At 70.2% G+C, this 57,671-nt stretch carries 44 protein-coding genes and 2 pseudogenes (1 of these 46 running past the window's edge); 31 read left to right on the top strand and 15 right to left on the bottom strand.

Annotated features, from left to right (window positions below; all coding sequences use genetic code 11):
- A partial coding sequence (locus tag ABZ848_RS45950) for an FAD-linked oxidase C-terminal domain-containing protein (protein ID WP_360842005.1) occupies positions 1 to 1,796 on the top strand: 1,796 nt, incomplete at its 5' end.
- Positions 1,793 to 3,232 carry an NAD-dependent succinate-semialdehyde dehydrogenase gene (locus tag ABZ848_RS45955; protein WP_360842008.1) on the top strand — a complete coding sequence of 480 codons (1,440 nt, stop codon included), beginning with the start codon at positions 1,793 to 1,795 and terminating at the stop codon, positions 3,230 to 3,232. The genes ABZ848_RS45950 and ABZ848_RS45955, both read left to right, overlap by 4 nt.
- 107 nt (positions 3,233 to 3,339) lie before the next feature.
- Here the strand turns inward: ABZ848_RS45955 and ABZ848_RS45960 are convergent, their stop codons facing one another.
- A complete protein-coding gene (locus ABZ848_RS45960) occupies positions 3,340 to 4,086 on the bottom strand; it encodes an IclR family transcriptional regulator (protein ID WP_360842010.1) in 747 nt (248 codons plus the stop codon).
- Between the two features lie 295 nt (positions 4,087 to 4,381).
- Between ABZ848_RS45960 and solA the strand changes: the two genes are divergently transcribed.
- From solA to ABZ848_RS46020, 12 genes are all read left to right on the top strand, one after another.
- Entirely contained in the window at positions 4,382 to 5,518 is a 1,137-nt protein-coding gene (gene solA, locus ABZ848_RS45965) for an N-methyl-L-tryptophan oxidase (protein WP_360842013.1), read from the top strand.
- A 2-nt stretch (positions 5,519 to 5,520) separates the two neighbouring features.
- Positions 5,521 to 6,582: a succinylglutamate desuccinylase/aspartoacylase family protein gene (locus ABZ848_RS45970; protein ID WP_360842016.1), complete on the top strand. Its 1,062-nt coding sequence runs from the start codon at positions 5,521 to 5,523 to the stop codon at positions 6,580 to 6,582.
- A 106-nt stretch (positions 6,583 to 6,688) separates the two neighbouring features.
- Positions 6,689 to 7,795 carry an ABC transporter substrate-binding protein gene (locus tag ABZ848_RS45975; protein WP_360842019.1) on the top strand — a complete coding sequence of 369 codons (1,107 nt, stop codon included), beginning with the start codon at positions 6,689 to 6,691 and terminating at the stop codon, positions 7,793 to 7,795.
- Positions 7,788 to 8,936 (top strand): ABC transporter ATP-binding protein, encoded by a 1,149-nt coding sequence (locus ABZ848_RS45980; protein ID WP_360842022.1) that lies wholly within the window; start codon positions 7,788 to 7,790, stop codon positions 8,934 to 8,936. The genes ABZ848_RS45975 and ABZ848_RS45980 overlap by 8 nt, the downstream gene beginning before the upstream one ends.
- A gap of 5 nt (positions 8,937 to 8,941) precedes the next feature.
- Positions 8,942 to 9,862 carry an ABC transporter permease gene (locus tag ABZ848_RS45985; RefSeq protein ID WP_360842026.1) on the top strand — a complete coding sequence of 307 codons (921 nt, stop codon included), beginning with the start codon at positions 8,942 to 8,944 and terminating at the stop codon, positions 9,860 to 9,862.
- On the top strand, positions 9,859 to 10,728 hold the full coding sequence (locus tag ABZ848_RS45990; RefSeq protein WP_360842029.1) for an ABC transporter permease subunit: 870 nt from the start codon (positions 9,859 to 9,861) through the stop codon (positions 10,726 to 10,728). The genes ABZ848_RS45985 and ABZ848_RS45990 overlap by 4 nt, the downstream gene beginning before the upstream one ends.
- Entirely contained in the window at positions 10,725 to 12,110 is a 1,386-nt protein-coding gene (locus ABZ848_RS45995) for an aminotransferase class III-fold pyridoxal phosphate-dependent enzyme (RefSeq protein WP_360842032.1), read from the top strand. The genes ABZ848_RS45990 and ABZ848_RS45995 overlap by 4 nt, the downstream gene beginning before the upstream one ends.
- Positions 12,111 to 12,138: 28 nt before the next feature.
- Positions 12,139 to 13,092, top strand: coding sequence for a succinylglutamate desuccinylase/aspartoacylase family protein (locus ABZ848_RS46000; protein ID WP_360842035.1), 954 nt, complete (start codon positions 12,139 to 12,141; stop codon positions 13,090 to 13,092).
- Entirely contained in the window at positions 13,089 to 14,549 is a 1,461-nt protein-coding gene (locus tag ABZ848_RS46005; protein ID WP_360842037.1) for an aldehyde dehydrogenase family protein, read from the top strand. The genes ABZ848_RS46000 and ABZ848_RS46005 overlap by 4 nt, the downstream gene beginning before the upstream one ends.
- Complete coding sequence (locus ABZ848_RS46010) at positions 14,546 to 15,493, top strand: aldo/keto reductase (protein WP_360842039.1); 948 nt, start codon at positions 14,546 to 14,548, stop codon at positions 15,491 to 15,493. The genes ABZ848_RS46005 and ABZ848_RS46010 overlap by 4 nt, the downstream gene beginning before the upstream one ends.
- Before the next feature lie 46 nt (positions 15,494 to 15,539).
- On the top strand, positions 15,540 to 16,205 hold the full coding sequence (locus ABZ848_RS46015; RefSeq protein ID WP_360842041.1) for a haloacid dehalogenase type II: 666 nt from the start codon (positions 15,540 to 15,542) through the stop codon (positions 16,203 to 16,205).
- Between the two features lie 13 nt (positions 16,206 to 16,218).
- On the top strand, positions 16,219 to 17,502 hold the full coding sequence (locus ABZ848_RS46020) for an FAD-binding oxidoreductase (protein ID WP_360842044.1): 1,284 nt from the start codon (positions 16,219 to 16,221) through the stop codon (positions 17,500 to 17,502).
- 377 nt (positions 17,503 to 17,879) lie between these two features.
- Here ABZ848_RS46020 and ABZ848_RS46025 read toward each other — a convergent pair whose 3' ends face one another.
- From ABZ848_RS46025 to ABZ848_RS46035, 3 genes are read right to left on the bottom strand one after another with little or no spacing between them, the layout of a single operon-like run.
- Positions 17,880 to 18,371 (bottom strand): DUF4188 domain-containing protein, encoded by a 492-nt coding sequence (locus tag ABZ848_RS46025; RefSeq protein ID WP_360842047.1) that lies wholly within the window; start codon positions 18,369 to 18,371, stop codon positions 17,880 to 17,882.
- 35 nt (positions 18,372 to 18,406) lie between these two features.
- Positions 18,407 to 18,616, bottom strand: a complete 210-nt coding sequence (locus ABZ848_RS46030) for a 2TM domain-containing protein (protein ID WP_360842049.1) — start codon at positions 18,614 to 18,616, stop codon at positions 18,407 to 18,409.
- Positions 18,617 to 18,666: 50 nt separating this feature from the next.
- Positions 18,667 to 19,389 (bottom strand): alpha/beta hydrolase, encoded by a 723-nt coding sequence (locus ABZ848_RS46035; RefSeq protein WP_360842052.1) that lies wholly within the window; start codon positions 19,387 to 19,389, stop codon positions 18,667 to 18,669.
- Between the two features lie 339 nt (positions 19,390 to 19,728).
- Here ABZ848_RS46035 and ABZ848_RS46040 point away from each other — a divergent pair, with 339 nt between their 5' ends.
- The 7 genes from ABZ848_RS46040 (at position 19,729) to ABZ848_RS46070 (ending at position 32,446) form a co-directional block, all read left to right on the top strand.
- Entirely contained in the window at positions 19,729 to 22,302 is a 2,574-nt protein-coding gene (locus ABZ848_RS46040; protein WP_360842055.1) for a 2Fe-2S iron-sulfur cluster-binding protein, read from the top strand.
- Positions 22,303 to 22,499: 197 nt separating this feature from the next.
- Positions 22,500 to 25,634, top strand: coding sequence for an AAA family ATPase (locus tag ABZ848_RS46045; RefSeq protein ID WP_360842057.1), 3,135 nt, complete (start codon positions 22,500 to 22,502; stop codon positions 25,632 to 25,634).
- Between the two features lie 209 nt (positions 25,635 to 25,843).
- Positions 25,844 to 28,999: an AAA family ATPase gene (locus tag ABZ848_RS46050; RefSeq protein WP_360842060.1), complete on the top strand. Its 3,156-nt coding sequence runs from the start codon at positions 25,844 to 25,846 to the stop codon at positions 28,997 to 28,999.
- 164 nt (positions 29,000 to 29,163) lie between these two features.
- Positions 29,164 to 29,958 carry an alpha/beta hydrolase gene (locus tag ABZ848_RS46055; RefSeq protein WP_360842063.1) on the top strand — a complete coding sequence of 265 codons (795 nt, stop codon included), beginning with the start codon at positions 29,164 to 29,166 and terminating at the stop codon, positions 29,956 to 29,958.
- A 30-nt stretch (positions 29,959 to 29,988) separates the two neighbouring features.
- Positions 29,989 to 31,230 carry an MFS transporter gene (locus ABZ848_RS46060; protein ID WP_360842066.1) on the top strand — a complete coding sequence of 414 codons (1,242 nt, stop codon included), beginning with the start codon at positions 29,989 to 29,991 and terminating at the stop codon, positions 31,228 to 31,230.
- A gap of 54 nt (positions 31,231 to 31,284) precedes the next feature.
- Positions 31,285 to 31,848 carry a cupin domain-containing protein gene (locus ABZ848_RS46065; protein ID WP_360842068.1) on the top strand — a complete coding sequence of 188 codons (564 nt, stop codon included), beginning with the start codon at positions 31,285 to 31,287 and terminating at the stop codon, positions 31,846 to 31,848.
- A gap of 13 nt (positions 31,849 to 31,861) precedes the next feature.
- Positions 31,862 to 32,446 (top strand): hypothetical protein, encoded by a 585-nt coding sequence (locus ABZ848_RS46070; RefSeq protein ID WP_360842071.1) that lies wholly within the window; start codon positions 31,862 to 31,864, stop codon positions 32,444 to 32,446.
- A 282-nt stretch (positions 32,447 to 32,728) separates the two neighbouring features.
- On the opposite strand, the pseudogene ABZ848_RS46075 reads toward ABZ848_RS46070, so the two are convergent.
- Positions 32,729 to 33,650, bottom strand: a pseudogene (locus ABZ848_RS46075) (NADP-dependent oxidoreductase).
- Positions 33,651 to 33,994: 344 nt separating this feature from the next.
- Positions 33,995 to 35,029, bottom strand: a complete 1,035-nt coding sequence (locus ABZ848_RS46080; protein WP_360842073.1) for a LuxR C-terminal-related transcriptional regulator — start codon at positions 35,027 to 35,029, stop codon at positions 33,995 to 33,997.
- A gap of 494 nt (positions 35,030 to 35,523) precedes the next feature.
- Here ABZ848_RS46080 and ABZ848_RS46085 point away from each other — a divergent pair, with 494 nt between their 5' ends.
- Positions 35,524 to 39,630: a carboxypeptidase regulatory-like domain-containing protein gene (locus ABZ848_RS46085; RefSeq protein WP_360842076.1), complete on the top strand. Its 4,107-nt coding sequence runs from the start codon at positions 35,524 to 35,526 to the stop codon at positions 39,628 to 39,630.
- Between the two features lie 126 nt (positions 39,631 to 39,756).
- Here the strand turns inward: ABZ848_RS46085 and ABZ848_RS46090 are convergent.
- Positions 39,757 to 39,971 (bottom strand): annotated as a pseudogene (locus ABZ848_RS46090) (hypothetical protein); the annotation flags it as partial.
- 71 nt (positions 39,972 to 40,042) lie between these two features.
- On the opposite strand from ABZ848_RS46090, the gene ABZ848_RS46095 reads away from it, so the two are divergent.
- Complete coding sequence (locus ABZ848_RS46095) at positions 40,043 to 41,686, top strand: MFS transporter (RefSeq protein ID WP_360842079.1); 1,644 nt, start codon at positions 40,043 to 40,045, stop codon at positions 41,684 to 41,686.
- A 216-nt stretch (positions 41,687 to 41,902) separates the two neighbouring features.
- Here ABZ848_RS46095 and ABZ848_RS46100 read toward each other — a convergent pair whose 3' ends face one another.
- Positions 41,903 to 42,559, bottom strand: a complete 657-nt coding sequence (locus ABZ848_RS46100) for a GAP family protein (RefSeq protein ID WP_360842082.1) — start codon at positions 42,557 to 42,559, stop codon at positions 41,903 to 41,905.
- A gap of 377 nt (positions 42,560 to 42,936) precedes the next feature.
- Between ABZ848_RS46100 and ABZ848_RS46105 the strand changes: the two genes are divergently transcribed.
- The gene (locus ABZ848_RS46105; protein ID WP_360842085.1) at positions 42,937 to 43,782 is read left to right on the top strand and encodes a YhjD/YihY/BrkB family envelope integrity protein; all 846 of its coding nucleotides are present in this window, start codon (positions 42,937 to 42,939) and stop codon (positions 43,780 to 43,782) included.
- A gap of 94 nt (positions 43,783 to 43,876) precedes the next feature.
- Here the strand turns inward: ABZ848_RS46105 and ABZ848_RS46110 are convergent, their stop codons facing one another.
- From ABZ848_RS46110 to ABZ848_RS46120, 3 genes are all read right to left on the bottom strand, one after another.
- Entirely contained in the window at positions 43,877 to 45,184 is a 1,308-nt protein-coding gene (locus ABZ848_RS46110) for a chloride channel protein (RefSeq protein ID WP_360842170.1), read from the bottom strand.
- 360 nt (positions 45,185 to 45,544) lie between these two features.
- Positions 45,545 to 46,963 carry a DUF2252 domain-containing protein gene (locus tag ABZ848_RS46115; protein WP_360842088.1) on the bottom strand — a complete coding sequence of 473 codons (1,419 nt, stop codon included), beginning with the start codon at positions 46,961 to 46,963 and terminating at the stop codon, positions 45,545 to 45,547.
- 169 nt (positions 46,964 to 47,132) lie between these two features.
- On the bottom strand, positions 47,133 to 47,615 hold the full coding sequence (locus ABZ848_RS46120; RefSeq protein WP_360842091.1) for a hypothetical protein: 483 nt from the start codon (positions 47,613 to 47,615) through the stop codon (positions 47,133 to 47,135).
- A 567-nt stretch (positions 47,616 to 48,182) separates the two neighbouring features.
- Here ABZ848_RS46120 and ABZ848_RS46125 point away from each other — a divergent pair.
- The 3 genes from ABZ848_RS46125 (at position 48,183) to ABZ848_RS46135 (ending at position 49,441) form a co-directional block, all read left to right on the top strand.
- Positions 48,183 to 48,626, top strand: a complete 444-nt coding sequence (locus ABZ848_RS46125; protein ID WP_360842094.1) for a DUF6325 family protein — start codon at positions 48,183 to 48,185, stop codon at positions 48,624 to 48,626.
- Positions 48,627 to 48,676: 50 nt separating this feature from the next.
- Complete coding sequence (locus tag ABZ848_RS46130; RefSeq protein WP_360842096.1) at positions 48,677 to 48,964, top strand: SHOCT domain-containing protein; 288 nt, start codon at positions 48,677 to 48,679, stop codon at positions 48,962 to 48,964.
- 264 nt (positions 48,965 to 49,228) lie between these two features.
- Complete coding sequence (locus ABZ848_RS46135; RefSeq protein WP_360842099.1) at positions 49,229 to 49,441, top strand: hypothetical protein; 213 nt, start codon at positions 49,229 to 49,231, stop codon at positions 49,439 to 49,441.
- Between the two features lie 111 nt (positions 49,442 to 49,552).
- Here ABZ848_RS46135 and ABZ848_RS46140 read toward each other — a convergent pair whose 3' ends face one another.
- Complete coding sequence (locus ABZ848_RS46140) at positions 49,553 to 50,854, bottom strand: MFS transporter (RefSeq protein ID WP_360842101.1); 1,302 nt, start codon at positions 50,852 to 50,854, stop codon at positions 49,553 to 49,555.
- A gap of 669 nt (positions 50,855 to 51,523) precedes the next feature.
- Positions 51,524 to 52,210, bottom strand: a complete 687-nt coding sequence (gene phoU / locus ABZ848_RS46145) for a phosphate signaling complex protein PhoU (protein ID WP_360842104.1) — start codon at positions 52,208 to 52,210, stop codon at positions 51,524 to 51,526.
- Between the two features lie 366 nt (positions 52,211 to 52,576).
- Between phoU and ABZ848_RS46150 the strand changes: the two genes are divergently transcribed.
- Positions 52,577 to 52,972: a type II toxin-antitoxin system PemK/MazF family toxin gene (locus ABZ848_RS46150; RefSeq protein ID WP_360842106.1), complete on the top strand. Its 396-nt coding sequence runs from the start codon at positions 52,577 to 52,579 to the stop codon at positions 52,970 to 52,972.
- A gap of 217 nt (positions 52,973 to 53,189) precedes the next feature.
- Positions 53,190 to 53,465 carry a hypothetical protein gene (locus ABZ848_RS46155; RefSeq protein ID WP_360842108.1) on the top strand — a complete coding sequence of 92 codons (276 nt, stop codon included), beginning with the start codon at positions 53,190 to 53,192 and terminating at the stop codon, positions 53,463 to 53,465.
- 58 nt (positions 53,466 to 53,523) lie between these two features.
- On the opposite strand, the gene ABZ848_RS46160 is transcribed toward ABZ848_RS46155, so the two are convergent.
- A complete protein-coding gene (locus ABZ848_RS46160) occupies positions 53,524 to 55,089 on the bottom strand; it encodes a DHA2 family efflux MFS transporter permease subunit (protein WP_360842110.1) in 1,566 nt (521 codons plus the stop codon).
- Between the two features lie 67 nt (positions 55,090 to 55,156).
- Here ABZ848_RS46160 and ABZ848_RS46165 point away from each other — a divergent pair, with 67 nt between their 5' ends.
- The gene (locus ABZ848_RS46165) at positions 55,157 to 55,825 is read left to right on the top strand and encodes a helix-turn-helix domain-containing protein (RefSeq protein ID WP_360842113.1); all 669 of its coding nucleotides are present in this window, start codon (positions 55,157 to 55,159) and stop codon (positions 55,823 to 55,825) included.
- 364 nt (positions 55,826 to 56,189) lie between these two features.
- Positions 56,190 to 56,822 (top strand): DUF2461 family protein, encoded by a 633-nt coding sequence (locus ABZ848_RS46170; protein WP_360842116.1) that lies wholly within the window; start codon positions 56,190 to 56,192, stop codon positions 56,820 to 56,822.
- 2 nt (positions 56,823 to 56,824) lie between these two features.
- Here the strand turns inward: ABZ848_RS46170 and ABZ848_RS46175 are convergent, their stop codons facing one another.
- Positions 56,825 to 57,671, bottom strand: partial view of a hypothetical protein gene (locus tag ABZ848_RS46175; RefSeq protein ID WP_360842119.1) — the 3' portion only. The gene runs 233 nt beyond the window's last position; 847 of the gene's 1,080 nt are visible here — the last part of the coding sequence; the start codon falls outside the window, past its right edge; the stop codon is at positions 56,825 to 56,827.

Below are 57,671 nucleotides of genomic sequence, written 5' to 3' on the forward strand. Positions count from 1 at the left end.
GCGGACGGGTCGTGGCGAGCGCAGCCGAGCGCCGCTCGCTGTGGCGCGTGCGCGAGGACGGGGCCGGGCTCGCCGCCCGCCTGGTGGACGGCGGGGAATCCTGGCCCGGCTGGGAGGACGCGGCGGTCGCGCCCGGCCAACTCCCCGCCTACCTGCGGGACTTCCGCAAACTACTGGCCGCGCACGGCCTCACCGGCGTGCTCTACGGCCACTTCGGGGCGGGCTGCGTACACGTCCGCATCGACTTCGACCTCGCCACGGACACCGGCCGCGGCGCCGCACGCCGCTTCCTCCGCGAGGCCGCCGCCCTGGTCGTGGAGCACGGCGGGACCCTGTCGGGCGAGCACGGCGACGGCCGGGCCCGCGGCGAGCTGCTGGAGGTCATGTACGGCCCCCGGCTGATCCGGGCGTTCGCCGCCTTCAAGGAGATCTTCGACGCCGAGGGGCTGCTCAACCCGGGCGTCGTCGTAGCCCCGGCCCCGCTCGACGCCGACTTCGCGCTGCACACGCCCGCCGACGTACTGCCCGTCGAGACGCTCTTCTCCTTCCCGCACGACGAGGACGGGTTCGCGGGCGCCGTGCGCCGCTGCGTCGGCGTCGGCCGCTGCCGCAGCGACACCGGCGGCGTGATGTGCCCCAGCTACCGGGCCACGGGGGAGGAGAACGCCTCGACCCGGGGCCGGGCCCGGCTGCTCCAGGAGATGGTGCGGGGCGGGACGGTCCGGGACGGCTGGCGCTCGACGGAGGTACGTGACGCCCTCGATCTGTGCCTGTCCTGCAAGGCGTGTTCCAGCGACTGCCCGGTGGGCGTCGACATGGCCACGTACAAGGCGGAGTTCCTGCACCAGCACTACAAGGGCAGGGTCAGACCCCGCTCCCACTACTCGCTGGGCTGGCTGCCGCTGGCCTCCGTCCTCGCGGGGTACGCCGCCCGGCCCCTCAACGCCCTGCTGCGCGGGCCGTTCGGCAGGTTCCTCGCCCGGCTCGGCGGCGTGACCACCGAGCGCCGTATCCCCGCGTTCGCCTCCCGGCGCGCACTGCGCCGAGTCCTGGGCGCGACGCGGCCGGGCACCGAGGCGAAAGCGCTGCTCTTCGTCGACAGCTTCACCCGCGCCTTCCGCCCCGAGGTGGCCGGCGCCACCAGCCGCGTGCTCACCGCCGCCGGAGTTCCGTGCAGCCCCCGGACCGGCCTGTGCTGCGGCCTGACCTGGGTCAGCACCGGCCAGCTGTCCGTCGCGCGCGCCGTCATGGCCCGTACGGTGGCCCACCTGGACGACGGCGACGAACGGCCCCTGGTGGTGCCGGAACCCAGCTGCGCCGCCGCCCTGAAACGCGACGTGCCCGAACTGCTCGGCACCGAGGCCGCCCGCCGCGTCGCGGCCCGCGTCCACACCCTCACCGGCGCCCTCACCGACCTCGCCGCACCGGAGTGGACGCCACCCCCGCTGCCCGAGGCCGTCGTCCTGCAGACCCACTGCCACGAGTACGCCACCTTTGGGGACCACCCGCGCGAACTGCTCCGCCGGCTCGGCGTACGGCAGGTCGACGAGGCCGAGGGCTGCTGCGGACTGGCCGGGAACTTCGGCTTCGAGGCACAGCACCACGCCACCTCGATGGCCGTCGCCGCCCTGGAACTGGGACCCCGCCTCGACGGCGCCTCACCCGATACGCCCGTCGTCGCCGACGGCTTCGGCTGTGCCACCCAGGTCGACCATCTCGCCGGCGATCGGGGCGTGCGCGCCGTACATCTCGCACAACTGCTCGACCTCGCCGACCAGCCAGGAGAACCCTCATGACCGACACACCCACGCAGTTGTTCATCGGCGGCGTCTGGGCGGATGCCTCGGACGGCGCCACGATGCCCGTCGACGACCCCGCGACCGGCGAGATCCTCTGTCACGTCGCCGACGCCGGGCCCAAGGACGCCCGGCTAGCGGAGGACGCCGCGGTGCGGGCACAGGAGGACTGGGCGCGTACGGCACCGCGGGCGCGCAGTGAGATCCTGCGCCGCGCCTACGAGATCGTCGTCGAGCGCACCGACGAACTCGCCCTCCTGATGACGTCCGAGATGGGCAAGCCGCTGGCCGAGGCCAGGGGAGAGGTCGCCTACGCTGCCGAGTTCCTGCGCTGGTTCTCCGAGGAAGCCGTCCGCATCGACGGCGGCTTCGGCGTCCTGCCCGACGGCCGCAACCGCATGCTGCTCTCCCGCCGTCCGGTGGGCCCATGCCTGCTCATCACGCCCTGGAACTTCCCGCTCGCGATGGGCGCCCGCAAGATCGGTCCGGCGGTCGCGGCGGGCTGCACGATGGTGCTCAAGCCGGCGCCGCAGACCCCGCTTTCCAGCCTGGCCCTGGCCGCGATCCTCCAGGAGGCCGGTCTGCCGGACGGGGTGCTGAACGTCGTCACCACTTCGCGGGCGGGCGAGGTGTGCGAGCCGCTGCTACGTGGCGGGCGCATCCGCAAGCTGTCCTTCACCGGCTCCACGGCGGTCGGCCGCCTGCTGCTCGCGCAGTGCGCCGACACGGTCGTACGGGCCTCGATGGAACTTGGCGGCAACGCGCCCTTCATCGTCTTCGACGACGCCGACCTGGACGTGGCCGTGGACGGTGCGATGACCGCCAAGATGCGCAACATGGGGGAGGCGTGCACGGCGGCGAACCGCTTCTTCGTGCACCGGTCGGTGGCGGAGGAGTTCGGGGCGCGGCTCGCCGAGCGGATGGGTGCGCTCGTGGTCGGTCCTGGGACCGGGGACGGGGTCGACGTCGGTCCGCTCATCGACGGGGCCGGACGCGCCAAGGTCGAGGAACTGGTCGCCGACGCGGTGGCGCGTGGAGCGCGGGTGCTCGTCGGCGGACGTACGCCCGAGGGGCCCGGCTGTTTCTACCCGCCGACCGTGCTGGCCGACGTGGACCCCGGGAGCCGTCTGATGGGTGCGGAGATCTTCGGCCCGGTGGCGGCGATCCTCACCTTCGACGACGAGGACGAGGTCGTCCGCCGCGCCAACGACACGCCCTGGGGCCTGGTGGGGTACGTCTTCACCGAGGGCCTGGACCGGGGGCTGCGGGTCGGCGAACGCCTCGACGTAGGCATGGTGGGCCTCAACACCGGCCTTGTCTCCAACCCCGCGGCTCCCTTCGGCGGCGTCAAGCAGTCCGGGCTCGGGCGCGAGGGCGGCCGGGTCGGGATCGACGAGTTCCTGGAGTACCAGTACTTGGCGATGCCCGTGCGGTGACCGTGACCTGCTACCCCCGTACGCGGGAAGCGCCCTGAAGGGGCGCGACCAGCCACGAAGGCGCCGCAGCCGACCGACAACCCCTCGCTGCTCTTCCAGCGGGGCGCTCAGGCACTCAGCAGCCGCCCCGTGATCTCCGCCGCCGTGCCCGCCACCAGGTCGCCCCACTCGCGCACCCGGTCCGCGTCGAAGCGGGAGTCGGGCATCGAGACGGCCACGGCGGCGAGCGGCGCCCCGCCCGCGTCGAGCACCGGCGCGGCGAGCGCGCAGACGCCCAGGCGGTACTGGTTCTGGTTGAGCGCGTAGCCGTCCTCGCGGATGCGGTCCAACTCGGCGCGCAGTTCGCCGGGTTCGGCGGGGGTCGTGTCGCTGAAGCGCTCCAGGCCGCGCGCGATGAGCTCCTCGACGTCCTGCCTCGGAAGGTGCGCGAGGATGACGCGCCCGGTGGCCGTCGCGTGCAGCGGCGAGGTGTCGCCGATGGCGTGATAGGTCCGTACGGCGTGGTCGCAGTCCACGCGGTCCACGACGACCATGCACTGGAGGGCGTCGGGCACCGTCAGGTGGATCGTCTCGTTCACCGCGTCCCGCAGGCGGATCATCGGCTCCCGGGCGGCCACGAACAGGCCGGAGCCCTGCAGGGCCGCGGGCCGTACCGCCAGCACGCGGGCGCCGATCTCCCAGCGTGTGGTGTCCCGTCGGTTGGCGCGCAGCCAGCCGGCCTCGGCGAGTGTGACCAGGGTGCGCTGCACGGTCGACTTGGGCAGTCCGAAGAGCTTCGTCAGTTCCCCGACGGTGACCGGCTGGTGCTGGGCGACGGCCTCCAGGATGCGCAGTGACCTGGTGACACTCTTCATTTCCATCCGGTTTCCCCCTGTTAATCCTCGGAATCGCTGCCGGACACCCTCTTGACTCCGCGTCGGAGCCGCTGACATTCTCGTGCCAGATTCTAGCACAGCGTGCCACATAGTGGAACGGTCCTCCGGAGGTCCTCCCGGGACATGAGCCGGGACCGCCGGACAGGGGCAGTCGCGCCCCGCGGGCCTTCAGGTGGCCCGAACCCTCCAAAAAAAGCCTCGAATCCGACAGTCCGCGTCGAGCAGTCCATGCCGAGGGCCACCGTGTGCCCCCGCGAACCGAAAGGAATCCCCCGTGTCAGCTGCCAGGAAGCGCGTCGTGGTCGTCGGCGTCGGAACGATGGGCAGCCAGGCCGCCTGGCGGCTGGCCGCCCGCGGAGCCGACGTCGTCGGATACGACAGGTTCGCCCCCGGCCACGACCGCAGCGCCGCCGGCGGTGAGACCCGGATCTTCCGCAGCGCCCACTTCGAGGACTCCCGCTACGTTCCGCTGCTCAAGCACGCCGACGCCCTGTGGGAGGAGCTCCAGCGGGAGACCGGCCGTGAGCTGCGCCGCCTGACCGGCTGCCTGCTCATGGGCCCGACCGAACACCAGCAGATGGCCACCGTCCTGGAGTCCATCGCCGAGCACGACCTCGACCACGAGGTGCTCGACGCCGACTCCCTCGCCAAACGCTTCCCGCAGTTCCGCGTCGAGGACGGCGACGCGGCCGTGCTCGACCGCCGCGCCGGTTACATCCGGCCGGAGCTGACCGTCCAGACCGCGGCCCGGCGCGCCGAGGAACTGGGCGCCCGGATCCACCGCTACACCACGGTCCGCGAGATCGTCCCGCTGGCGAACGGCGTGGAGATCCGCACCGACGCGGGCGCCGAGCGCTTCGACACGGCGGTCGTCACCGTCGGCCCCTGGATCAACGACCTGCTGCCCGACCTGCCCTGGGAGGTGGACGTCCGCCGACTGGTCAGCGCCTGGTACGTACCCACCACCGAAGCCTGGTTCGGCGAGGAGAGCCCCGCGTTCATCCGGACGGCGCCCACCCACTGCTACGGCCTGCCCTCGCCGGACGGCGTCTCCGTCAAGCTCGGCCTGTCCAAGGCCCTGCACCGGCCCGCGGGCGACCCGAACCAGCTGGAACGGACCGTGCGGCCCGAGGAACTGGAGACCTTCACCGAGCTCATCGGACGCCACATGCCCGACCTGGACCCCGACCCGATCCGCCTCTCCGTCTACATGGAGGGCTACACCGAGAGCAGCCGGCCGCTGGTCGGCCCGCTGCCCGGCGCCGACGACGTCGTGCTGCTCGCCGGGTTCTCCGGCCACGGCTTCAAGCTCTCGCCGGCCTTCGGCGACATCGCGGCCGACCTCGCCCTGGACGGCACCACACCCCGACCCATCGACTTCCTGTCCACCATCGACCGCACGGAGGCCTGATCATGGACAACGGCACGCTCTCCGTAGGGCCGCTGTCGGCCGCGCCCGGCACCAAGGTCCGCGGCACCGTCCCCGCCGACCTCGGCACCCTCACCCTCGATATCCCGCTGACCCTGGTCAACGGCGACCGTCCCGGCCCCCGCGTGGTGATCACCGCCGGTGTGCACGGCGGCGAGTTCACGCCCATCGACGCGGCGGTACGCCTGGCGACCCTGGTGGAACCCGCCGGACTGAGCGGGCAGTTGATCGTCTGCCCGGTCGCCAACCCGCCCGCGGTCTACGAGGGCCGGCTCAACGTCTCCCCGCTCGACGGCGTGAACATCAACCGCGTCTTCCCCGGAACCCAGGACGGCGGCCCCACCGAGCGGCTGGCGGCCTGGCTCTTCGCCCACCTCGTCGACGGCGCCGACGTCTACGTCGACCTCCACTGCGGCGGCATCGACCAACTCCTGCGCGACTTCGTCGGATACCGGCTCACCGGGAACCCCGACCTCGACAAGGCGACGGCCGAACTGGCCCACTCCTTCGGCGTCGAGGACGTCGTCCTCGGGCTGACCGCCGAGGGAGGCAACAGCCACGCGGCCGCCGCCCGCCGGGGCATCTCCGCGGTGCTCGTCGAGGTGGGCGGGCTCGGCCAGCGCGACGAGGCCACCACCCTGCGACGCGTCGACGGCCTGTGCCGGGCCCTGCGTCACCTGGGCGTGCTGAACCCGGACGGTACGGCCGAATTCGCCGGCCCTGCCCCGGCGATCCGCGAATGGGTCTGGGCCGCCGGGGTCACGGCCGAGGCCACCGGACTGTGGTACCCCGAGGTGTCCGCCGGCGACGAGGTGGCGGAGGGCGAACTCCTCGGCCGTATCGCCGACCCGGCCGACGGCCGCGAGTACGCGGTCCACGCCCCGGCCGGCGGGCGGATCTTCTACCACATGCACGGCCTGACCGTCGCCCCCGGCGCCGAGCTCGCCGCCATCGCCGCGCCGTGGGACCCCGACCGGGCCACCGAGTCCGCAGGCTTCCACACCCCCGGCGTGGGCACCGCCCCCGACGAGACCGACCCCGCCTGACGCATTCCCACGGCGCCGCCCCCACTCCCGGCGCTCCCCACCAGGGCCCCGCTCCCCGCCCCGACCGCTTCCCTGCCCATGGGGCAGCACCACCAGGAGGCACACGATGAACAACGCCCGGATCGACCGCAGAACTTTCCTCCGCGGAGTCGGCACCGCCGCGGCGGGCGCCGCAGCCGCGACCGTCCTCAGCGCCTGCGGCACCGGCACCAGCCGGTCGTCCACCGGTGCCGGCGCCAAGAGCTCCAAGACACTGGTCGTCCGCGACAGCGGCGGCACCTACGGTGACGCCAACCGCACGGCCATCTACGACCCGTTCACCAAGGAAACCGGCATCACCGTCGAGGTGGTGAACATCCACTACGCCGAGATGCTCGCCCAGATCCAGCAGGGCCGCCCGCAGTTCGACGTCATCGACGACTCGATGGCCGACTTCCTGCGCTTCAGCAAGGCCGACGCCACCGTGGACCTCGACCACGACCGGCTGAAGAACCTCAAGAGCGCGGGGATCGCCGACGCGCTGGTCACCTCCAACGCGATCGGCAAGAACTACTGGGCCAGCGTCATGGCGTACCGCACCGACGTCTGGGACGGAAAGAAGCTCTCGACCTGGGCGGACTTCTGGGACACCAAGGCGTTCCCCGGCAGCCGCTCCCTGCAGGCACTGGACGCGGACCTGCCCGAGCTGGAGTTCGCCCTGCTCGCCGACGGCGTGGCGATGGACAAGCTCTACCCGCTCGACGTGGACCGCGCCTTCAAGTCCCTCGACAACATCAAGGGGTCCGTCAAGAAGTACTGGGACACCGGTGCCCTGCCCGGCGTGCTCCTCGGCCGCAAGGAGGTCGTGGCCTCCACCGTCTGGCACGGCCGCCTCGACGACCTGATCAAGCAGGGCTCCCCGCTCGCCTACCAGTGGAACGGCGCCCGCCGCCAGAGCAACGCCTACGGCATCGCCAAAGGCGCCGCCAACCTCGACGCCGCCTACCAGCTCATCGACTTCGCCCTGCAACCCGAGGTGCAGGCGCACTACGCCGAGCTCTACCCGATGGCCCCCTCGGTGCCCGCCGCCTACAAGAAGCTCTCCTCGACCGTCGCCGCCAACCTGGGCAGCTCCCCGGACCACCTCAAGACCGGCTTCGACGCGGACGTCCAGTGGTGGCACGACAACCAGGACGCGGTGGCCAAGCGCTGGCAGGAGTGGGCCCATGCCTGAGGCAGACGTGATGTCCGATCTCTCGCACTCCGCCCCGGCCGCCCTGACCGGCAGCGGCAAACCCCTCTCCGTGACCCGCCTGCGCAAGAGGTACCGCGGAGGGGTCACGGCCGTCGACGAGGTCTCCATGGAGATCGCGGCGGGCGAGTTCGTCACCTTCCTCGGGTCCTCCGGCTCCGGCAAGACCACCACCCTGATGATGATCGCCGGATTCTGCGAACCCGACTCCGGCAGCATCGTCGTGGGCGGCAACGACGTCACCCGCCTCGCCCCGCAGAAGCGCGGGCTGGGTTTCGTCTTCCAGCAGTACCTGCTCTTCCCGCACATGACCGTGTGGGAGAACGTCGCCTTCCCGCTGCAACTGCGCGACACACCCAAGGCGGAGCTGCGGCGTCGGGTCGGCGAGACCCTGGAGATGGCGGGGCTCTCCGCGATGGCCCGCCGCCGCCCGCGCGAGCTGTCCGGCGGCCAGCAGCAGCGCGTCGCCCTGTGCCGGGCCCTGGTCTACAGGCCCCCGGTGATCCTCATGGACGAACCGCTCGGCGCCCTCGACAAGAAGCTGCGCGACCAGCTCCAGACCGAGATCAAACGCATCCAGCAGGAACTCGGCCTGACCGTCATCTATGTGACGCACGATCAGGAGGAGGCCCTGGTCCTGTCCGACCGCATCGCGGTGATGCGGGACGGCCGCATCGACCAGTTCGACACCCCGCGGGAGCTCTTCGAGCGCCCCCGCACCCCCTTCGTCGCCGACTTCCTCGGTGCCGCGAACTTCCTCCCCGGCCACATCGAGGAACACACCGCGGACCACCTGCTGGTACGGCTCGACACCGGCGGTCTCCTCAAGGCGCGGGCACAGCAGGCGGCGTCCGTGGCCAAGGCGCCGGTGCGGGCCGCGGTCCAGCCCGGCCGGCTCGCCCTGCGCCCCGCCGGCGAGGGCTTCTGTACCGGGACCGTCGAGACGGTCACCTACGTCGGCACCCTCGTCCGGGTCACCGTCCGCCCCGAAGGCGCCGTGGCCACCGGCGTCGTACGGCTGGAACTGCCCGCAGGGCGCGCCCCCGTGCCCGGCGAACGGGTCGGCCTCGGCGCGGAGCCGGCGGACGTCAGCGTGTTCGCCGACCCCGAAGAAGGGAGGTGAGAACGGTGGCCGTGCTCGCTCCGGCACCCGACTCCGCCGCTCCGGTCACCCGCGGGAAGCGGCTGAGCCGCGCCTGGTCCGACCGCCGTACTCGCTTCGGACTGCTCAACGCCGTCCCGGTCGTCGTGTACCTGCTGATCCTGTTCGTCTACCCGATCTTCAGCACCCTCCTGCTGAGCCTGAAGGGCGAGCACGGCGGCTTCACACTGCACTGGTACGCCGACGCGTTCCGCGGCGCCAACCTGGACATCCTGCTGACCACCCTGCGGATCTCCGCCGAGACCTCACTGCTGAGCCTGGCCATCGGCCTGGTGCTGGCCGCCGCCGTGTCCCGGCTGAAGCCCCTGTGGGCAGGGCTGGTGATGGTGGTCGTCGTCCTTCCGCACTTCATCAGCGCGCTGGTACGCACCTACGGCTGGATCATCCTGCTCGGCGAGTACGGCGTCATCAACACCGTCCTGAAGGACCTCCACGTCCCGGGCGCCCCCTTCGACCTGCTCTACAACGAGCTCGGAGTCGTCATCGGCACCACCTCCGTGATGCTGCCGTACACCGTGCTGGTGCTGTACGCCGTCATGCAGGGCATCGACCGCCGGCTGATGGCCGCGGCGGCCGGCATGGGCGCCGGGCGGATCACCATCTTCCGCCGTGTCTACCTGCCGCTGGTCGCCCCCGGCCTGGTCAACGCGGGCATCCTCTGCTTCATCCTCTGCCTCGGCTACTACATCACCCCCGCCCTCATGGGCGGCCCGAAGCAGACCATGGTGGCCTCCCTCATCGACAACCAGGTCATGCAGCAGGGCGAATGGAACGGGGCATCCGCGCTCGGCATCATCCTGCTGCTCCTCACCTTCGCCGGACTCGGGCTGCTCAGACTCCTGAAGACAGCGGGCGAGGCGTACCGGAACCGAGGTACGGCATCATGATCGAACTCCGCTCCACCCTCGCCGGCCGCATCACCCTGGCCGTCCTGTCCACGCTCATCCTGCTGTTCCTGGTGCTGCCGATCGTCGTCATCGTCGTCACCTCCTTCGGCAAGGACGCCTTCGGTAACTTCCCGCCGTCCGGCTGGACGTTCGGCTGGTACCACAAGCTCTTCGCCGAGGGCAGCAAGTGGCCCGCCGCGCTGGCGCTCAGCGCCCTCGTCGCCTCCCTGACCACCGTCTTCTCCCTGATTCTCGGCATGACCGCGGCCACCGCCCTGGTCCGCAGCGAACTGCCGCTGCGCTCGGCGCTCTACGGCCTGGTCCTGGCACCACTGGTGATTCCCCAAGTCGTCATCGCCCTCGGGCTGTTCCTGCTCTTCGAACCGGCCGCGATGCTCGGCAGCCCGATCGCCATCGCGCTGGGCCACACCGTGCTGTCCGCGCCGATCGCGGTGATGATCCTCATGGCCACCCTGAAGGGCATCGACGAACGCCTGGAGGACGCAGCCGCCAGCATGGGCGCGAGCCGCATCACCGTCGCCCGGCGCATCATCTTCCCGCTGGCCGTGCCGGGCCTGGTCGCCGCCGCGATCTTCTCCTTCATCACCAGTTTCGACGAGTTCTTCATCGCGCAGTTCCTGTCCACGGTGAACACCGTGACCCTGCCGGTGCAGGTGTTCAACGTCCTGCAGTACAACGTCGATCCGTCGGTGACGGCCATCAGCGCGATCCTCATCGCGATCGCCGTCCTGGCCCTGGCCCTGGTCGCGGTGGTACGCCGGCTCGGCGGTTCCGGCGACCGGACGGGCCTGCTGCCGACCGAGCCGGGTGCCGGCATCGTGGCCGTGAGCGAGGCCGCGAAATGACCACCGCTACCGCCACCGAGGTGCTGTCCGCGAGCGCGGCCCGCCACCTGCTCCTCAACATGACTCCCAACGGCTCTTTCGGCCCGGACGGCGACGACGTCTTCGTCGTCCGCCGCGGCGAGGGCGCGTACGTCGAGGACTCCGACGGCAGGCGCTACATCGACGGGCTCTCCGGCCTGTACTGCTGCCAGCTGGGCTATTCCTACGGCCCCGAGTTCGCCGAGGCGGCCGAGCGGCAACTGCGCGAGCTGTGCTTCAGCCCCCTGTGGTCCGCCTCCGCGCACCCCACGGCGATCGAACTCGCCGAGCGGCTGTCCCGGATCGCACCGCCGGGCATCGAGCACACGTTCTTCTGCGGCGGTGGCGCCGAGGCCGTCGAGACCGCCTGGAAGCTCGCCCGCCGCTACCACGCACTGCGCGGTGAGCCCGGCCGCACCAAGGCGATCGCCCGGCGCGGCGCCTACCACGGGCTGACCGTCGGCACCCTCTCCTTCACCGACGACCCCGCACTGCGCGAACCGTACGGCCCGCCCGCCGTCGAGACCAGGTTCGTCTCCCACACCAACCGCTTCCGCCTCGCGCCCGAGTACCTCGACGACGAGCTGTTCACCTCCCGGCTGCTCGGCGAACTGGAGGCGGCGGTCCTGGCCGAGGGCCCGGAGACGGTCGCCATGCTGATCGCCGAGCCGGTGCAGAACCGGGGCGGCTGCATCACCCCGCCCACCGGCTACTGGGAGGGACTGCGGGCCCTGGCCGACCGGTACGGCTTCCTGCTCGTCGCCGACGAAGTCATCACCGCCTTCGGACGGCTCGGCGAGTGGTTCGGCGGCGACCGCTACGGCGCCCGCCCGGACATCGTCACCGTCGCCAAGGGCATCACCGCCGGATACGCCCCGATGGGCGCGACCCTGGTCGGCGACCGGGTCGTCGAGGTCGTCAACCGGCCGGGCACGGTCCTCAACCACGGCTACACCTTCGCCGGGCACCCGCTGAGCGCGGCCATCGCCCTGCGCAACCTGGAGATCATGGAGCGGGACCGCATCCTCGACAACGTCCGCGGCCTCCAGGACCACCTCGCCTCCCGCATGGCCGCACTCGCCGGCCTACCGATCGTCGGCGACATCCGCGGCGCCGGATTCTTCTACGCCGCCGAGCTGGTCGGCGACCTCGACGGCGGCGGCTTCAGCGACACCGCCCGCGCCGCCCTGATCGCCGACCTGCTCCCGCGCCGCCTGCGCGAGGCCGGCCTCCTGGCCCGCGTCTACAACCGCGCCGCGCCGCTGGTCCAGATCGCACCCCCACTGATCAGCGACCGCCCCCTCCTCGACCGCGTCGCCGACATTCTCGCGGCCTGCCTCGACGAGGCCTCCGGCCGTCTGTGACACCCGCATCCGAAAGGAACCCCCCCATATGTACTTCATCGGTCCGCTGACCGTCGCCCCCGGCGAGCGTGCCCAGGGCCTCATCCCGGTCGGCACCAGCACCTACGGCGTGGAGCTCGGCATCCCGCTGATCGTCGTCAACGGCGCCCAGGACGGCCCGGTGCTCTGCGTCGACGCGGGTGTGCACGGCGACGAGTACGACGGCCAGGAGGCCATCCGGCGCGTCCTCGCCGAGACCGACCCCGCCACCCTGCACGGCACGCTCGTCGGCATCCCCTGCCTCAACACCCCCGCCTTCGAAGCGGCGGCCCGCGCGAGCGACCTCGACCACCTCAACCTCAACCGCATCTTCCCCGGCGACACGGAGGGCTCGTACACCCTGCGCCTGGCGGCCACCTTCGTCGAACAGGTCATCCCCGCCATCGACGCCCTCGTCGACCTGCACACCGGCGGCACCTTCGGCGAGATCGCCCCCCTGGCCATCCTCCAGGGCGGCTACGAGCACCTGGCCACCGACCTCGCCCTCGCCGCCGGACACGAACTGGTCTGGAAGGGCGGCAAGTGGGGCGGCACGGTCCGTCACCCCACCCTCGACGCCGGAAAGCCCGCCATCACCATCGAGGCCGGCGGCGGCACCTACCGCGAGGCCACCGTCGAACTGCACATGAACTCGGTCCGCAACATCATGCGCAGCCTCGGCATGACCGAAGGCGACGCGGAACTGCGCACCACCTACACCGCCGTCTCCGGCACCTTCGCCCGCTCCAAGGCCGGCGGCTTCTTCGTCGCGCACACCGAGCCGGGCCAGAACTGCAAGGAGGGCGACCTGATCGGCAGCATCGTCGATCACTACGGCAGCACCCTGGAGGAGGTCCGTGCCCCGCAGGAGGGCGTCGTGCTCTGGGTGCGCCGGATCCGCACCGTCCACCCGGGCGACGAGGTCGTCATCTTCGGCGAGGTACAGGGAGAGATCCTGCCGTGACCAGCGAACTCCAGCTCACCGAACTGCTCATCGACGGCAAGCAGGTCCCGGCCGCCGACGGCCGCACCTTCACCGTCCTCGACCCGTCCGACGGCACCGCCATCGCCCAGGTCGCGCTGGCCGGGAAGACGGACGTCGACCACGCGGTGGCCGCCGCACGGGCGGCCTTCACGGCACCCGAGTGGGCCAGGATGCGCGCCGCCGACCGGGGCAGGCTCCTGTACCGGATCGCCGGGGCCATCCGCGACCAGGGCGAACGCCTGGCCCGACTGGAGAGCCAGGACGTCGGCAAACCGCTCGGCCAGGCCAGGGCCGACGTCGAGGCCGCAGCCCGCTACTTCGAGTTCTACGCGGGCGTCGCCGACAAGCTCGGCGGCACCACCATCCCGCTCGGCCCCGGCCTGATCGACTACACCGTCCGCGAGCCGATCGGCGTCACCGGCCAGATCATCCCCTTCAACTACCCGATGCAGAACATCGCCAGAGGCTCCGCGCCGGCCCTCGCCGCTGGCTGCACCGTGGTGCTCAAGCCCTCGCCCGAGGCGCCCCTCACCCCGCTGGAGATCGGCAGGATCGCCCTGGAGTGCGGCCTGCCGCCGGGCGTGCTGAACGTCGTCCCGGGCGACGGCGAGACCGGCGCCGCCCTCGCCGGCCACCCCGGCATCGACCAGGTCACCTTCACCGGTTCGGTGGCCACCGGCATCAAGGTCGCCCAGGCCGCCGCCGCCAACGTGGTCCCGTCCGTCACGGAGTTGGGCGGCAAGTCGCCCTTCGTCGTCTTCGCCGACGCCGACTACGACCTCGCCCTGAAGGCCATCCTCGGGGCCTCCTTCAGCAACGCCGGCCAGACCTGCTCGGCGGGCACCCGGCTCCTCCTCCAGCGCGGTGCCGAGGACTTCCTCGACCGGCTGGTCGCCAAGCTCGCCTCGCTGCGCATCGGTCCCGGCCTCACGGACCCCGACATCGGCCCGCTGGTCGCCGCCCGCCAGCGCGACCGGGTCCTCGGCTACCTGGACCTGGCCCGCGAGGAGGGTGCCACGGTACGGACCGGGGGAGGAGCGCCGTCCGCCCCCGAACTCGCCGACGGCTACTACATCGAGCCGACCGTCCTCACCGGCCTCACCAACGACGCCCGCTGCGCCCGCGAGGAGATCTTCGGCCCAGTCGTCACGGTCATCGAGTTCGACGACACCGACGAGGCCCTGCGGATCGCCAACGACACCCCGTACGGCCTGTCCTCCTACGTCTGGACCCGCGACCTCGACAAGGCGCTGCGCCTGGCCGAGGGCATCCGGGCCGGCCAGGTCTCCGTCAACGCCACCGGCATCGGTACCGGCGTCGAGCTGCCCTTCGGCGGCTACAAGCACAGCGGCTGGGGCCGGGAGAAAGGACTCGAAGGCCTGGCGAGCTACACGCAGACCAAGAACGTCTGCATCGGTTTCGGAGACCGCTCATGAGATACCGCACGCTCGGCGCGCGCGGCCCGACCGTCTCCGTGGTCGGCGTGGGCGGCAACAACTTCGGCTCGCGTCTCGACCAGGAGGGCACGCGGGCGGTCGTCCACGCGGCCCTCGACGCCGGGATCACCCTCTTCGACACCGCCGACATCTACGGCGCGTTCGGCGAGGACGGCGGCTCGCGCGGCGACGGCGAGCGACTCCTCGGCGCCGCGCTCAAGGGCCACCGCGACGAGGTCGTCCTCGCCACCAAGTTCGGCATGGAGATGTCAGGGGCGGAGGCGGAAGCCGAACGGCACGGCCCGCGCGGCTCCCGCCGCTACATCCGGTACGCCGTCGAGGCATCCCTGCGTCGCCTGGGCACCGACCGCATCGATCTCTACCAGTACCACGAGCCGGACGGCGTCACCCCCCTCGACGAGACGGTGGCGGCGCTGCGCGAGCTGGTCGACGAGGGCAAGGTCCGCCACCTCGGCTGCTCCAACCTCCCGCCCGACCAGCTCACCGATGCCTTCGTCTGCGCCCAGGACCGCTACCACCTGCTCGACCGCGGCGCGGAGAACGACCTGATCCCCGCCTGCCGCCGCCTCGGCATCGGCGTGCTCCCCTACTACCCCCTGGCCAACGGTCTGTTGAGCGGCAAGTACCGGCGCGGCGGGACACCCCCGCCCGGCAGCCGGCTCTCCTGGCGCCAGGGCTGGCTCACCGACGCCGCCCTCGACCGCGTCGAGGCCCTCACCGCCTACGGCACCGAACGGGGCCTGAGCCTCCTCCAGGTGGCCGTAGGCGCACTCGCCGCCCTGCCCGCCGTCGGCTCCGTCATCTGCGGCGCCATGACCCCCGACCAGATCACCGCCAACGCCGAGGCGGCCGACTGGATCCCGAACGCCGACGACCTGGCCGCCCTCGACTCGATCGTCACGCCCGGCGAACGCGTCGTCTGAATCTTCCAAGTCCCCCAGAAATCCCGCGAATCGAGGCTGAACCAGCATGCGAGAGATCGTCACCTTCGACGCCTACGGCACCCTGGTCGACTTCCAGCTCGGCCCGACCACCCTCAAGGTCCTCGCCGACCGGCTCGACCTGGACGGCCTGGACGTCGACGAGTTCCTCGACGACTTCCGCGTCATGCGCTTCCAGGCCGTCCTGGAGGCCTACCGCCCCTACCACGAGGTCCTGCACTCCAGCCTGCGCATGGCGATGCGTCTGCACGGTCTGGAATACCGCACCTCGGACGGCGACGCCCTCGTCGAGGCCGTCCCCACCTTCGGCCCCTTCCCCGAGGTGCCCGACGCCCTGCGCGCCCTGAAGTCCCGGTACGAGATCGCCATCATCTCCAACACCGACGACGACCTCATCGCCCGCAACGTCGCCAACATCGGCGTCGAGTTCGACCACGTCATCACCGCCCAGCAGGCGCGGGCGTACAAGCCGGACCGCCAGACCTTCGAGCACGCGTACAAGACGATCGGCGTCGACCCCGCCCAGGTCATCCACACGGCACAGGGCTGGGAGTACGACCTCATCCCGACCCGCGACCTCGGCCTGAAGCGCCGGGTCTGGATCAACCGCTACGGCCGCCCCGGCAGCACCGCCTACCGGCCCTACGACGAACTCCCCGACCTGTCGGGCCTGCCCGCGCTGCTCGGCTGCTGAACCGGAGCCCACGATGAAACAGATCCCGTACTGGCTCGACACCGCCCCGCCCCTGCCCGACCGCTCCGGAAAGGACCTCCCCGAGGAGGCGGACGTGGTGGTCGTCGGCGGCGGACTCACCGGCCTGTCCACCGCCTACCACACCGCCCGCAAGGGGGCCCGGGTCGTCCTCGTCGAGAAGGACAAGGTCGGCTCGGGCGCATCCGGCCGCAACGGCAGCATGTGCACCCAGGGCATCACCATCAGCCCCGCCGAGGCCCGCAAGCGCTACGGGCAGGAGCGCGCCCGCGAGCTGTACAACGCCTTCCGCGAGGCGGTCGACGTCGTCGAGAACCTCACGCGCGAGGAGGACATCGACTGCGACTTCCACCGCGCCGGCCGCCTCGGCGTCGCCTTCAAGCCGCGGCACTTCGAGGCCATGCGGGCCAAGCAGCGCGACCTGGCCGACAACTTCGGCCACGAGACCCAGCTCCTGACCCGCGCGGAGCTGAAGGCGGAGCTGTCCTCCGACTACTACCACGGCGCCCTGCTGGACCCGCTCAGCGCGGGCCTGCACGTCGGCAAGTACGTCCACGGCCTCGCCGACGCCGCCGAACGGGCCGGAGCCGAGATCCACGAACGCAACGCGGCCACCGGCCTCACCCGCCTGCCCGGCGGCGGCTTCCTGGTCGAGACCCTGCACGGCACCATCCGCGCGGGGCAGGTCATGGCCGCCACCGACGCCTACACCGACAAGGCGATGCCCTGGTTCCGCAAGCGGCTGATCAACGTCGGCAGCTTCATCATCGTCACCGAGCCGCTGGGGGAGGCACGCGCGAAGGAACTCATCCCGAACGGCCGCCTGGTGGTCGACTCCAAGAACATCGGCCACTACATCCGCCTCACCCCCGACCACCGCCTCGCCTTCGGCGGCCGCGCCCGCTTCGCCCCCTCCAACCCCGCCTCCGACCTCAAGAGCGGCGACGTCCTCAGGCGCGAGATGACGGAGATCTTCCCGCAGCTCGCGGGGGTGCGGATCGACTACGTCTGGGGCGGCACGGTCGGCTTCTCCTGGGACCGCGTCCCGCACGCAGGCGAGACCGACGGCCTGTACTACTCCATGGGCTACTGCGGCCACGGCGTCCAGATGGCCACGTACATGGGCCGCGCCGTCGCCGAGATGATGGACGGCAAACCGCAGGCCAACCCGCTGCGCGGCCTCGGCTTCCCGAAGGTCCCCGTCCCCTTCTACAACGGCACGGCCTGGTTCCTGCCCTTCGGCGGCGCCTACTACAAGGCCAAGGACCGGCTGCGCTGAGCCGCACGGGACAGCGGCGACACCGAGGGGACCGCCTGCGGTGTCACCGCTGTCACGTCGCCGCGGCGGCGGCCGACAGGCCGAGGCCGCCCACCGACCAGAACGTGTCGGCGCACGCATCCAGGACGGCTTGGTGGCGGACGGTCAGCCGCCGCGGTGCCGATCGAACCGCCCACGGTGTTCAGGAGGTTGAGCGCTCCGGAGGCGCGCGGGATGTGTTCCCTCAGGTGAGGGAGGACGGTACAAGATGAAACCGCGTTGACTCCACCAGCCGTTGCGCGCTCTAGAGCGGCTACGCCAGCCGTACGATCCGGGTGCTTCCGGCGGAGGAGGTGGACGTCACCGCCAGGGCGGCCTGCGCGTCCGGACCCGGCAGTTCACTTCTCTCCCGTACGCAGCCGCTGCGCCGCCGTGTCGCCGCGCCGGCCGACCGGAACGACACCGGTCGCGGCGCCGAGGCCGTACGCGGGCATGTCGACGTACACCGACTCGTAGGAGCCGGCCGGGACGATGAACGTCTCGTGCCAGATACCCACATGCCCTTTGGCGGCGCGTGCTCGTCGGTTGAACGCCGTCCATGCGGGCCTGTGCTCCTTGTCCTGCTGGTGGGCGTAGGCCAGGAGCCGGTCCTTGTCGGACCAGTACTGGACGACGTAGAAGTCGCGCAGGCTGCCGTAGAGCACCTTGTACCCGAGAAGCCCGCTGGCTTTCTCCTGCGACAGCTCACGCAGCATGCGCGGCATCGACATGAATGCCGGCAGCCAGTTGGAGAATGCTCGTAGCCGATTGATCCGTAGCCCGATATGGAAGACGACGACGTCGCCTTCGGCGGCGGCGGTGTTGCGACCCGGAACCACTTTCTCGGACATGACTTTTCCTCCGGTCGTCTTTGAGATGGTTCACGTCACGAGCGGGCAACTGAGCGGGACTTCACGCGAATCGCCCAGAAATGGATCACCATGCCGATGCCCCAGCCCACAATCGACCACAAGGGCCAGAAGAAGCGGTCCGGGGTGAAAATCGCCCACAGCACCACCTGAGCGGCGTTGGCGAGGACGTACCAGAAGAAGTGGATCCGCAGACCCCACCGCATGGCCTTTTCGCTCTTGTGCACTTTCCCTCCCATGGGTCCTCGGGGCACTGCACTTGCGCCGCCCGGCGGTGCTACCGCGGGGGCGCCTGCTCCTGTGCGGCGGTCTCGATGAGGGCCACCGTCGCACCGGGCCGGGAGACGAACACCATGTGGGAAGCACCCTCGACCACCTGCGACTTCGCCCCCGAACGCAGGGCCATGAACTCCTGCGTCGCCGGTGGGATGATCCTGTCGGCGCCGCTGATCAGGTTGTAGCTGGGGATCGTGTGCCACGCCTGCGGACCGGTGGCCGGCTCGCCCAGCGCGGCGCCGGTGGCCGGACGCTGCGTGATCGAGTAGAGCGTGGCCTCCTCCAACGACACGTCGGCCGCGAAGTGGGGATGAAAGACCTTCGGTTCGATGTAGAGATCCACCTGTCCGTCGGGCAGCGGGACCGGCTTCAGGGATTCGCCCACGGTGCTGCCCGGGAACCGCTCGACCAGTGCCTGCGCGCTCTCGCCCGTCTCCGGCACGAACGCCGCCAGGTAGACCAGTGCCTTCACGTTGGCGTTCCCTTCGGCGGCGGCCGAGATGACCGCTCCGCCGTACGAGTGCCCGACCAGCACGATCGGTCCCTCGATGCTGTCGAGCAGCGCCCTGACGTGAACCGCGTCAAAGGCGAGCCCCCGAAGGGGATTCGGCGCGGCCACCACTGGATAGCCGTCGGCGACAAGCCGCTTGGCGACGGCGTTGAAGCCGCTGCTGTCGGCAAAGGCACCGTGTACGAGCACGATCGTCGGATTCCCGTTCACCATGAACCACCCTCTTCTTCGGACGACGGCCGACGAGGACCGCAGCGGTGCTCCGTCTCTCCCGCACCGTCCGGCCGACGACCACTTCTGCGCACCGCGACAGCAGGCAACGTCCGCTCATGTGACCTCGGCCGCCGGACATGTGCGGGCCCGTCGGAACACAGCACAGAACGACACGGCTCCACACCCTCACGCTCGGCGCCAAGCTATGGCCTCGCACTGGACGGACAGGGAATGAGAGCAGGGCCCGGTTCCCGGCGGACTTCACAGATCATTCAGTCGACGTCAAGCGCATTCGGCCAACCTGAGCCTCGGCGGTCGGATGACTGGGGGGTGCGGAAGATGTCGGACGAGGAAGCCGATGTCGTTGTGATTGGGTCGGGCATGGGTGGTCTCGCGGCAGCGCGGGCGATCGCACAGTTCGGCGGTCAGCGCGTTCTCGTCCTCGAACAGCACTACACGCTCGGCGGGATGACGCACGAGTTCTCCCGCGCCGGGCGCTACCGGTTCGGTACCGGGCTGCATTACATGAGCGCGAACTCCGGCCCGTTCCTCGGATTCATGACGGACGGACGGGCGCAACTGTCGCTCCTGCCGGACGAGTACGACGCCCTGCACTTCCCGGAACTCGATTTCGCCGTCCCCGCCACTGAGGAGGCGTTCCGCACGCGTCTGAAGGAACGGTTCCCCGCCGAGGCCGAGGCCATCGACGACTTCTTCCGGACCACTCGCCGGGCCATGGCGGGACTGACGGCGCGCAATGTCCTTGCATCGTTCCCGGCCGGTATCCGCAAGGCGACTGCGCCGCTGGTGGAGCGGCTCTTCCCCTCGACCTTCCGATCGTTGCGGGACCAGGTCCTGCGGAGCTTTGGCGATCCGGGTCTGCGAGCCGTTCTGGCCGCGCGGTGGGGGCTGTACGGCACCCCGCCCGCATCGAGCGCGTTCGGCTATCACGCGGCGGTCCCGCTGACCTTCTTCATGGACGGCACCGCACACCCCGTGGGCGGCCCGCAGGAACTCAACCGGGTCGTCCTGCAGATCCTGCGACGGTACGGCGTCGTGCTGCGCCCCCGGCAGCGGGTCCACGAGGTGGTGGTCGAAGGCGGCAGAGCGACCGGGGTGGACGTCGAGGACACCGCCACCGGCCGCCGTTACCGGGTGCGGGCCGACACGGTGGTCTCGGCGGCCGGAGTGCGCAACACGTACGCCCTGATCGGGCGCAGCCATGAACTGGCGGATCTGCCCGAGGAACGGTCGGCGGTCATGCTGTTCCTCGGCCTGGACCGGTCGCCGGCCGTGTTCGGGTTGCGCGGCGAGAACCACTGGTTCATGCCCGATCTCCAGGAACACGACAGCGGGCCGCGCCCGCCGGGGGAAGGCACGTTGTACGTGTCGTTCGCGTCGCTCAACAACCCGGCCGCCCGGTTCCACACCGTGGAGCTGCTCGAACTGGTCGATCCCCGGCTGGTCGACCCGTGGCGTGGGACACCCGAGGGTGAGCGGCCGGAAAGCTACCGGAAGTTCAAGGACGAGTTGACCGAACGGCTGCTGGCCCGCCTGGAGGAGCGCTGGCCCGGATTCCGGGAGACGGTCGCCTTCGCCGAACTGGCGACGCCGCTGTCGTTCGAGACCTATCAGCACAGCGTGCTGGGATCCTTCTACGGCCTCGCGGCGACTCCGCGACGACTGCGCTCGGCCCGGGCGGGATGCCGTACTCCGGTCAAGGGCCTGTTCGTCGCCGGTCAGGACGCCTGGGGTTCCGGTGTGGTGGGGGCCCTGGCAGGCGGGCTGATGGCGGCGAACGCCGTCCTGAGACCGCGGCAGCTCGGAACGATGTGGCGGGCCATCCGCTCCGGAGCAACGGCCCGGGACCCGGCCGTGCCCTGGGAGGGTTATCTGCGCGTGGCCGGCATCGAGATGCTGACCCCGACGGTCCGCAGGATCCGCCTCGCACCTCTGTACGAGGACACGATGCCGTTCTCCTTCGCCGCCGGTCAGTACCTGAAGGTCGAGCTGCCCGTTGCCATCGAGCCGATCGAACGGTCGTACTCGATCTGCAGCAGTCCCGGGGAGAGCGGCTTCGTCGAGATCGCCGTCAAGCACGAGCCGGACGGCCTGGGCTCGGGGTTCCTCCATGAGGAACTGGAGGCCGGACTGGCGTTGCGGGTGAGCGGCCCGCACGGGGCGTTCACCTGGCAGCCGGGCTCCTCGCACGGCACGGCGGACACCCTTCTGCTCATCGCGGGAGGTGTCGGGATCACCCCGCTGATGAGCGTGTTGCTGGCCGCCGCCGACGCCGGTCACACCGGGCGGATTGTCCTGCTGGCGAGCTACCGGACCGCGAACGAGGTGGTGTTCGGTCCGGAACTCGCGGCGCTGCGGTCCCGGCTGCCCGGGCTGGAGATGTCGGTCTTCGAAACCGACCGGCACGGGCGGATCGGCTCCGACGCGTTAGCGCCCCATGCCGGTCCGACGACCCGCGTGCACCTGTGCGGGCCGGCGGCCATGATGCAGGACCTGATCGGATGCCTGACGGAGCTGAGGGTGCCGCGAGAGGCCATCCACACCGAGGCGTTCGTGTCCGGCCGGAGCAGGGAGACCCGCCGGGAGAAGGCGCACGCCATCGCCGTCGCCGCCGCGGCGGCCGGTGTCACCGAGTTCATGATCGACACGGATGGTGGCGCCCCGGCGTTCCCGTGCAGTCCTGGGCAGTCGGTCCTCGACGCCGCCAACGCCGTCGGCGTCGCGTTGCCCCAGTCGTGCGGCGAAGGCGCGTGCGGCACCTGCCGGGTGCGGGTGCTCTCCGGCGCCCACGAGAGCGACGACCGAGGGATGTTCTCCGCGGACGAGTTGGCGAGGGGCTGGCGGCTGGCCTGCCAGACGCTGCCCACCGAGGACCTGGTGATCGGTCAGTAGGACGGACGGTCGGTCAGTAGGACGGTCGGTCGGTAGGACGGCGGCGGTCACCACGCGCAAGGTCCCGGCGGCAGGACCGGTAGTACTCCACAACCTTCGGCGGGGGCAGCGGGGGCCGTGAGGGCGACCCGGCACTGAGAATGGACAAGGGAATGACTTCCTCCGGCGCATCCCTGCGTCTGCAGGTTCTCGGTCCGTTGCGCGTCTGGCGAGACGGCGCGGAACTGGACGTCGGGCCTCCGCAGCAGGCATATCTGCTCGCCGTTCTTCTCGCCCGTGCCGGCGAACCGGTCACCATCAGTGAGTTGATCGACCTGATCTGGGCCGAGGATGCCCCGGCCTCGGCGGTCAACATTCTCCAGAAGTACGTCGGCGCGCTCCGACGACTGCTGGAGCCGGAGTTGCCCGCGCGTGAACCCGGCGCGTTCCTGAAGCGTCGCGGCAGCGCGTACCTGTTCGTGGCCGCCTCCGGGGCACTGGACGTCGTCAGGTTCCGTGAACTGGTCGTCGCGGCCGAAGGCAGCGTCGCGGAGCGGCGCCTCGGTGCGGCACTCGACGCGTACTTGGAGGCGACGGGACTCTGGCAGGGCGCGGCCGGCGACGGGGTCGCCCACGGTCCTACCGGCATGGCGATCTTCGCCGGACTGGACGACGAGTTCCGCCGGGCGTGCATCGCGGCAGCCGAGTTGGCGACCGCGCTCGGCCGGCCCGAGCGGGTACTCCCGTCCCTGCACATGGCCGCCCGCATGGCACCCTTGCACGAGTCGGTGCAGGCGAGTCTCATCGCCGCCCTGGCCGCCGCCGGCCAGCCGGCCGACGCTCTGTCGCTGTTCCGCGCCGTCCGCGCCCGGCTGGCCGAGGAACTCGGCATCGGACCCGGCCCGGCTCTGATGGCCGCTCACCTGCGTGTCCTGGAACGGGCACCGGCCGAGCAAGGGCCGATCGAACGGGTGACACCCACCGCCGGCGCGCCGACCGCCGACCGGCTGGTGGGCCGGGTCGAGGAGCTGGCGGTGTTGCGGCAGGCCGTGGAGTCGGCTCTTGCCGGTGGCACGGGTCTGGTCGTTGTTGAGGGCGAACCAGGGGTGGGCAAGACCCGGCTGCTGGAGGCGGCGGGCGCCGAGGCGGACCGGCGCGGCGCCCTGGTGGTCTGGGGCCGGTGTCTGGAGGGGGACGGCACGCCGTCGATGTGGCCGTGGACGCAGGTCGTCGGCGGGCTCCTGGACGATGTGCCGGCCGCTGCGCGCGAGGGCTGGCAGGTGGGCGAGCTCGACCGCCTGGTGACACCGCAGGACAGCGGCACCGCACCATCGGCCCTGCCCGACAGCGGTGTCCAGTTCCGCTTCTTCGAGCAGGCCGTCGCTGTCGTCCGTCAGGTGGCGGCGCGGCGACCTGTGGTGCTCGTCCTCGACGACCTCCAGTGGGCCGACACCGCCTCCCTCGATCTGCTCGGTCACCTGATGGCCAGGCTGCCGGGCGGCACCGCCGTGATCGCGGCGCTCCGCGACCGCGCGCCCGCGCCGAGCCCGGAACTGGGTCGGGTACTGGCCGCGGCGAGTCGGCTGACCGGTCACCGCAGGATCCCGCTCGCCGCGTTCGCCTTTGCCGAGGTGGCCGAACTCGTGCGCCGTGAGACCGGGCAGGACCCGGGTCCGGCTGTCACCCGCCTCATCCACACCCGCACTGCCGGAAACCCCTTCTTCGTAAGGGAGTTGTCCCGGTTCCTCGCCGACGGCGGTGTCCTCACGGAGACCACCGCGGCCCGGATCGGAGTGCCGGCCACGGTCCGAGACGTCGTGCGCGACCGGATGGCCGCACTGGGCAGTGCCGCCAGAGGCCTGTTGCAGATCGCCGCGCTGATCGGCCGGGCCGTCGACCTCGCGCTCCTTGCCCGGACCGCGGGTCTCGACCATCAGACGTGTCTGGACCGCCTTGAGTCGTGTGAAGGGCTGGGCCTGCTCGAACCTTCGCCCGGGGATCCCTACTCGTTCGCCTTTCCGCACGACCTGGTCCGCGAATCGGTGGCGGAGACGGTCTCGCCCCCGCGCGCGGCCCGGCTGCACCTGCTGGTCGCCGACGCCCTGGAGCAGAGGGCCGCGGACACCGAGCTGGTGGCCGAGCGCCTCGCCCATCACCTGTGGTCCGCCGGGCCGCTCGCTGATCCGGCCCGCACCGCGACCGCGCTCGTGCGTGCCGGTCGTTGTGCCGCGGCCAAACTGGCGCTGGAGGCAGCAGCGCGCCAGCTTCACTCGGCCGCACGCGTGGCACGCACAGCGGGCCTTGCGGAGTTGGAACTGACCGCCCTGTCGCTGTTCACCGCGGTGGACGGGATGCGGGCGGGATATGTGGGCTCGGCGGTCGACCAACTGGAGCGGGCAGAACTCCTGTCCCGTGGACTCGGCCGGGAACGGGAGGCCGCCGACTTCCTGTTCTCCCGCTGGGCCGCGTACGCCCAGGGTCTACAGCTGAAACGCGCGGGCCGATTGGCCGAACAACTGCTGGAGCAGGGCGAGGCGTCCGACGACCCGGTGGTGCGCGCCTACGGCTGGTACGCCTGGGGCATTCACCAGTGGGGTGTCGGCAACATCGGAGAGGCGTTCCGGTATCTGAGCCGGACCGACTGGACCGTTCTGGACGACCTGGCCCATCAGGAGGAAGACCCGCTCAGGCGCGATCTGCGACGGGTGGCGGCCGGGATGCTCGCGATGATGACCGCCTTGCACGGTGACAGCGACGCGGCACTGGCCCAGCTCGACACCATGGAGGCCGCTGCAGGAGACGACCCTTACGCGATCACCGTCTGGGCGGCCTACACGGCAAGGGTCGCCGCACTGATCGGTGACCCGGTACGGGCGCTGCGCGCGGCCGCACGCGGGATCGCCGTGGACCCCGCGTTCTCGTTCGGCTTCCTCGGCGGCTACCAACGGCTGGCCCGCTGCTGGGGGCGCGCCGTGACCGGCGAGGCCCCCGCCGACGCCGCCGCAGAGGCACAGCAACTGATCGAAGTGTCGCTCTGTCACCCGCCCCGCTCGGGCCTGGCCACCTGGTACGGGCTCCTCGGCGAGATGTGGCTGGCAGCCGGAAAGCTGGACGAGGCGGACGCCGCGCTCGACGGCGCGGACTCGGCCATTGCCACCTACGGCCAGTGCTACGCCGAAAGCCTGCTGCTGCTGATCCGGGCACGGGTGCTGCGGGCACGTGGTGAACCGGTCGCCGTCGTGCGGGCCTTCGCCGAGAGGGCGCACGCGCTGTCCGTCGAGCGCGAGGCTCACCTGTTCGCCCGTCGTGCCGAGGAGCTGATGGCGGAGCTTGCGCACGGCACATCCCGCTGACACCCGGGCGCACGACGTGGGCCGGCGGCCGACCGTCACCTCGCCGGCTCACGCGGGGGAGCGGCCGGTCGGGCACCCCGTTTCCCCACGAGGGCACCGCTCAGCGGCCGTTCCCGGCTGATGGCCCCAGGTCGCGGACCGACAGTAAAGTGGCTGCGCCGCAGCCGACGATGGTCGGCCTGTGAGTGGGGGTGGGGGTGGGGGTGGGCATGGCGTCCTCCGGGGGACAGCTGCGTCTTCAGATTCTCGGTCCGCTACGGATCTGGAGGGACGGCGTCGAGCTGGACGCCGGGCCTCGACAGCAGGCGTATCTCCTCGCGGTGCTGCTGGCCCGTGCGGGCGAGCCGGTCAGCACGAGTGAGTTGGTCGACCTGATCTGGGACCAGGACGTCCCGGCCTCGGCCCTGAACATCCTCCAGAAGTACGTCGGCACCCTGCGGCGACTACTGGAGCCCGCGCTGCCCGCACGGGGCACCGGCTCCTACCTCCAGCGCCGAGGCAACGGTTACCTCTTCGCGGCCGGTCCCGGCACGCTGGACGTCCTCACGTTCCGGGAGCTGGTCGAGGCCGGCGGCTCGGAGCAACGGCCCGACGTGGCACTCGACTTCTACGTCCGGGCGCTGGATCTGTGGCACGCCTCCGCCGGCGACGGACTGCTCCATGGACCGACATCGGTGCCGGTCTTCGCGGCCCTGGACGCCGAGTTGTACGTCGCGTGCGTGGCGGCGACCAAGCTGGCGATATCGCTCGGGCAGCCTGAACGCGTGCTCCGGCCGCTGCGACTGGCCGCCCGGATGGCGCCGCTGCACGAGACCGTGCAGGCGAGTCTCGTCTCCGCGCTGGCCGCCGCAGGCCGGCAGGCGGAAGCACTGGCCGTCTTCCAGGCCGTTCGGGCCCGGCTCGTCGAGGAGTTGGGCCTCGATCCCGGCACGGAGCTGCTGGCCGCGCAGCGCCGCGTGCTGGATCCGGCGCCGGCCGAGAAGTCGCCCTCTGAGCGCCCGTCAGCCCTTGGTGGTGCACTGCCGTCGGACGGTCGACTGGTGGGCCGAGTCGAGGAGTTGGCGGTGTTGCGGCAGGCCGTGGAGTCGGCGCTCGGCGGTGGCACGGGTCTGGTGGTGGTCGAGGGCGAACCAGGGGTGGGCAAGACCCGGCTGCTGGAGGAGGCGGGTGCCGAGGCGGACCGGCGTGGCGCGCTGGTGGTCTGGGGCCGGTGTCTGGAGGGGGACGGCACGCCGTCGATGTGGCCTTGGGTGCAGGTGGTCGGCGCGCTGCTCGCCGGCCTGCCCGTCGCGGCACGCAAGGAGTGGCAGGCCGGTGAACTCGGCCGCCTCCTGGGCCCGGACGGGAGTGTTCCCGCCGCGCCGGTACTGCCGGACAGCGGTGCCCGGTTCCGTCTGTTCGAGCAGACCGTCGCGCTCGTCCGACAGGCATCGGCACGGCGACCCGTGGCGCTCGTCGTCGACGACCTCCAGTGGGCCGACGCCGCCTCACTCGAACTGTTCAGCCACCTGGCGGCTCACCTGCCGCACGGCACCAGCCTGACCGGTGTCCTGCGCGACCGCGCGCCGACACCCGGTTCGGAACTGGAGCGGATGCTCGCCGCTACCAGCCGGCTGCCCCGCCACCGCCGCATCCGGCTGGGCCCGCTCGGCCCGGCCGAAGTGGCCGAACTGGTCCGTCAGGAGACCGGCCAGGATCCCGGCCCCGACGCGACCCGCAACATCCACGCGCGAACCGCCGGCAACCCCTTCTTCGTCCGGGAACTGTCCCGCCTCCTCGCCGACCGCAGCGTCCTCACCGAGGCCGCCACGACACCAGCGGGAGTACCGGCGACCGTCCGCGATGTCGTGCGCGACCGGATGGCGAAGCTGGACGACGAGGCTGTACGACTGCTGCAGACCGCGGCGTTGATCGGCCGTGACATCGACCTCGCCCTGCTCGCGCGCTCCGCCGACCTGCCTGTGCAGGCCTGCCTCGACCGCCTGGAACCTCTGCAGGAACTCGGCCTGCTGGAGCCGTCGTTGCGGGACCCCTATGCCTTCCGCTTCGCTCATGACCTGGTCCGGGAGTCCGTCGTCGGGGCCACACCGCCACCGCGGGCGACCCGGCTGCATGTGCTCGTCGCGGATGCCCTGGAGCAGCACACGACGACGGACGACGAGCGCCTCGCCCATCATCTGTGGGCCGCCGGCCCGCTCGCGGACCCGGCCCGCACCGCCGCCGCACTGATCCGCGCGGGTCGCTGCGCGGCGGGAAAGTCGGCGTTCGAGGCCGCCGCGCAACAGCTGGAATCGGCCGCGCAAGTAGCCCGGAGAGCGGGACTGGCGGAGCTGGAGCTGTCCGCTCTGTCGCTCTTCATCGCGGTCGACGGGATGCGTGCGGGATACGTCGGTGCGGCTCTCGAACTGCTGGAGCGGGCCGAGCACCTGGCCCGTGCCCTCGGCCGGGAGCGGGAGACCACGGATTTCCTCTTCTCCCGCTGGGCAGCCCACTCCCAGGGCATCCAACTCGACCGCGCCGCACGACTGGCACAGCGACTGCTGGAACAGGGCGAGGCCTCGGCCGACCCGGTCGTCCGCACTTATGGCTGGCACGCGTGGGGCATCCACCAATGGGACGTCGGCAACATCGGCGAGGCGTTCCGGTATCTGAGCCGAAGCCGCTCCACCATGCTCGACGACCTGGCCAACGCAGGAGAGGACACGCTCCGGCGCGATCTGCGCCTGCTCGGCCCCGCCATGCTCGCGCTGATGACAGCGCTGCACGGCGACACCGACACGGCACGGACGCTGTTCGACACGATCGAGGCCACCGCTGACGGCGACGCCTATGTGCTCACCGTCTGGGCTGCCTTCGCCTGTACGGCCGCGGCACTGGCCGGCGACCCGGTACGGGCGCTGCACACCGCCGAGCGGGGCAGCGCCCTGGACCCGGAGTTCTCCTTCGTCTTCCTGGGCAGTTACCAGCGGCTGGCGCAGTGCTGGGCGCATGCCGTGACCGGCGAGGACCCGGCCGGATCGGCAGCACAGGCACAACACCTGATCACCACGGCACTGGCCGACCCACCACGCTCCGGTCTGGCGACCTGGTACGGCCTCCTCGGCGAGATGTGGCTTGCCGCGGGCCGACTCGACGAAGCCACGGCAGCCCTCGACCAGGCCGACTCGGCCCTCGACACACACGGCCAGCGCTACGCCGAGGGCTTCCTGCTCCTGCTGCGCGCGCGGCTCATGGCGGCCCGCGGTGCGCCGGTCACCGCCGTGCGGGCAGCCGCCGAGCGGGCCCGGGCGCTCTCCGCCGAGCGCGAGGCCCACCTGTTCGCCCACCGCGCCGAGGAGTTGCTGGCCCGGCCGGCCGACGCGTAAGGGCGCGTATCCGCAGGCTGGTCCCACGGGCTTGACGACAACGGAACCGATGGTGAACCGGACCCCGGCGCACGCCCGGAAGTCCGTTCAGTGCGCGTCAAGTGACCCGCCCTACGCTGACCGGCCATCACCACCGAGAACGCCGGAGCGAAGGGCATACACCGATGACGACAACTCGCCGGGTGCTGTTGGCCGGATCCGCCGCGATCGTAGCGGGCGCCGTACTCGACACGCCCGCCGCACAGGCACACACAGGGGGCGGCAGTTCCCCGAAGCCGACCGTGGTACTCGTGCACGGAGCCTTTGCCGACGCCTCCGGCTGGAACGGGGTCGCCGCCCGGCTCATCCGCGACGGCTATCCGGTCATCGCGCCGCCCAACCCCCTGCGTGGCGTGGCCTCCGACTCCGCCTATCTGGCCGGCATCCTCGCGACGCTCAGCGGCCCGCTCGTCCTGGTCGCGCACTCCTACGGCGGGATCGTCGTCACGAACGCGACCGGCAACCCGAACGTGAAAGCGCTGGTCTACGTGGACGCGTTCGTGCCCGATCAGGGCGAGACGTTGCAGGGCCTGCAGACGAAGTACCCGGGAAGCAGAATCAACGAGGCGGCGCTGGACTTCCGTCCCTACGGCCAGGGCTTCGTCGACGCCTACATCAAGAAGGAGTTCTTCCACGACGTGTTCGCCGCGGACCTGCCCAGGTCGGTCACCGACCTGATGTGGGCCGGCCAGCGGCCGGCCGACACGCGCGCCCTCGGGGAGCCGTCCGGCCCGCCGGCCTGGAAGACCATTCCGTCCTGGTACTTCGTCGGCCGCGACGACCAGGTGCTGCCCCCGGCGGCCCAGCGGTTCATGGCACGCCGGGCCGGGGCCCACATCTACGAGGCCGACGCCTCGCATGTCGCGATGATCTCGCAGCCCGCGGCGACGGCCGCGCTGATCAAACGCGCGGCACGCTGACCAGCTGGAGCCCGTGGAAAGGACCAGCCGATGCATCGGCATGCGTACGACAGCCAGTGCGTCGCCGAGGAGCGCCGGCACACCCTCGCGACCTCGACCATCCGCAATCCGAGGCTCACCTTGTCAGCGCTGGCACTGGGTACCTTCGCCATCGGCACCGGCGAGTTCGGCAGCAACGGCATCATCCAGCTGATCGCATCCGACCTGGACGTGTCCGTCCCGGTCGCGACCTACCCCATCACCGCCTACGCCTTCGGGGTGATGCTCGGCTCCCCGGCCATCACGCTGCTCGCGGCCAGGGTCAACCGGCGCACCCTGCTGCTCGGCCTGATCGCACTGTTCCTCATTGGCAACACGCTCTCCGCCCTGGCACCGAACATCGCGCTGCTCGTCGCCTGCCGGTTCGTCACCGGCAGCGTGCAAGGGGCGTTCTTCGGCGCCGGGGCCGTGGTCGCCGCGTACGTGTACGGGCCGGGCAAGGGCGGCAAGGCGTTCGCCACCGTGATGGCAGGACTCACCGTCGCCACCATCGCCGGGTCGCCGCTCGGCACCTTCGTCGGCCAACACGCCGGCTGGCGCGTCATGTACGCGACCGTGGTCGCCGTCGGCCTGCTCGCCGGAGCTGCCCTGGTCGCCTGGCTGCCGCGCACCGACGACCTGCGCGGCAGCTCCCTCACGGGCGAACTGGGCGCCCTGCGCAGGCGCGGAGTCTGGCTCATGGTCACCGTCGCGGCGCTCGGCATCTCCAGCATCTTCGCCGTCTACACGTTCATCGGCCCGTTCATCACCGACGCGGCCCGGCGCAGCGCTTCCCTCATCCCGATCGCACTCGCCGTCTTCGGCCTCGGCATGGCGGTCGGCAACCAGGTCGGCGGACGGATCGCCGACCAGTACGAGAGCCGCGGTCTGCTCTGGGGCTACGGCGGAGCGCTCGCGTTCCTGGTACTGATCGGCGCGGCAGGCGACAACCTGCTGGTTCTGCTGCCCTGCCTCTTCGGCGTCGGCGCGACCATGATGCTCGCCATCCCCACCATCCAGGTCCGACTGACCAGCTTCGCCCCGGACGCCCCCACCTTGATGGGAACCCTCAACCTGGCCGCCCTCAACCTGGCCAACTGCCTCGGCGCGATCGGCGGCGCGATCGCGCTCGACGCCGGCTGGGGAACCCTGTCCACCGTGCGGTCGGGCTTCCTCCTCACCACCGCGGGTCTGCTCCTGTACGTCATGACCGTGGCCCGGGCGAAGCCGGCACCCGTGCCCGCCCGCGCGTGAACATCGCGATGACCTCGAACGCTCACTTCGGCTGAAAGGGCAAGGACTCACGACATGAGCTCACTGCAACCGTTCCGGAGGATAGTGACCGGCCATGACGCGGCCGACCGTGCGATGATCACGCAGGACGCGCCGCCGACGCGCGTGCTGGAGATCGGCGGCCCCGGCGGCCCGACCTTCTACGAGGTCTGGAACACGCGTGAGACGCCCGCCGTCATCGACCGGCAGTCCGGTGAGCCGACGGAGGACCGTCTGGTGCTCGGACCGCCCGAGCAGGGCACGCGCCTGCGGGTGATCGACTTCCCTCCGGAGGACGACCGCATCCGCAACCTGACGGGGGCCGAGGCAGCCGAGAAGTTCGGCGAGATGGGAGATGCGGACGCCGCGCGGTCCACTGCCGGCGCCCCGCACCCCTTGATGCACCGCACGCAGACGATCGACTACGGGATCGTCATCGAGGGCGAGCTCACGCTGGTTCTCGACGACGGTGAGACCACTCTCCGTGCCGGCGACATCGTCATCCAGCGCGGCACCAACCACGCGTGGGCAAACCGGTCGGCTGCGAACTGCCGGGTCGCCTTCGTGCTCATCGACGGCCAGTACACCGACGGACTCTGAGACGGAGCAACGCATGCGTATTCGACCGATCCCACCCGATGAGCTCACCCCTCAACTCCGCGAGGTGCATGACGGCATCGCCGGCCTCGTCACCGAGGAGCAGGGCCGCGTCGTCATCCTCGACGACGACGGCGCGCTCGTCGGGCCGTTCGCGGCGATGCTGCACTTTCCCACCTTCGGGGTCCCGGCCCTGTTCCTGCAAAGGGCGGTCGCGGCCGAGGCCCGCCTCGATCCCGTCGTCCGAGAGGTGGCGATCCTCACCGTCGGAGGCGCCTACGGCGCCCGGTACTTGTTGTACGCGCACGAGCAGACGGCAGACGAGGTCGGCCTTCCAGCAGCGCAGATCGCGACCTTGGCGGCGGGCGGGCGCCCCTCCGGGCTGAGCGACGAACAGGCCGTCGCCCACGACGTCGCCATGGCCCTGACCTCCGGGCGCATACTGCCGGACTCGACATACGACCGGGCCACCCAACTCCTGGGCGATGAAGGGGTCGGCGAGCTGGTGTTCCTCATCGGCAGCTACTGCCTCATCGCGATGGTGCTGAACTGCTTCGATGTGCCGGTCCCCGGCCAGGGTCCTGCAACCGGGCGGACGTGACGACGGCAAGGCGCGGGTAGCGGAAGGGCGCCTCACCCTCCCGAGGCGGCGGCCTCACGCTCGGCGTGCAGGACCGGGAACGGGCGCGGCCAGGCCGTCGAACACCTCGGGGAGTGGGACCAACCGCTCAGCAAGGTATTGCACAGGGCCCTCGACCCCTGCATGTCCCGCCGCCCAGGTTCAGCGCTTGCGTGGCATTCGCATGACCGATCGCACGCACCCTCCGGCACCACGGCCCCCGTCCCAGACCGGGGGGGGGCTGAGCTGATGCGGCTCGCCGGCTCAGTCCTCGGCGACGCGGATGATCGTCTTGCCGTGCCTCCGCTTGTCCGGCGTGAAGGCGGCGACCGCTTCGCTGAGCGGTCGCACATCGCCGATGATCGGCTTGAGGCGTCCGTCCCGCACTCGCTGGGCGAGGTCGCTCAGGCGGGCGCGGTCGGGTTCGACGACGAAGAAGACGGCGCGTGCGTCGTGGGGGGTGGACGGTGACGGGCTCGGCGACGGTGACCAGGGTGCCGCCGGGGCGGACCAGAGCGGTGGAACGCTCGAGGATGTCGCCGCCGATCACGTCCAGCACCACGTCGACGTCGCCGATGTCCTCCAGCTTGTCCGCCTGGAGGTCGACGAAGGCGTGGGCGCCCAGACCGAGTGCGGTGTCGCGGTCGTCGGCGCGTCCCGTGCCGATCACCTGGGCGCCCGCCGCGCGGGCGAGCTGCACGGCGATCGAGCCGACGCTGCCTGCGGCGCCGTGGATGAGGACGCTCTGCCCGGTCTGGAGGCGGGCGTGGTCGAACAGGGCCTGCCAGGCGGTGAGTCCGGAGATGGGCAGTGCGGCGGCCGTGATGTGGTCGACGTCGGCAGGAAGCGGGGCGAGGTTGCGGGCTTCGACCGCGGTGTACTGGGCGAGGGTGCCATTGCGGGCCCAGTCGGTCAGGCCGTACACGCGCTGTCCGATGGTCAGGCCGGTGGTGCCGTAGCCGAGTTCGGTGACGACCCCGGACAGCTCGTGGCCGGGCACGCTCGGGGTCCGGTCGCGTCCGGCCCGGTCGGTCCAGGTGGCGGGCCAGTCCAGCTCGCCCGGTGTGAAGCCGGCGGCGTGGACCTTCACGATCACGTCGTTCTCCGCGGCGTGCGGGTGGGGCAGCTCGGCGAGGGCAAGGCCGCTGGCACCGGCCTCGCGGTCCTGGACGGTGATGGCCTGCATGAGGGGTTCCTCCCAGGCGGGGGGCGCGGGCGCCGGAGTGCGCCGCGGTGGTCACCTTCGACCTTAGGATCCAGGCTGCCCCATCATGTGGGCCATTGTTTCCCTCTTCGAGTGGGCCACTTGATCTGGTCGTGGGTGTGCTGCAAGCGGCGGGAAGTCTTCTCCCCGTTCTTATGGAAGCTCTTGCGGTGTGCGGCGTGCCGTTTCAGCTTGAGGAGTTCGGCCTTCTCCTTCGGGGTGAGCATGTGTCCCGGTCGGCGGTGCCGTCGGAAAGGCGTGGTGGGCGCCCGTGGTCCTGGTGATCCTTGTTGGAGTGGCCGCAGCGAGCGCCGTGACGGCCACGCTCACCCCTCCGTATCCCCGAACAAGCCGCGTTCCTGGGCCAGTAGGGCTATCTGGAATCTGGTCCGTGCGCCCAGTTGTCTGCCCAGATCGCTGATATGGGTCTGCACGGTCCGGCGGCTGAGTCGCAAGGCGCGTGCGATGGCGTCGTCCTTCATACCGGCGGACATCAGGCGAAGGATGTCCCGCGTCCGACTGTGCAGAGCGGCCTCTTGTCTTTCGGGGCTCGCGGCATGCGAAGCGGGGCGGCTCTCCAGTGAGAGGGGCATCGCACGCTCCCATACGCTCTCGAAGAGGGCGGTCAGTACTTCGAGCAGCGTTGAGGAGTGCACCACGAGTGAGCCTGCGGCGGGATCGTCTTTGCGTAGCGGCATGATCGCCGCGACGCGGTCGAAGATGACCAGTTTCATGGGAAGTCCGGGCAGCAGCCGCAGCTCCCCTTCCGTGGGGGCGCCCCGGAGAGCCGTTTCAAGGCATCCGTCGTCGGCGATTCCGTCGCTGTCGTACACGGACCGGAGCCGGACTCCGGGACGGACCGTGGATCCCGCAGCGGTGGACGTGTCGGTGGGGGAGATCCGTCGCGTCACATACGGCGGTCTCGCGAAATGCAGCACCTCGTGCCGACTGCTCCTCAGAAGGTGGGAGTAGCGGGCGCCGACCTGTTCATCGCTCTCGACGACCTCGAAGAGATCCGAGGCGATTTGCCGTCCGGGGGCAGTGCGATAGACCTCGTCGAGTTGTTCCGCGTACAGCTCCGCCCGGGCCAACTCCTGTCGTTTACGGGCCAGAAGTGCGCCCAGCGAGGAGCGGGGCGGGCCGGCGCTCCAGCGCGTGGGCTGTCCTTCGATGCGTACGGCGAGGAGTTCGGCCTCCAGGGATCGTAAGGCGGTCCGGGCCGCCGCGGCTGAGACGCCGGTCCCCGCCGCGACCGCGTCCTCGTCCGCGCCCGGATGGCTGACCAGGTACTCCAGTGCCTGCCGGGCGAGGGAGTCCAGACCGGTGCCTGCCCACAACGCGTCTGAGGAGGACACGTCCATCAGCGACTCCTGGGGAGATCGGAACGAGGTGCACGCCGATGCTACGCAAGTGCGCAACTGCGCGGGCCCGCAAAGGGTGGATCTTGTCAGGCCGGGCGGCCGAGGTCAGGATGATCAGAGGTCACCCGATACCCGACTGCCTGCAACCGACTGAAATTCAATTACCGTGCGGAATACGGCCCTACGCGTTTTTTGAGCGGCGGGCCCAATTGGCGTGGAGATTTATTTCCGTACCCGGCCCGGGTCTCCTTTTGTGTGAAACGGGCACACGACATGCACATGTAACACACAGCCTATTGTCAATTGAGCTTCGAGGTACGCCAATTGATTGCGGCGAATGTGAACTGCCCGCATTCGCTGTCGACCGGCAACCACGTACGAGTCGACTCAAGCAAGGCGAACCGAGGAGTAATCCTTTGTGCACCTCACCGAGAACCGGTTCGGTTTTACGCCGAAGAGCCGCCGCCTGCCTGACCCTTTTCAGCGCCGCCGCAATGACGGTCCTGGGCATACAGATACCGGCGCACGCGGTGGCGCCGCCCGCTTCATCGGCCTCATCTGCCTCGTCGGCCAAGAAGAAAATCGCCCTCGAACCCTCCTGCGCCACCCCCAAGAAGGGCGAGGCCGCATGCTTCGCCCTGCGTCGCACCGACACCAAGGCCGTCAAGGGCCTGCTGGCCGCCTCCGCCACTCCCAGCGGCTACGGCGCCGCCGACCTGCAGAGCGCCTACAGCCTTCCCGCCGACGGCGGTGCGGGGCAGACGATCGCCATCGTCGACGCCTATGACGACCCCAGCGCCGAGGCCGACCTGGCCGTCTACCGCGAGCAGTACGGGCTGCCCGCCTGCACCACGGCAAACGGCTGCTTCACCAAGGTCGACCAGCGCGGCGGCACCGACTACCCCGCGCCCGACGCCGGCTGGGCCGGCGAGATCTCACTCGACCTGGACATGGTCTCCGCAGCCGCGCCGAACGCGCACATCCTGCTCGTCGAGGCGGACCAGCCGAGCTTCGAGGACCTCGGGGCGGCAGTGGACGAAGCGGTCGCGCTCGGCGCCAAGTACGTCTCCAACTCCTACGGCACCAACTACAGCAGCACACCGGGCAGCGGCGAACTCCCGGACGAGACGACGTACGACGCCCACTACAACCACCCGGGTGTCGCCGTGGTCGCCTCCTCGGGCGACAGCGACTACGGGGTGGCCTACCCCGCCGTCTCCCCGTACGTGACCTCCGTCGGCGGCACCTCGCTGGTCCGGGACTCCGGCACCGCACGCGGCTGGTCCGAGTCGGTCTGGAACCGCAATGGCCTGGGCCCGGGATCCGGCTGCTCCCTCTATGAGCCCAAGCCGGCCTTCCAGACGGACACCGGATGCGACAAGCGCACCGTCGCCGACGTCTCCGCCGTGGCCGACCCGGCCACCGGCGTCGCGGTCTACCAGACCTACGGCGGTGGCGGCTGGCAGGTGTACGGCGGCACCAGCGCCTCCTCACCGATCATCGCCGGTGTGTACGCGGCCGCCGGGACCCCCGTCGCGGGTACGTACCCCAACTCCTACCCGTACGCCGCCGGGACCGGTCTCAATGACGTGACCACCGGCGACAACGGCACCTGCACCCCCGCGTACCTGTGCACCGCCGGCGCCGGCTACGACGGTCCGACCGGCCTGGGCACCCCCGACGGGCTGGCCGCGTTCCGCAGCGGCCCGCACGGCAAGCTGTCCGGCACCGTCACCGACGACAGCACCGGCAAGCCGGTCGCCGGAGCCACCGTCACCACCCAGGGCGGCGGCACCGCACACACCGCTGCCGACGGGACCTACTCGCTCGTCCTGCCGGTCGGCAGCTACGACGTCACCGTCGAAGCGTACGGCTACGCCACCCGCACCGCCTCGGGCGTGTCCCTCGGCGACGGCGACGCCCTCACCAAGAACTTCGCCCTGACCCCGGTCCCGAGCCGGACGGTCTCCGGCAAGGTCACCGACGGCTCCGGCCACGGCTGGCCGCTCTACGCCAAGATCACAGCGGACGGCGTCCCCGGCGGCCCGGTGTGGACCGACCCGCTCACCGGCGCCTTCGACCTGAAGCTGCCCCAGGGCCACGACTACACCCTGCACGTGGTCAGCGCCCATCCTGGCTACACATCGCCCACCAAAAAGATCACCGTCACGGACTCCGACCAGAGCCTGAACGTCACGGTTCCGGTCGACCCGTGGGCAGCCACCGTGCCCGCCGGCTACTCGGTACGGGACGAAGGCACCACCGAGCCGTTCGACTCGACCGACTCCGCCCCGAAGGGCTGGAGCGTGGTCAACGCCGACGGGACGACCGGCGGCTGGACCTTCGACGACCCGGGCTCGCGCTCCAACACCACCGGCGGCGACGGCGGGTTCGCCATCGTCGACAGCGACCACTACGGCGGCGGGGCGCACCAGGACTCACAACTGCTCAGCCCCGTATACGACTTCACCGACGACTCCGCACCCGAGATCGCCTTCGCCAACGACTACTGGGCCATCGGGGGCCAGAGCGCGGACGTCGACGCGACCACCGACGGCGGCGCCACCTGGAGCACACTCTGGTCCGCCACCGGCACCACCTTCGGCGCGCAGAAGGTCGAACTCCCGCTGACCGACTACGCCGGCAAGGCATCGGTGCAACTCCGCTTCCACTTCACCGGCTCCTTCGGCTGGTGGTGGAAGGTTGACAACGTTTTCATCGGCGATCGCCACGTCACCTCCCTCCCCGGCGGTCTGCTCACCGGCACCGTGACGGATGCCAACACCGCCACGGGGCTCGTCGGCGCCACCGTGACGAACAAGGACGACAGCGAGCAGAGCGCCGTCACGTTCGCCACCCCCGACGACCCCGCCCTGGGCGATGGCGTCTACGCCCTGTTCTCCTCCCTCGGTAGCCACGGCTTCACCGCGGCGAAGCCGCACTACACCGGGCTCGACAAGACGGTGAAGGTGCAAGCCGACAGCGCGGTCGGCGCGGACTTCGCACTCGGCGCCGGGCAGGTGACGCTGGACAAGACCTCCATCACCGCGTCGCTCGGATGGGGCGAGCAGACCACCAAGACCCTGACCGTGAAGAACACCGGCACGGCACCCGCCACCGTCAAACTCGGGGAACAGCCCGGTGGGTTCACCATGGCGGCCGCGAGCGGCGCCCCGCTGAAGCGGGTCAAGGGCACGTACTCCCCGCTGTCGAGCAAGGCCGCCGCGTCCGCCGCGGGCACCACCGCCAAGGTGGTCCCGTCAGCCGCCGGTGACGCCTGGCAGGCGGCCGCCGACCTGCCGGTGAAGCTGATGGACAACGCTGTCGCCACCGACGACGGGAAGGTCTACTCCGCCTTCGGCTTCAACGGCGGCGCCGACACCAAGGACATGTACGTCCTCGATCCGGTCGCCGGCACCTGGACCAAGAAGGCCGCCGCGGCGGACACCCGGGAGGATCCCGCCCATGGCTTCATCGACGGCAAGTTCTACGCCGTCGGCGGCTGGGGGCCCAGCGGCGCCCCCGACTCCAAGCTGGAGATCTACGACCCCGGAAGTGACACCTGGACCACCGGCGCCGCCTCGCCCAAGCCCTACGCGGGCTCCGGCAGCGCCGTGCTCGACGGCAAGCTCTACGTGGTCGGCGGCTGCGGGGCCGACTCCTGCGGCTCCACGGATGTCACCGTCTACGACCCGGCCGCCGACAACTGGTCCACACTGGCCGCCTATCCGGAGCAGATCTCCTGGAGTTCCTGCGCCGGCATCGACGGCAAGCTCTACTGCGCCGGCGGGTTCAACGGCAGCAGCGAGGTCAAACACTCCTACGTCTACGACCCCGCCGCCAACGCCTGGTCACAGGTCGCCGACCTGCCGATCACCCTCTGGGGCGCCGCGTACACCTCCGCCAACGGCCTGCTCGTCACCGCGGGCGGCGTCACCGGGAACAGCATCACCAACCAGGGCTTCTCCTTCGATCCGAAGGCCGACACCTGGACCGCCCTCCCCAACGCCGACACCGCCACCTACCGCGGTGGAGGCGGACTGGGCTTCTTCAAGGTCGGTGGCGGCGTCGCGCTGGCGACACCCGGAACGACCGTGGAGGTGCTGCCGGGTTACGACCAGGGAGAGACGAGGGAGGTGAGCTGGCTGAGCGAGAGCGAGCAGCAGCTCACTCTTCAGCCCGGTAAGAGCTCGAAGGTGACGATCACCCTGGACGCCTCCGTGGCCGAGGTGACCCAGCCGGGAGACTTCACCGCCCAGCTCTCCTTCAGCACCGACACTCCCTACTCCGTGCCCAGGCTTCCCGTGGAGATGCACGTCGCCCCGCCCAGCACCTGGGGCAAGATCACGGGGACGGTGCTGGGGGTGACCGCCGCCGGCGGCACCGCGCCGATCGCCGGGGCCACCGTCCAGATCGACACCTGGGCCACGAGCTACACGCTGACGACGGACGCCACCGGCGGGTACGCCCTGTGGCTCGACGTCCGCAACAACCCGCTCACCGTCATAGCCGCCAAGGACGGCTTCCAGCCGACCGTCGCAACGGTGACGATCAAGAAGAAGTCCACCGTCATCAAGAACTTCACCCTCAAGAGAAAGTAGGCAGGACTGGCCGAAGGCCGGGGCGGCGCGCTCCCGAACGGGGCCTGCCCACCCCGGCCTTCCGGCCGTCGGTGTTCACGGGCAGCGCCACGACCACCGTCACACCCCCGGGAGCCTGACGGCCGGTCATGTCCGGGCGACGCCGACGCCCCGTACTGTCCAAGCGGCTTTCCGGAAGTTCTGTCGGTATCTGATCGGGAACCAGTGGCTGGTCCAGGGCGCGGCGGTGGTCAGGAGCTGGTCGGTTTACGGCTGCGGAAGAAGGCGTGGACCTGTCGTTGGCGGGCGGGCCAGGAGACCGCGGTGTTGGCGAGGTAGTGCTTGAGGGCGGCCCAGACGCGGTGTGCGCCGTCCGGTTGACCTCGTTGCGCGGCAACGGGCCGTCCTCCAGGGGCGTTGGAACGATGGGCCCATGGCCAACGGAGATGGAACAGGGGATGCAAGAAGCGGGGATGGAACACCCGAAGACTCGTCCTCAAGCCGCATCGTCCTGCTGACGCTCGCCTCGGGGCAGTTCCTGATGGCGCTCGACAGTTCCGTCATGAACGTGTCGATCGCGACGGTGGCCAAGGACGTCGGCACCACGGTGACCGGGATCCAGGGCGCGATCACCGCATACACGCTCGTCATGGCGATGTTCATGATCCCCGGTGGCAAGGTCGGCGCACTCATCGGCCGCAAACGCGCCTTCGTGATCGGCTCGGTCATCTACGGCTGCGGTTCGCTGACCACCGCCCTCGCCCCGAACCTGATGGTGCTTCTGCTCGGCTGGTCGTTCCTCGAAGGGATCGGCGCCGCACTCATCCTTCCCGCGATCGTGGCGCTGGTCGCCGGCAACTTCCCCCCGGAACGCCGGCCCGCCGCCTACGGCCTCGTCGCCGCAGCCGGGGCCGTGGCGATCGCGCTCGGGCCGCTCATCGGCGGCATCGCGACGACGTACTTCTCCTGGCGCTGGGTGTTCGTCGGCGAGGTCGCGATCGTCCTGGCCATCCTCCTGCTCGCCCGCCGTATCGCCGACGCACCGACCGAGGCCCGCCGGCGCCTCGACCTCCTCGGCGCCGCGCTCTGCGCCCTCGGACTCGGGACGTTCGTCTACGGCGTCCTGCGCTCCGACGAATGGGGCTGGTTCAGGCCGAAACCCGACGCCCCGGCCTGGCTCGGCGTCTCGCTCACGGTGTGGCTGATGCTGGCAGGGCTGCTGCTCGTCTGGCTCTTCCTGCGCTGGGAGGCGCACCAGGTCAGGCAACGGCGCGACCCCCTCATCGACCCGGACATGCTGCACAACCGACAGCTCACCGGCGGCCTGACGATGTTCTTCTTCCAGTATCTCGTGCAGATGGGCGTGTTCTTCCTCGTACCGCTCTACCTGTCGGTCGCCCTCGGCCTGTCCGCTCTCTCGACCGGCGCGCACATCCTGCCGCTCTCGCTGACCCTGCTGGCCGCCGCGCTCCTGATCCCGCGTTTTCTGCCCGACGTCTCTCCGCGGCTGGTGGTACGGCTCGGCGTCCTCGCGCTGCTCGTCGGGGCGGTCGTCCTGATGGCCGCGCTGGACGCGGACGCGGGCGGCGAGATCGTCACCATCCCCCTTCTGCTCATCGGACTCGGCATGGGCGCGCTGGCCTCGCAGCTGGGGTCGGTCACGGTGTCCGCGGTGCCGGACGAGCAGAGCGCGGAGGTCGGGGGCGTACAGAACGCCGTCACCAACCTCGGCTCGTCGATCGGCACCGCTCTCGCCGGTTCGATCCTCATCGCCGCCCTGACGACCTCGTTCCTGACGTCCGTCGAGCAGAATCCGGCGATCCCGGCCGAGGTCAACAGCCAGGCGACCACCGAACTCCAGAGCGGCGTGCCCTTCCTGTCCGACGCACAGCTCAAGGACGCCCTCGACCAAGCGGGCACCAGCCCGGAAGTGACCCAGGCCGCCCTCGACGCGAACGCCGCGGCCCGCCTCGACGGCCTGCGCGCAGCCCTCGCCGTCCTCGCCGCGACCGCCCTGGTCGCCCTGTTCTTCTCCCACCGCATTCCGACGACCCAGCCGGGATCGAAGAGGGTCTAGGCGCGTATCCAGAGGTGCTGCCCGTAAGGGGAGTTGGGGCCCTGTGGTGCGGGAGGCGTTGACACGGGCCTCGCCGGGCGTTCGATCGAGGTGTCAGCAATGTCCGCCGCCCGGCGAGGTTGTGGTCAGTGTGCGCCCGCCTATCGTGTTCGCCAACGTCACCTGCGACGCCTGCCCAGCCGCCAGTGTCGGCCCGCAGCCTTCGGCGTCGCAGGCTCAGGACGTCAGCTGGGCGATGCTTCTGCTCACCAGGAAGATCCCGGCCACCAGTGCCACGGCCACGAGGGTCTGTTCCTGGTGGGTCTCGATCCAGGTGCGCAGCTTCCCGAGGCGCACACGGGCCGAGTCCGGAGCGAACGTCGTGTAGACCTCCATCACCAGCAGACTGCTCGAGGCGAGGAGGCAGTACCCGAACAGGGCCAGATAGGAGGCGACGTGGGACATGTCGGCGCTGACCACCGTCGCCGCGCCGGCCGCCACGAGCCCCCACGGCTGGAGCAGCGGAGCCAGGCCCGCCGAGGTCCACAGGGAGAGCTGGTCCAGCCGCGCCGTCAGTCCGCCGGAGGACTTGTGCCGGTCGCCGGTCCGCTCGCGGATCCTGTGCCGGTGCCAGCCGTACGCGACCAGCCCTAGTCCGATGGCCAGCTTGACGGAGGACGAGGCGGTGGAGGGCGGGGATTTGGGAGCCGGCGGTTCACCGCCGGTGGTCAGCAGCACGGCGGCCAGGACGACCACGAAACAGGCCAGCCAGGCGAGGATGAAGACCAGGCCCTTCCAGATTCCACCAGGAGCCGACAGCACCAGGACGAACGCGGTCACCGACAGAGGGAAGACGGCGATCGCGAGGCCGATGACCAGGAGGTCAAGCACCATCGGGGCCCTCGCGGGGTTCTGTGCGCCCGGCCACGGGGCGACTCTCGCTCATGGTGTCAGTTTCACCGTCGTAGCCACGCCTCACAAATGGTCGGCGACGGGGCGCGTTCGGGCCGGACGCTCACGCGATCCGGTTGCTTCGGCGAGGCGCGTGCTCCGTACCGGAAGTGGATTGTTCACCCGTTCGGCCTTGTGTCGGGCCTCTGCCGGGGGCCGGGGGGTCGCGGCGGCGGCACGCTGGCAGCATGCAGCCAGGGTCAGGTGCCGGAGAGCGACGCCCGGACCGCCCGTCACGGCGCGCGTCGCGGCGGGAGCGGGCCGCCTCGCTGCGGTCCTGGCCGGCGGGACTGCGGACCCGGACCGAGAGCCGATTCCCGGTGATCACACGTCTCCTGTCGCACCTGATCTCGGTGAACGTGCTCGACTCGGCCACCCGGCTGGCTGCCCAGACCTTCCTGACGGCCGTGCCCCTGCTGTTCGTGGTGGCCTCCATCGCCCCGCAGTCGGTGCGTGACCAGTTCGTCCATTCCCTGCGCGACACCTTCGGACTGTCCGGAAGCGCGGACGCCGAACTGAACATGGCCGTCCAAGGCACGGGTGAGCCCTCCGACGGGCTGCGGGAGACGACCGGTGCGGTCGGCGGACTGATGGTGCTCATCTCGGCCACTGCCTGCAGCCGCGCCGTGCAACGGATGTGCGAGCGAGCCTGGAGTCTGCCCGGAGCGCACGCGCGGGTGGCCGCCTGGCGTTGGATCGCCTGGCTCGCGGCGTGGCTGGTCATGTTCGGAGTCCAGGGAAGCCTGCGCAACGGCTTCGGCCTCGGTCCGTGGCTCGGCGTGCCCCTGCTGCTGGTCGCCGAGGTCGGTATCTGGTGGTGGACGCAGCATCTGCTGCTGTCCGCCCGCGTACCGTGGCTGCCGCTGCTGCCGGGGGCGCTGCTGACCGGAACGGCTCTGAGCGTCCTCACGTTCACGGCGCCGCTGTACATGCCCCGGGCTCTCGACCACAGCCTGGACAAGTACGGCTCGCTGGGTGCGGTGTTCACCTCGTTGTCCTGGCTCATCACGCTCTGCGTGGTCGCGGCCCTGTGCATCACCGTCGGCGCGGTCGTCGCCCGCGAACCCTGGGCTGTCCGTCGACTGGGCTCGCCCGGATCATCGGGACGGCCGTCCGGTGCGCCGTCGGCAGACGATACTGCGCCCATCAGGTCGCCTCCGCGGTGACCGCTCGGCGCCGAGTGGAGAGAGGATGTCCGCGGGCATCCGTCTCGCGCCGGCCCTCGTCTGTACGACGCGGTGCGCCACCGTATGCCGCCCGTCACGGACGTGACGACGTCGAGTCGGCCGACCGATCGGCTGGCCGCTCGACGAACGCCGGGATGTCCGGCCCCAGCGGCATCAGCTGCGTGACCACGAATGACACGACCGCAGCGAGCACCACCAGTGCCACCGTGTCCACGTTGCCCAGCAGGAGCACGACCAGGAGGACGCTGCTCACGGGCAGCCGCAGGGCGGCGGTCACCGAGGACGCCATTCCGACCGCCATCGCCGGCACCAGCCCCAGACCGGGCAGCGGCGCCAGCAGCACACCGGCTGCCCCGCCCAGGAACAGGGCGGGGAAGACGGGGCCACCGCGCAGGCTGCCCAGACAGAGCGCGTACGCCAGGCCCTTGAAGGCCAGCACCGCGATCAGAGCGCCCACCGGCCAGGCGTGCGGGTCCTTGGCCAGCGCGGACAGGGTGGCCTCCCCGGACAGGGCCGCCTCGGCCGGCGAACGGCCCGTGGCGACCGCGTAGAGGGTGATGCAGGCCGCCGCGCCCAGCGCGCACAGGGTGGTGTTGGCCATCGTCCGGGCCGCCACGAAGCGGGCGGCGAGCCGTCCGCCCACGAAGATCCAGTGGATGAGGAAGGCGAGGGCGGGTGCCACCAGCAGCATCCACAGCACGTCCTCCCAGTCGAGTGGCGGCGGCTTGGGCAGGCCGATGTCCAGGCTGCCCGTCTCGAAGCCGGTCCAGCGGACGAATCCGGTGAAGATCAGGTCTCCCACGCCGCTGGCCAGCAGGCCCGGCAGCATTACCGCGAACAACTGCGGCCCGCCGACCCCGGCCACCTCCATCAGCAGCACCGCGCCCACGATCGGGTTCCCGAAGAGCGCGGAGATGGCGGCCGCCGCCCCGGCCGCGCCGAGCAGCGCCGTACTCGCCTCGGTCTCAGGCGCCCGGGCCAGTCTCGCGAAGAGCAGGGCCAGTCCGCCGCCCAACGCGATCAGTGGTGCCTCGGGTCCCAGCACGGTGCCGAGCGGCAGGCCCACCAGAGCGGCGACCAGAACTCCCGGCAGTGCCTTTCGGGTGACGCCACCCGCGTGCAGCCCCCCGGCCGGAACATGCCCGCCCCGCCCGGGAAACCGCGTGACCACCAGGCCCACGACGAGACCGGCCACCGTCAGCAGGGGCAGGGCCCACCACCACGGGGCCCGTTTCCAGCCCAGGTCCCTGGGCCAGTCTGTCCAGATCAGCTGTTCCAGCTGGTTGACCGCCACGAGGAACCAGAACGCGGTCAGTGCCACCGGAACACCGATCAGCCCGCAGAACAACAAAGCCTTGCGGTACTCCGGGCGGCCCAGCATGGTCCGCAGCAGCTCGGCTTCCGGGGGCTGACTACGCGGGCCGGCCCCGGAGCCGCTCTTCGGCGTCGTTGCGGCGATGGGTCCTCCCGAGGTCGGCGCCACACCATGTGGTCGCGTCGGTCTGATCATCGAATACCTTGTCGGCGTATATCGGTACGAACATGGACGGAGGGCGAGACCGGGCTCGCCGTCGCCCGCCTGGGCCGGGCAACGAGTGGGAGGGCAGTGAATACGGTCGGTCCGCCGGCGGCCGCCTCGGCGGATACCGGGTTGCGGTGGGGCGCGGTCGTGGCCATGGTCCTGCTTTCCTGGCTTCGTCGATCCCCGAGACCCGGACGAGGGCGACAGCACCTCTCCTTCTCAGGCGGCCTCGGCGGGCAGCTTGCCGACGCCGATGGCATCGACGAGTGCCTGGTGATCCCGCTCGTTCTGGTCGGCGTACAGCTCGGCGAACGTCACCAATGCCTGGTCGAAGGAGTCCCCGCCGCCCAGGTACGCGGCGATGGCGATGCGATCGCCGGACCTGGCGTGGGCCCGGGCCAGCGTCGCACCGCACAGAGCGCCGAAGGTCCGCATGCCCCGAGGCACCATGTCCTCGGCGACGGCGACCCCCTTCCAGTCCCGCAACTGCCGTACGTAGAAGTCGCGCTGTCGGCCGTCGATGCCCTCGACCCGCTCCCAGCCCAGGAAGATGTCGCTGGTGGCCTGCATCAGCCGTTGCCCTGAGACGACCCGCTCGCCCTGGTTCGGATACTCGGTGTCCCCGACGTGGGGAGCCAGCACCGACTGGTCGGCCTCCTTTGCCTGGAGGAACAGCGGGTCCTCGTCGTCCCGCCCCAACAGGAGCACGATCCAGCACCGGGTGCCCACGCTGCCGACCCCGACGACCTTGCGCGCCATGTCGGCGACCTCGTACTGCTCCAGCAGGTACCGCCGGTCTGTCTGCAGTGTCTTGCCATAGCGCTCGATCAACTCGCTGATCTGCTGCTCCAGTTGGCCGCGACGGTCGTCGGGCAGCAGGTCCTCGAGCCGGGTGATGAGCGGTGGGTCGGGCACGATGCGGCGCCTGCCGTCGACGACCCGGGTGAGCTTGTCGAAGACCTGAAGGGTGTCGTGCGAACGCGCCTTGGTCGCGGCACGCGTCCAGCGCTCATGGCTCCGCTCGGACAGGTCCGGTCCGAACCGCTCCAGCACCCACTTCTCGTCGAACTGGGCGTACCAGACACCCAGGTTGCCGATTCCGGCGAACGCGCGGATGCTCTCGCGATAGGACCGCACGGTCGCCCGTACGATCGCGGCCCGCTCCTTGGTGCTGAAGCCGTTGAGCCGGCCGGCGATGGCGAGGCTGGCGGCCAGGCGCTTGACGTCCCACTCCCAGGGGCCCGGCAGCGTCTCGTCGAAGTCGTTGATGTCGAACATGAGGCGGCGCTCGGGCGAGGCCAGCAGCCGGAAGTTCAACATGTGGGCGTCGCCGCACAGTTGGGTCCTGAAACCCGTCCTCGGCGTCTCAGCGAGGTCCGACGCCATGATCGCGGCGGCCCCTCGGTAGAACCGGAAGGGTGACTCGGACATCCTTCCGTAGCGGACCGGTACGAGCTCGGGCAGCCGCATCGCCGACTGCTTCTCGATGATCTCCAGCGGGTCCGGCCGCTTGGGTCCCGGCGCGAACTCGGCGTGGCTGGAGCGGGGCACATCGGCCCGTGCCGCCCGGCCGAGCGCGGCTCGCTCCTGCGGGGTGCGGCGCCGCGTCTCGCGGCGGTCCACGTGGGTGTCGGTCATGGCAGCGGCTCCCGGGGGACGGCCGCCTCCGCACACGGCGGTGGCGGCGGGCCGCCGGCGGTGGAATCGACCGCTCCGGGTCACCCACCCCGTATGCCGGAGCGCGGTCGGGGCATGCCGGGCTGTTCTCGGAGCGTGCTCCGCCCTTGCCGTGGTCGTGGTCTCGCGCCTACGGGACGGCCGGTTCACAGGCTTCCTCAACCAACGTATCCCTGCGGCAGGCACCCGGCGAGCCGAGTCGGTGAGCAGCGGCGGCTCCGCCCCTGGAGTCGGGATCCGCGGGGCGGGGCGGCGCCGTCGACGTCCTGGAATTCGCGGATCGCCAGGGGGCCGCCGGCGTGATCACCGCTGTCCACACCACGACCGGGGTGGTCGGGTAGTTCCAGGCGAACAGGACGATCGCCACGACCATCAAGATGACCACCCCGATCCAGCGCTTGAAGCGTTGGAGGAACCGCCCACGGCACCGAGCCGGAGGCCCGCCGACGTCGTCACGTCGCACAGCGCGCCGATGCGTCTGCGGCAGCCGCCGTGCCCGTGACGACGGCGATCGGGACGGGCCGGGGAGGAAGGCGTCGGCGGCGGTGAACAGAGCGACCGCGCCGAGGGCGTGGACACCGGCCCGCAGGAACTTGACCAGGGCGTCGTACACGGATCCCGCGGCGGCCTCGGACGCGCCGGGGGCAGATAGTTGAGGTAGGCGTCGCGGGTGGCGGTGAGACCGATGCCGAGAACCAGCATGGCGAGGAACACCGCGAGCGCGGCCCCGATCAGCGTGTGCCGGCGGTTGAACGCCCCGTACACCTCTCCTTCAAGGCGAACACGACGAACTCCGTGTGGGCGCCGGGATCTTCGCGGCGGGCGAGAAGCCGGCCGCGACCAGTTCGTCCTTGACGCCGGCGACGATCGGCCCCAGGCCGATGACGACCTGGTTGTTTCTTCAGGCGGACAGCGCCACTGGCTTGGCCGGTGAGGACCTTGTCCAGCGCCATGTGTGCCCTGCGGCCGGCGTTCAACCATACCGTCTCGAAGGCACTGGCTGGTGACCATCCGTTCCACATGGATCAGCTGCCGCGGCAAGCGAAGCTGCTTGGCGTGTCGCCCGCACCTGGCTGCCAGACGGGTGAACCGGCGGACCGAGGTGCGGGGATCCCTCGCGGGTGATGCAATTGACACGGGGGTCGTGGGGACGGCAGCCACGAGCACCAGAGGTGACACCGTGAGCGACGAATTCGAAGACGTGGGTCCCATCGACTATCTGGTCGTCGAGTTCCCCGGCAACCGGATGACGGGCGAGGGCCTGCCCATCCTGGTCGATCTCGTGGACCGCGGACTCATTCGGATCCTGGACCTGACGTTCATCAAGAAGGACGACGACGGATCCGTGACGGGCATGGAGATCGCCGACTTCACCGGCGACGGCCGACTCGACCTGGCCGTCTTTGAGGGAGCGTCGTCAGGACTTCTGGGCCAGGACGACATCGACGAGGCGGCCAAGGCGCTGGAACCGGGCAGTTCCGCCGGCATCCTGCTCTACGAGAACCGGTGGGCCGCGCCCTTCGCCGCCGCTCTGCGCCGCGGCGGGGCCCGGATGGTCGCCTCGGGGCGGATTCCGGTGCCTGCGATCGTCGCCGCTCTCGATGCGGCCGAGGCCTCCGACTGATCATCGCCGGTGACGCCGACGGACAGCTGATGGACAGAAGGGGTAGTGCCATGCCAGGTCTTCTCCGCGGGGTCGCGCGCACCGCCGTCGTCGCCGGAACGGCGACCGCCGTGTCGAACCGTGTGTCACGCCGACAGCAGGGGCGATGGGCCGCCCAGCAGCAGTACCAGGAGCCTGCGCCTCGCTCGGCTTCCTACGCCGAAGCGCCGACGCCTCCGCCGGCCCCCGACATGTCCGGCAAGATCGAGCAGCTGAAGCAGCTGGGCGAGCTGAAGGAGCAGGGCATCCTCACCGAGGCCGAGTTCGAGGAGCAGAAGCGCAGGCTCCTGCAGGGATGACCGGTCCCGCAGCAGAGATAGGGCACGGGGGCCGGTTCTTCCTGCGGCCAACCACCAATGGTTGGGAGCATCCGACTCCTCTACGACGGTGATCCGGTAGGCACCGTGCTGGGCCGTTTGGTGCTGCAGAGCCGACAGAACCGCGACGAGGTTGCGGGCGCGCAACGGGTTGTCAGGTGTCGACCGGTAGGGGATGACGACATCGACCGGGCGCTCCACGAGCAAGGTCGATTCTGTCGTCCTGGCCGCGGAGACTGGCGAACGGTGGAACACCAGGCGTGTCTCGGCCTCGATCATGGCGGCCATACGCTCCAGGTTTGCGGACGTGTGGGGCGCAAGAAGGCCGCGGGCATGATCAAAGAGGTCCGCAGGGCTGGATGTTGCCTGTTCGCGCAGGTCATTGACGTCGGGGCGGCGATCTCCGGCGATGCTCGTGAAGAACGTGAAGGCGATTTCGTTCAGTTGCCGGCTCGATGACCAGCAGGTCGCACTCACGGTTCGGGAGGTGGCGTCGAGATGGGTCACAACGGCACCGGCGACCCAGGAGGCGGCATCGATGTCACGGCGCGGGAAAGCGGGCATGCAGTCCTACCGTTCAGGCTTGGTCGTGGACGGAGTAGTCGTGGGACTGGCTGGAGGCCGGGTTCTGAGCGTGCCGGCTTGGCGACGGCTGTGATTTGAGGGTGTCTGCGTGCCGACGATGCCGCCCATGAGCGAGCCGATCACAACGATCGCCAAGATGGCGGACCACAGGAGAGGCGGGTACTTGAGGCCCAGGCCGATCGCGGCGGGACCCAACGCGTAGGACAGGGTCCACGTGGCCTGGAAGACGGCCATGTAAGGGGCCTCGTGCCCCTCGGGCGCGTGCGCCACGGCCAGGGCGGAGGCTGTCGGCTTACTGACGATCTCGCTCCCGGCGAGCAGGATCGTCGCACCCACGGCGAGTGAGACGCGCAAGGCTCCAGACGGAACGGACAGAGAGAAAACGGCGATGACGCCGAGCGCGGACGATGCGGCGCTGAAGGCAAGGACAGCTCGCCGCGACCATTCGGCTGCGTAGTGCACGAGTGGCACTTGGCAAAGGCTTATGACGGTGTAGCGGACCGTGAGCAGCGCGGCAGCCAGCGCGGGCGCCTCTCCCAAGGTATCGGTGAGATAGAGAGGGAAGGCCACGCCGGGGATTATCCAGCTCGTCGAGAGAGCTGTCTGCGACACCACCAGACGCATGAAGCCGCGATCTCGCAGAGCGACTCGAATTGATTCGGGATTCTTTTTGGCCTCAAATCTGTTGTCCGGAATTCCGATCAGCAGAAAGAGACCGATGAGGTAGGAGACGACATTTGCGGCCAATGCCAGGCGCAGGCCCGTAGAACTGTTCACGGACAGAGCCAGTGCGGCTATCAGTGTCCCGGAGCCCAGGGCAATGGTCTTGGCCGAGTTGGCGACGGCGAAAAGGAAACTGAGACGTTCACGCCCGAACTGTTCAGTCGCCAGAACAGGCCACGCGGTGCCATTGAGACGGTCACCCACGAAGATGAGGAGGGCCGCGAACGGGACCACCACCGCACGGTATGCGGCGAACACCAAGAGGAAACCAACACCGCTAAGCGCACTGCTGGCCATCATCGCGCGACGCCCGCCCAGGGCGTGAGTGACGCGGCTGACCGACGGCATCAGGGCGAAGGACAGCACGGCAGAGATCGTGACGAGCGGACCGCCCACTTCGGGAGCGATCTTATTAACGGTGCTCAGGTAAAGAAGGAGCAGCGAGGAGAACATTCCGCTGCCGACCGTGTCGACCAGAATAGATCCGAGAACGCGCCTCTTGCTTCGCCCGGAGGCGACGGCCGATAAAGCGCTCGATAACCGAGCGCCACCGACCTTCAGCATTGCAACGTGCCCCTTTCGTAACTGGCCTGCAGCGCCGACAGATGGCCAGGACACCGTCGGCCCCCACTCAAGATTTCACCATGAAACTATGCAGCCTTCACTCGGATGTCAATTGCAGTTTCCTTTATGTTTACCTTCATGGCACAAGGATCGAGCCTGCTGGAGGTTTTGTGGATATTGGAATTTTCGGGAATATCGGGCCGCTGCGTGAGTCGGGCCCGAAGGCGCAGGGATGTCACCGGCTGTAATCATCCATGAGGGTGCGGTGTCCAACGGTGATAGCTGCGGCCCAGGGGTTCGGTCGCTGCCTTTCCCCAGGTCGCAGCGACCCCATGCCTCGCTCCGTGTTGGCTTGCTCCGTCCGGCCTTCGGGCGCCCAGATCCCGACAGGAGGGGCACGCTCTGCTGTCGACATGCGCGCCCGGCGGCCCCTGTTGAATCATGTTTCCATCGACATGAAAAGGTGTTGCCTCTTGTTGGGATGGCGGAAAATGACCGTGCGGCACAGAGGGGCGCACCGCAAGATCCAGTGAGCGGTGCGGGCCCTAGTACGACCTGGTGCAGCGGTGGGACGGCCTCTGTTGTGCGGCGCAGACCTCGGACCCGTACGCGCAGGAGCCGGCGGAGAATCTGGGGCCGGCCCGGCCTTGACGGCCTGCATGGGGCAGTTCAGGTTGTCTGCCCGCGCGGGGTGGGCGCGGTGGCGGCCAGTTCCTCGGCCTGTTCGCCGGTGACCAGCAAGACCACGCGGCGGGCGACGGAGACGGCGTGGTCGGCGAAGCGTTCGTAGTAGCGGCCGACCAGAGTGATGTCGACGGCCGTCTCCACGCCGTGGTGCCAGCGCTCATCCATCAGGTGATGGAAGATCATGCGGTGCAGCTCGTCCATCCGGTCGTCGTCCTGCTCCATCTGCAGGGCCGCCTCGACGTCCTGGGTGATGAGCACCTCGGCGGCCTGGGCCATCAGCCGCTGGGCGAGCTGGCCCATCTCCAAAAGCGTGCGACGCAGATCATTCGGCACCGCGTGCTGGGGATGGCGCCGCTGGGCCACCGTCGCGACATGCTGCGCCAGAACGCCGCAGCGTTCCAGGTCCGCGCTCATCCGCAGTGAGGTGACCACCATCCGCAGATCCGTGGCGACCGGCTGCTGGCGGGCCAGCACCGCGATCGCCCGCTCCTCCAACTCCCGCTGCAGCGCTTCGACCTGTTCCTCGGTGGAGGTGACGCTCTGCGCCTGCTGGATGTCGGCGTCCAGCAGGGCGCCGGTGGCCCGGCCCATGGCCGAACTGACCAGGTTCGCCATCTCCACCAGTGCCTGACCGATCAACTCCAGTTCCTTGTGATACGCCTCGCGCATCCCGTCCTCACCCTCCAGTCCGCAGCCCCGTCTTCACCGACTGCCAGCCTCGCACACCGCTCAGGCAGTACAGTCCAGGCGCGTTCCGGATATGGGACATCGTGGAGTTCCTTCGCCGGGCTGGTCTGGCGGACTGGCACCGGATCGATGTGCTCACTTCGAAGTTGATCGAGTGGCTCCGGCGCGCGATCTGGGCCATCAGGCCCTCGAACGCCTCCTTGCCAGCGGGCAGGGTCTACGCTGTGACCTGCGGCCACCGCATGATCTTCAGTCTTCACACACCGATGATCAACGGTGGCCGCACCTGTCTGCCCAGCGCGTCTGGGTCGCGCAGCGTCTGTCTGCGGTCATGGGTCTGGAGGACTTGTGCAACGTGGCGAAGTCTGGTGGGTCCAGTTCGACGAGCGGAGGTTGGTCGTACTGCTGTCGGGAGACGACACGTCCGGGATCCGGGTGATGCAGGTCGTCGCTCCGGCGGGCGTCGACATCAGCGGTCTGGGCATCGAAGTGACGGTCGGCGCCGGTGAAGGACTGCCGTTCGAAGGCGTGCTGCGGCTCGCGTTCCCGCGTCCAGGCTTCACCCCGTGCACGTGGGTGACCACTGTGTCCCGGGACGACCTGATAGAGCGGGCGGCCGTCCTGTCCTCCGTGAAGCTCAGCGAGATTGACGACGCCCTCCGACTCGCTGAACAAGCACAGGGAGCGGACCCCGGCCACGACCGCGAAGCTCAGCGAGATAAGGGATGCCCTCCGTCACGGTGAACTCGGGTAGACGGAGAAGGAACCGACGCCCGCGACAGCGTGGGCTGTCTCGGGCAAGATGATCGACACTGGCCGTCTGCTGCCTCGGCGCCCCTCACCACCGAGATCACGATCTACCGCTGGAGTACCAGGCAGTCACTTATCCACAGGCCCTCACGAGGGTTGCGCGTCCGCTGCACGGCACTGCCCCGAGTTGGTCACGAGCACGGGGGTGCTCATGCCGTACGAAGTGGAGCTGTTGTTGCGGGTGGAGGAGGCACCCGCCGAGCTGCCCGAGAGCGCCCGACAGGAGCTGATGGAGGTGATCGCCATGGCGCTGGTCCGGCCAAGCTCGTGGCCGGCACCCGGCGGCTGGGCCACCATCCGTACCGCGCAGAATACGAACGCCTGCGGGAGCTGGGGGTCAAGAGGCGCAGTGACGCACACTCCCTGCGGTTCGGGGCCGGTCCAGCCGCTGCCGCTCCGCACGCGGCACAGCAACCGCCGCCCCTGATCGTGAGCAGCGCGCCGCAACAGGTCTGGGTGCGGTGCTTGACTGAAAGGGCATCTGGTCAGCTGTTGGTCACAGTGAGTTCGACTCGTTGAACCTCGGGCGCGGGCTGACGCGGGGGCTGAGGGGGCAGGAAGGCGGCGGAGAGCAGGGCACCTGCGATGGCGACGAGTCCGGCTACGACGCATCCGACGCTCAGTCCGTGATCGAAGGCGGCGATGGCGGTCTGCCGCACGGTGTCGGCCAGGCCCGACTGCCCGTGGGCGACGAGTTGGCCGGACACCCCGAGCGCTGCGCCGACCGACTGGTGGGCCAGGTGGCTGAGTCCGGCGGGCAAGGAGGCCGGCAGGCCGGTGTCGAGCCGGGCGCTGTACAAGGTGGCGGAGACGCTGCCGATGATCGCGACGCCGAGGGTGCCGCCGAGCAGGCGGGTGGAGTCGTTGACCGCGGAGCCGACGCCGGCCTTGTCCGCGCTGACCGCTCCCATGATGGATTCGGTGGCGGGGGCGGAAGTGAGGCCCATGCCCAGGCCGAAGAGGACCATCTGCACGGCGATGACGCCGTAGCCGAGGGTCGGGGACATGGTGGCGGCGACCCAGAAGTAGAAGGCCGCCTGGAAGACCAGCCCGGCGGTGACGATCGCCTTGGTGCCGATCCGTACCGCGAGGCGCGTGCCCAACGTGGAGCCGACGGCGACGGAGGTCGCGACCGGCAGCAGGTGCACCCCGGCCGACAGGGCGCTGTAGCCGCGCACGAACTGGAAGTACTGGGTGATCAGGAAGATGAACCCGAACAGGGTGAAGAACGCGATCGTCACCGAAGCGCTCGCCGCGCTGAACCGCATGTCCTTGAACAGCCGCACGTCCAGCATCGGTTCGGTGGCCCGGCGCTCGCTGAGGATGAAGACGGCCAGCAGCACCACCGCTCCGGCGAAACCGGCCAGCGAGGCGGGCGAGCTCCAGCCGCGGGTGGGGGCCTCGATGATGGTGTAGACGAGCAGCCCCATGAAGCCGCTGGACATCACCAGACCCAGATAGTCCAGCCGGTGCGGGACCGCCTCCTTGGAGCGCGGCACGAACAGGGCCACCAGCGCGATGACGGCCAGCGAGAGGGGGCCGAGCAGGGTGAAAATGCTCGCCCAGGAGTAGTGAGCGAGCAGGAATCCACCCACGATCGGACCCAGCGCGATGGCGACCCCGGCCGTCGCTCCCCACAGGCCGATCGACAGGGCCCGCTCGTTGCGGCTGGTGAACACGCCGGTGAGCAGCGCGAGGGTGGACGGGAACGTCATCGCGGCGCCCAGGCCCATCACCGCGCGGGCGGCGATCAATTGCTCGGGGGACGTGGCGTAGCCGCCGAGGAAGCTGGACGCCCCGAAGACCAGCAGGCCGGCCATGAGCATGCCCTTGCGGCCGAACCGGTCGGACAGGCTCCCCGCGGTTAGCAGCAGCGCGGCGAAGACGAGGTTGTACGCGTCTACGACCCACTGCAGCTGCGAGATCGAGGTGCCCAGCTCCCGCGTCAGCGCAGGCAGCGCCACGTTGACCAGGGTCGTGTCGAGGTTGATCAGGAACGAGGCCGTCAGGAGGGCGACCAGCATGAGGGGTTTCGATGGCGATCGAGTCATGGTTTAAATATAGGCACGACTGGTTTAGTTTTTCTACCGAACGCTTTATCTGAGGTAAGGTCGTCGTATGCGGAGCTATGACCAGTACTGCTCGATCGCCCGAGGGCTCGACGTCGTCGGGGACCGCTGGACACTGCTGATCGTTCGGGAGCTCTTGGTACAGGGCCCATGCCGGTTCACCGATCTCAAGAACGGGCTGCCCGGGATCGCGACGAACCTGCTCTCGACCCGCCTCAAGGAACTCGAGTCGGCCGGGCTGATCACACGTGAGGACGCGCCGCCGCCCGTCGCCACCGTCCTGTACCAATTGAGCGAGAGCGGCCGGGAGTTGGAGCCGGTCCTCAAGGCACTGGGCATGTGGGGGCTGCGGTTCATGACCGAAGAACGCCCCGACGACACGTTCCGGGCACAGTGGCTGGCCTACGCCCCAGCGTGGTTCACCGTCGACGCCGACCCCGACGCCCCGCCCGCCGTCATCCAGCTCATCGCGGCCGGCGAGACGGCCGTCATCGAGCTGCGTGACGGACAGGTCCACACCCGGACCGGCAGATCCAGCAACCCCGACCTCGTCCTGGACGGCCCGCCCCGCGCCGTCCTCGGACTGCTCGGCGGCATCCTCGACCTCGACTCCGCCGGCCACCTCGGCCTGACCGCCACCGGCCGACTCGGCCTGCTCGCCCGTCTGCGCCCCATCTCTCAAGACCATGCTCCTGGCCGGCGCGGGGCACACCGATAGGCCGCGACAGCCACCCCGACCCGGGCGCGCGCCTTTCGAAGGAGGACTGCGGCGGCAACTGGCAGCTCCCCGACTACCCCACCTTCCTCAACGCAGTCGGCTGAAGACTCCAATGGAGGAAGTGACAGGTCCTTGAGACAACAGCCCCAGGCATCGGCGTGAGACAAGCGACGGGGGCTGCACAGGTACCGCCCGCTTCATATCGACTGCACTCTCCCTGTTCCTAGACGAACTCGCCCACCGCGCACGGCGCATCGAACTGGCGGGCGAGCCCCGCCACACCACCTCCCACCTTGTCTGGGGTTACGCCTCCCGGCCCGTCTCACTCTCCGCGCGCGAAGCATGGGTGAGCTATCCTCCGCGCATGCGCGGACAGTTCACCGGCTGGCCGGAGCAGGCCATGGACGTGTTGTGGCAGCTCCAGGGCGAGCCAACCCACGCGACCCGCGAGCGCTGCCGCGCGGACCGCGAACGCATGGTCCGGCAGCCGATGATCGCCCTGCTCCACGAGGTCGCGGACACCGACCCCCGGTACGAGGACTTCTCCGTGTGGCACTACCGCACCAACTCCTGGTGGTGGCAGCACCAGGGCGCGGTGATCCGACTCGGCCGCAAGATCGAGATCGGTCTCCGGTTCGACCTGGACGGCCTGCGGATCCAGGGTGCCTGGTGGTACCCCGATCCCGGCCAGGTGGACATGTTCCGCAAAGCCGTGGCCTCCGAGGGGAGCGGCCACGAACTGTCCGCCATCGTCGAGGACGTGCGGAAAAGGGGCTACGACATCTCCGGGGACGTGATGAAACGCCCCCCGCGCGGCTATCCGACGAATCACCCCCGTATGAACCTGCTGCGCCACCGTTCGCTGATCGCCGCCCGCCCCCTCGGCGGCGAGCAGTGGCTGCACACCCCCGAGGCAGTCGACCGGGTTCTCTCGGCCACCGCCGATCTGGACGCCCTGCTGATGTGGCTGGTCCGCCACGTGAAACGCACCACCTGACATCACGAGGGCACCGCGCGGCATGGGAGGACCCACACCCGTGCCGTCGGCTCGGTGGAGCGCGGACAACCAACGAGATCTTCGAGGTCGGCGAGAACTACCCGGGCACGGGCGCGCAGGGGGGCTCGCGGGGCCTGCTTCCGTGATAGCGAGGGGAACATGGTCGCCGACACTCCCCCGCACAACAGCACCAACACCTGGCTGCGAACCTCGCTGCACCAGTCAGCGTAGAGCCGCACGCCGACAGCACGTGAGACAAGCCGCCCAACTGCCCTTCCTCTAGACGTCCTTGCCCCCTCTGCGGTGCTCTCCTCGGCCTCCTGTCGGCACGGCTGCCACAGGAGTCCGCGCACCGGCGATGTGTCGGCCTGCCACGTCCAGGCCGCCGTCGCGGGCCGATCCCCTGCCTGTGCGGGGCGCGACCTGGTTAGCGCGCCGGCCCTCGTGTCGAGCGCCCTGATCCGCTCCGCGACGCGGTGATCGGGAAGGTGGTATCTGGTGCCCTGGACCTCCTCGACCTTCAACCGCTCCACCGCCTCACGCACAAACGCGATACGGGGGCGAGTCGGGTGGATCTCCGAGATGGCAGGGAGGCTGAAGTTGATGTCGATGCGGGCGTCCGAGTTCAGGGCTTCGTCGATCCAGAGCTCGCCGTCGCGCAGTTCACCTCGGCGCAGGTGCTGCAGGTACAGGCAGTAGGCCGCAGTCGCGTCGCCGGCGCCAGCGGCGAACTGCCACCACCAGATCGCTCCCTCGTCCTCCTGGGCGAGGCTGTTCACGTACCGTGCCGCGCAGTGGGAGACGGTCGCCGCCGCGCTCACCACCAACCGCCAGCGCGTCGCCTCCCCC

It is taken from the genome of Streptomyces sp. NPDC047081, assembly GCF_040643775.1.
GTDB lineage: Bacteria > Actinomycetota > Actinomycetes > Streptomycetales > Streptomycetaceae > Streptomyces.

Bases quoted from the DNA above. Each gene is read 5' to 3' on its own strand.
- ABZ848_RS45955 (WP_360842008.1), top strand. From the start codon at position 1,793: ATGACCGACACACCCACGCAGTTGTTCATCGGCGGCGTCTGGGCGGAT.
- ABZ848_RS45960 (WP_360842010.1), bottom strand. From the start codon at position 4,086: ATGAAGAGTGTCACCAGGTCACTGCGCATCCTGGAGGCCGTCGCCCAG.
- ABZ848_RS45970 (WP_360842016.1), top strand. From the start codon at position 5,521: ATGGACAACGGCACGCTCTCCGTAGGGCCGCTGTCGGCCGCGCCCGGC.
- ABZ848_RS45975 (WP_360842019.1), top strand. From the start codon at position 6,689: ATGAACAACGCCCGGATCGACCGCAGAACTTTCCTCCGCGGAGTCGGC.
- ABZ848_RS45980 (WP_360842022.1), top strand. From the start codon at position 7,788: ATGCCTGAGGCAGACGTGATGTCCGATCTCTCGCACTCCGCCCCGGCC.
- ABZ848_RS45990 (WP_360842029.1), top strand. From the start codon at position 9,859: ATGATCGAACTCCGCTCCACCCTCGCCGGCCGCATCACCCTGGCCGTC.
- ABZ848_RS45995 (WP_360842032.1), top strand. From the start codon at position 10,725: ATGACCACCGCTACCGCCACCGAGGTGCTGTCCGCGAGCGCGGCCCGC.
- ABZ848_RS46000 (WP_360842035.1), top strand. From the start codon at position 12,139: ATGTACTTCATCGGTCCGCTGACCGTCGCCCCCGGCGAGCGTGCCCAG.
- ABZ848_RS46010 (WP_360842039.1), top strand. From the start codon at position 14,546: ATGAGATACCGCACGCTCGGCGCGCGCGGCCCGACCGTCTCCGTGGTC.
- ABZ848_RS46015 (WP_360842041.1), top strand. From the start codon at position 15,540: ATGCGAGAGATCGTCACCTTCGACGCCTACGGCACCCTGGTCGACTTC.
- ABZ848_RS46020 (WP_360842044.1), top strand. From the start codon at position 16,219: ATGAAACAGATCCCGTACTGGCTCGACACCGCCCCGCCCCTGCCCGAC.
- ABZ848_RS46025 (WP_360842047.1), bottom strand. From the start codon at position 18,371: ATGTCCGAGAAAGTGGTTCCGGGTCGCAACACCGCCGCCGCCGAAGGC.
- ABZ848_RS46035 (WP_360842052.1), bottom strand. From the start codon at position 19,389: ATGGTGAACGGGAATCCGACGATCGTGCTCGTACACGGTGCCTTTGCC.
- ABZ848_RS46040 (WP_360842055.1), top strand. From the start codon at position 19,729: ATGTCGGACGAGGAAGCCGATGTCGTTGTGATTGGGTCGGGCATGGGT.
- ABZ848_RS46050 (WP_360842060.1), top strand. From the start codon at position 25,844: ATGGCGTCCTCCGGGGGACAGCTGCGTCTTCAGATTCTCGGTCCGCTA.
- ABZ848_RS46055 (WP_360842063.1), top strand. From the start codon at position 29,164: ATGACGACAACTCGCCGGGTGCTGTTGGCCGGATCCGCCGCGATCGTA.
- ABZ848_RS46060 (WP_360842066.1), top strand. From the start codon at position 29,989: ATGCATCGGCATGCGTACGACAGCCAGTGCGTCGCCGAGGAGCGCCGG.
- ABZ848_RS46065 (WP_360842068.1), top strand. From the start codon at position 31,285: ATGAGCTCACTGCAACCGTTCCGGAGGATAGTGACCGGCCATGACGCG.
- ABZ848_RS46070 (WP_360842071.1), top strand. From the start codon at position 31,862: ATGCGTATTCGACCGATCCCACCCGATGAGCTCACCCCTCAACTCCGC.
- ABZ848_RS46080 (WP_360842073.1), bottom strand. From the start codon at position 35,029: ATGGACGTGTCCTCCTCAGACGCGTTGTGGGCAGGCACCGGTCTGGAC.
- ABZ848_RS46085 (WP_360842076.1), top strand. From the start codon at position 35,524: ATGACGGTCCTGGGCATACAGATACCGGCGCACGCGGTGGCGCCGCCC.
- ABZ848_RS46095 (WP_360842079.1), top strand. From the start codon at position 40,043: ATGGCCAACGGAGATGGAACAGGGGATGCAAGAAGCGGGGATGGAACA.
- ABZ848_RS46100 (WP_360842082.1), bottom strand. From the start codon at position 42,559: ATGGTGCTTGACCTCCTGGTCATCGGCCTCGCGATCGCCGTCTTCCCT.
- ABZ848_RS46110 (WP_360842170.1), bottom strand. From the start codon at position 45,184: ATGCTGGGCCGCCCGGAGTACCGCAAGGCTTTGTTGTTCTGCGGGCTG.
- ABZ848_RS46115 (WP_360842088.1), bottom strand. From the start codon at position 46,963: ATGACCGACACCCACGTGGACCGCCGCGAGACGCGGCGCCGCACCCCG.
- ABZ848_RS46130 (WP_360842096.1), top strand. From the start codon at position 48,677: ATGCCAGGTCTTCTCCGCGGGGTCGCGCGCACCGCCGTCGTCGCCGGA.
- ABZ848_RS46140 (WP_360842101.1), bottom strand. From the start codon at position 50,854: ATGCTGAAGGTCGGTGGCGCTCGGTTATCGAGCGCTTTATCGGCCGTC.
- phoU (WP_360842104.1), bottom strand. From the start codon at position 52,210: ATGCGCGAGGCGTATCACAAGGAACTGGAGTTGATCGGTCAGGCACTG.
- ABZ848_RS46155 (WP_360842108.1), top strand. From the start codon at position 53,190: ATGCCGTACGAAGTGGAGCTGTTGTTGCGGGTGGAGGAGGCACCCGCC.
- ABZ848_RS46160 (WP_360842110.1), bottom strand. From the start codon at position 55,089: ATGACTCGATCGCCATCGAAACCCCTCATGCTGGTCGCCCTCCTGACG.
- ABZ848_RS46165 (WP_360842113.1), top strand. From the start codon at position 55,157: ATGCGGAGCTATGACCAGTACTGCTCGATCGCCCGAGGGCTCGACGTC.
- ABZ848_RS46170 (WP_360842116.1), top strand. From the start codon at position 56,190: ATGCGCGGACAGTTCACCGGCTGGCCGGAGCAGGCCATGGACGTGTTG.